Annotated in this window: 39 protein-coding genes and 1 pseudogene; 19 read left to right on the top strand and 21 right to left on the bottom strand. The window is 71.2% G+C overall.

Translation table 11 applies throughout. The features are described 5' to 3' along the window. Positions 1-90 precede the first annotated feature (90 nt). Positions 91-687: a dTDP-4-dehydrorhamnose 3,5-epimerase family protein gene (locus ACWD3H_RS19665; RefSeq protein ID WP_451955973.1), complete on the bottom strand. Its 597-nt coding sequence runs from the start codon at positions 685-687 to the stop codon at positions 91-93. Between the two features lie 241 nt (positions 688-928). Here ACWD3H_RS19665 and ACWD3H_RS19660 point away from each other — a divergent pair, with 241 nt between their 5' ends. The 4 genes from ACWD3H_RS19660 to ACWD3H_RS19645 all read left to right on the top strand — a co-directional run bounded on the left by ACWD3H_RS19660 (position 929) and on the right by ACWD3H_RS19645 (position 5,558). Beyond that, positions 929-1,159, top strand: a complete 231-nt coding sequence (locus ACWD3H_RS19660) for a hypothetical protein (protein ID WP_343963212.1) — start codon at positions 929-931, stop codon at positions 1,157-1,159. A gap of 99 nt (positions 1,160-1,258) precedes the next feature. Then, entirely contained in the window at positions 1,259-2,065 is an 807-nt protein-coding gene (locus ACWD3H_RS19655; protein WP_451955972.1) for an ABC transporter ATP-binding protein, read from the top strand. Further along, a complete protein-coding gene (locus ACWD3H_RS19650; RefSeq protein WP_451955971.1) occupies positions 2,065-4,596 on the top strand; it encodes an ABC transporter permease in 2,532 nt (843 codons plus the stop codon). The genes ACWD3H_RS19655 and ACWD3H_RS19650 overlap by 1 nt, the downstream gene beginning before the upstream one ends. Before the next feature lie 77 nt (positions 4,597-4,673). Further along, positions 4,674-5,558: a DUF4429 domain-containing protein gene (locus ACWD3H_RS19645; RefSeq protein ID WP_451955970.1), complete on the top strand. Its 885-nt coding sequence runs from the start codon at positions 4,674-4,676 to the stop codon at positions 5,556-5,558. On the opposite strand, the gene ACWD3H_RS19640 is transcribed toward ACWD3H_RS19645, so the two are convergent. From ACWD3H_RS19640 to ACWD3H_RS19625, 4 genes are all read right to left on the bottom strand, one after another. After that, positions 5,555-6,235 carry an LmbU family transcriptional regulator gene (locus ACWD3H_RS19640; RefSeq protein ID WP_355555785.1) on the bottom strand — a complete coding sequence of 227 codons (681 nt, stop codon included), beginning with the start codon at positions 6,233-6,235 and terminating at the stop codon, positions 5,555-5,557. The genes ACWD3H_RS19645 and ACWD3H_RS19640 overlap by 4 nt on opposite strands. 203 nt (positions 6,236-6,438) lie before the next feature. Then, positions 6,439-7,452, bottom strand: a complete 1,014-nt coding sequence (locus ACWD3H_RS19635) for a sporulation-delaying protein SdpB family protein (RefSeq protein WP_451955969.1) — start codon at positions 7,450-7,452, stop codon at positions 6,439-6,441. After that, positions 7,446-7,997 carry an SdpA family antimicrobial peptide system protein gene (locus ACWD3H_RS19630; protein WP_451955968.1) on the bottom strand — a complete coding sequence of 184 codons (552 nt, stop codon included), beginning with the start codon at positions 7,995-7,997 and terminating at the stop codon, positions 7,446-7,448. Before ACWD3H_RS19630 ends, ACWD3H_RS19635 begins: the two co-directional genes overlap by 7 nt. Further along, complete coding sequence (locus ACWD3H_RS19625; protein ID WP_451955967.1) at positions 7,994-8,383, bottom strand: hypothetical protein; 390 nt, start codon at positions 8,381-8,383, stop codon at positions 7,994-7,996. The genes ACWD3H_RS19630 and ACWD3H_RS19625 overlap by 4 nt, the downstream gene beginning before the upstream one ends. 278 nt (positions 8,384-8,661) lie before the next feature. Between ACWD3H_RS19625 and ACWD3H_RS19620 the strand changes: the two genes are divergently transcribed. Together ACWD3H_RS19620 and ACWD3H_RS19615 are read left to right on the top strand one after the other, a co-directional pair. Next, positions 8,662-9,048: a GntR family transcriptional regulator gene (locus tag ACWD3H_RS19620; protein ID WP_350927617.1), complete on the top strand. Its 387-nt coding sequence runs from the start codon at positions 8,662-8,664 to the stop codon at positions 9,046-9,048. Between the two features lie 137 nt (positions 9,049-9,185). Continuing rightward, positions 9,186-10,226, top strand: a complete 1,041-nt coding sequence (locus ACWD3H_RS19615; RefSeq protein WP_451955966.1) for a hypothetical protein — start codon at positions 9,186-9,188, stop codon at positions 10,224-10,226. 184 nt (positions 10,227-10,410) lie between these two features. Here ACWD3H_RS19615 and ACWD3H_RS19610 read toward each other — a convergent pair whose 3' ends face one another. The 4 genes from ACWD3H_RS19610 to ACWD3H_RS19595 form a co-directional block, all read right to left on the bottom strand. Then, the gene (locus tag ACWD3H_RS19610) at positions 10,411-10,905 is read right to left on the bottom strand and encodes a flavin reductase family protein (protein ID WP_451955965.1); all 495 of its coding nucleotides are present in this window, start codon (positions 10,903-10,905) and stop codon (positions 10,411-10,413) included. 13 nt (positions 10,906-10,918) lie between these two features. After that, a complete protein-coding gene (locus ACWD3H_RS19605) occupies positions 10,919-12,457 on the bottom strand; it encodes a tryptophan halogenase family protein (protein WP_355555800.1) in 1,539 nt (512 codons plus the stop codon). Between the two features lie 44 nt (positions 12,458-12,501). Beyond that, complete coding sequence (locus ACWD3H_RS19600) at positions 12,502-13,533, bottom strand: methyltransferase domain-containing protein (RefSeq protein WP_451955964.1); 1,032 nt, start codon at positions 13,531-13,533, stop codon at positions 12,502-12,504. 101 nt (positions 13,534-13,634) lie between these two features. After that, positions 13,635-14,864: a class I SAM-dependent methyltransferase gene (locus tag ACWD3H_RS19595; protein WP_355555804.1), complete on the bottom strand. Its 1,230-nt coding sequence runs from the start codon at positions 14,862-14,864 to the stop codon at positions 13,635-13,637. 393 nt (positions 14,865-15,257) lie between these two features. Here ACWD3H_RS19595 and ACWD3H_RS19590 point away from each other — a divergent pair, with 393 nt between their 5' ends. From ACWD3H_RS19590 to ACWD3H_RS19575, 4 genes are all read left to right on the top strand, one after another. Then, positions 15,258-16,946 (top strand): carbamoyltransferase N-terminal domain-containing protein, encoded by a 1,689-nt coding sequence (locus ACWD3H_RS19590; RefSeq protein ID WP_451955963.1) that lies wholly within the window; start codon positions 15,258-15,260, stop codon positions 16,944-16,946. 11 nt (positions 16,947-16,957) lie between these two features. Continuing rightward, positions 16,958-17,923: a sulfotransferase domain-containing protein gene (locus ACWD3H_RS19585; protein WP_350929992.1), complete on the top strand. Its 966-nt coding sequence runs from the start codon at positions 16,958-16,960 to the stop codon at positions 17,921-17,923. A gap of 80 nt (positions 17,924-18,003) precedes the next feature. Further along, positions 18,004-19,158: a sensor histidine kinase gene (locus ACWD3H_RS19580; protein WP_451955962.1), complete on the top strand. Its 1,155-nt coding sequence runs from the start codon at positions 18,004-18,006 to the stop codon at positions 19,156-19,158. Continuing rightward, positions 19,155-19,838, top strand: coding sequence for a response regulator transcription factor (locus ACWD3H_RS19575; RefSeq protein WP_350961398.1), 684 nt, complete (start codon positions 19,155-19,157; stop codon positions 19,836-19,838). Before ACWD3H_RS19580 ends, ACWD3H_RS19575 begins: the two co-directional genes overlap by 4 nt. Before the next feature lies 1 nt (position 19,839). Here ACWD3H_RS19575 and rfbB read toward each other — a convergent pair whose 3' ends face one another. The 7 genes from rfbB to sbnA are packed head-to-tail and all read right to left on the bottom strand — an operon-like array spanning position 19,840 to position 42,625. After that, entirely contained in the window at positions 19,840-20,778 is a 939-nt protein-coding gene (gene rfbB, locus ACWD3H_RS19570) for a dTDP-glucose 4,6-dehydratase (RefSeq protein ID WP_451955961.1), read from the bottom strand. A gap of 46 nt (positions 20,779-20,824) precedes the next feature. Further along, on the bottom strand, positions 20,825-21,748 hold the full coding sequence (locus ACWD3H_RS19565; protein ID WP_355555815.1) for an ornithine carbamoyltransferase: 924 nt from the start codon (positions 21,746-21,748) through the stop codon (positions 20,825-20,827). Between the two features lie 3 nt (positions 21,749-21,751). Further along, on the bottom strand, positions 21,752-28,948 hold the full coding sequence (locus ACWD3H_RS19560; RefSeq protein WP_451955960.1) for an amino acid adenylation domain-containing protein: 7,197 nt from the start codon (positions 28,946-28,948) through the stop codon (positions 21,752-21,754). Beyond that, entirely contained in the window at positions 28,938-40,304 is an 11,367-nt protein-coding gene (locus ACWD3H_RS19555) for an amino acid adenylation domain-containing protein (protein WP_451955959.1), read from the bottom strand. Before ACWD3H_RS19555 ends, ACWD3H_RS19560 begins: the two co-directional genes overlap by 11 nt. 34 nt (positions 40,305-40,338) lie before the next feature. After that, positions 40,339-40,542: an MbtH family protein gene (locus ACWD3H_RS19550; protein ID WP_326645853.1), complete on the bottom strand. Its 204-nt coding sequence runs from the start codon at positions 40,540-40,542 to the stop codon at positions 40,339-40,341. Positions 40,543-40,550: 8 nt separating this feature from the next. Next, a complete protein-coding gene (sbnB, locus tag ACWD3H_RS19545; protein WP_451955958.1) occupies positions 40,551-41,579 on the bottom strand; it encodes a 2,3-diaminopropionate biosynthesis protein SbnB in 1,029 nt (342 codons plus the stop codon). Next, positions 41,573-42,625: a 2,3-diaminopropionate biosynthesis protein SbnA gene (sbnA, locus tag ACWD3H_RS19540; protein ID WP_355555824.1), complete on the bottom strand. Its 1,053-nt coding sequence runs from the start codon at positions 42,623-42,625 to the stop codon at positions 41,573-41,575. Before sbnA ends, sbnB begins: the two co-directional genes overlap by 7 nt. A 487-nt stretch (positions 42,626-43,112) precedes the next feature. Between sbnA and ACWD3H_RS19535 the strand changes: the two genes are divergently transcribed. Continuing rightward, complete coding sequence (locus ACWD3H_RS19535) at positions 43,113-44,618, top strand: 4-hydroxyphenylacetate 3-hydroxylase family protein (protein WP_355555826.1); 1,506 nt, start codon at positions 43,113-43,115, stop codon at positions 44,616-44,618. A gap of 42 nt (positions 44,619-44,660) precedes the next feature. Further along, positions 44,661-46,223 carry a glycosyltransferase family 39 protein gene (locus ACWD3H_RS19530; RefSeq protein WP_451955957.1) on the top strand — a complete coding sequence of 521 codons (1,563 nt, stop codon included), beginning with the start codon at positions 44,661-44,663 and terminating at the stop codon, positions 46,221-46,223. Positions 46,224-46,275: 52 nt separating this feature from the next. On the opposite strand, the gene ACWD3H_RS19525 is transcribed toward ACWD3H_RS19530, so the two are convergent. The 5 genes from ACWD3H_RS19525 to ACWD3H_RS19505 all read right to left on the bottom strand — a co-directional run bounded on the left by ACWD3H_RS19525 (position 46,276) and on the right by ACWD3H_RS19505 (position 51,206). Then, positions 46,276-47,268 carry a Gfo/Idh/MocA family protein gene (locus tag ACWD3H_RS19525; protein ID WP_355555830.1) on the bottom strand — a complete coding sequence of 331 codons (993 nt, stop codon included), beginning with the start codon at positions 47,266-47,268 and terminating at the stop codon, positions 46,276-46,278. 67 nt (positions 47,269-47,335) lie between these two features. Next, the gene (locus ACWD3H_RS19520; RefSeq protein WP_355555832.1) at positions 47,336-47,959 is read right to left on the bottom strand and encodes a dTDP-4-dehydrorhamnose 3,5-epimerase family protein; all 624 of its coding nucleotides are present in this window, start codon (positions 47,957-47,959) and stop codon (positions 47,336-47,338) included. Between the two features lie 95 nt (positions 47,960-48,054). Then, on the bottom strand, positions 48,055-49,464 hold the full coding sequence (locus ACWD3H_RS19515) for an NDP-hexose 2,3-dehydratase family protein (RefSeq protein WP_355555834.1): 1,410 nt from the start codon (positions 49,462-49,464) through the stop codon (positions 48,055-48,057). Between the two features lie 34 nt (positions 49,465-49,498). After that, positions 49,499-50,608, bottom strand: coding sequence for a DegT/DnrJ/EryC1/StrS family aminotransferase (locus ACWD3H_RS19510; RefSeq protein ID WP_350961424.1), 1,110 nt, complete (start codon positions 50,606-50,608; stop codon positions 49,499-49,501). Positions 50,609-50,675: 67 nt separating this feature from the next. Next, entirely contained in the window at positions 50,676-51,206 is a 531-nt protein-coding gene (locus tag ACWD3H_RS19505; RefSeq protein ID WP_451955956.1) for a GNAT family N-acetyltransferase, read from the bottom strand. A gap of 410 nt (positions 51,207-51,616) precedes the next feature. On the opposite strand from ACWD3H_RS19505, the gene ACWD3H_RS19500 reads away from it, so the two are divergent. From ACWD3H_RS19500 to ACWD3H_RS19470, 7 genes and pseudogenes are all read left to right on the top strand, one after another. Further along, positions 51,617-51,949, top strand: a complete 333-nt coding sequence (locus tag ACWD3H_RS19500) for a hypothetical protein (RefSeq protein ID WP_355555839.1) — start codon at positions 51,617-51,619, stop codon at positions 51,947-51,949. A 189-nt stretch (positions 51,950-52,138) separates the two neighbouring features. Beyond that, positions 52,139-52,669, top strand: coding sequence for a PH domain-containing protein (locus tag ACWD3H_RS19495; protein ID WP_451955955.1), 531 nt, complete (start codon positions 52,139-52,141; stop codon positions 52,667-52,669). Further along, complete coding sequence (locus ACWD3H_RS19490) at positions 52,666-54,333, top strand: PH domain-containing protein (protein WP_451955954.1); 1,668 nt, start codon at positions 52,666-52,668, stop codon at positions 54,331-54,333. The genes ACWD3H_RS19495 and ACWD3H_RS19490 overlap by 4 nt, the downstream gene beginning before the upstream one ends. Before the next feature lie 33 nt (positions 54,334-54,366). Continuing rightward, the gene (locus ACWD3H_RS19485) at positions 54,367-55,353 is read left to right on the top strand and encodes an aldo/keto reductase (protein ID WP_355555845.1); all 987 of its coding nucleotides are present in this window, start codon (positions 54,367-54,369) and stop codon (positions 55,351-55,353) included. Positions 55,354-55,376: 23 nt separating this feature from the next. Then, positions 55,377-55,949 (top strand): GNAT family N-acetyltransferase, encoded by a 573-nt coding sequence (locus ACWD3H_RS19480; RefSeq protein ID WP_451955953.1) that lies wholly within the window; start codon positions 55,377-55,379, stop codon positions 55,947-55,949. 66 nt (positions 55,950-56,015) lie between these two features. Continuing rightward, positions 56,016-57,011 carry an NAD-dependent epimerase/dehydratase family protein gene (locus ACWD3H_RS19475; protein ID WP_451955952.1) on the top strand — a complete coding sequence of 332 codons (996 nt, stop codon included), beginning with the start codon at positions 56,016-56,018 and terminating at the stop codon, positions 57,009-57,011. A gap of 28 nt (positions 57,012-57,039) precedes the next feature. Further along, positions 57,040-57,671 (top strand): annotated as a pseudogene (locus tag ACWD3H_RS19470) (glycosyl transferase); the annotation flags it as partial.

Below are 57,671 nucleotides of genomic sequence, written 5' to 3'. Positions count from 1 at the left end.
ATCGATGGTGGGCCGCGGAGACCCGGTGACGGTTCCCGGCCGGCGCGCCGGCGCGATGGCCGGGAACCGTCACGACGGGCCGGCGAGTTCCTACCCGCGGGCGTGCGAGGCGTAGAAGGCCAGGCACTCCTCGTAGGAGGGCAGAAGACCGGCTGCGCGCGCCTCGGCGAGGGTGGGCGCCGCGGCGTCCTTGGGCGACAGGAGCGGTTCGACGTCCGTCGGCCAGGTGATGCCCAGTTCGGGATCGAGTGGGTGGATGCCGCGCTCCCTGGTCGGGTTGTAGCCCTCCGAACACAGGTAGATCACGGTCGCGTCGTCCGTCAGCGCGAGCAGGCCGTGCCCCAGTCCTTCGGACAGGAACACTCCCCGGTGGTCCTCGTCGTCCAGGCGCACCATCTCCCACTGGCCGAACCTCGGTGAGCCGACGCGGATGTCCACGATCACGTCCAGCATCGCCCCTCGCACGCACTTGACGTACTTCGCCTGGCCCGGTGGCACGTCGGCGACGTGAATCCCGCGCAGGGTGCCCCGGCGTGAAACAGAGCAGTTGGCCTGGGAGAGCCGCAGCCGCCGTCCGGTGACCGCATGGAACTCCTCCTCGCGGAACCATTCGTGGAGACCTCCCCGATCGTCGATGTGGATTTTCGGGTCGTCAATCCATGCGCCTTCGATTTTCAGTGGCTGCATCTCGACTGCTCCTGATCCCGGCCGTTTACCGGACCGTGTAGAACGTGCTGTGGCCTTTTCCACCACGATCCAATGCTGACCGCAGACGGTCCGATTCGGGTGTCCCGCCGACGGTCGTGATACCAAAGTCGACGCGGCTCATACTTTAGTCGGAAAGCAGGCTCCGCATCGGCGACTTCGGTTGATACGGGAGATGCCGACGACCGATTCCCGCCGCCACGATCGGCCTTAATGTTGAATCGTGCGTAAATCCTTACAGCTCATCGGGTTCATCATGATCCTCGAAGGCGTAAGCGGGGCCATCGACCAGATCGCCGTCCAGCCCATCCTCGGCGCGGTGCTCAACTTCTTCAACCGCGTCGTCGTCAATAACGTGGCCTTCCTCGAAGGTTACGAGATCTACGCGAACTTGATCCTGGCGGTTCTCGGGATTGTCGTGATCATTGCCGCGGAAAGGGCTCCGGCGTCCTAACGCCCCGCGCTCTCCGTCCCACCCATTCAATACCGGGATATCAGCAGAGGCCATGAACGAACTGTCACGACCATTACACACCTGTCCGAGGAGCCGGAAATGAAGAACTCGACGGCGGTGCTGGCGGAGGAGACGGGTGAGCCCATCGCCGCCCGCGCGGAGAACATCTCCAAGCGGTACAGCACCGGAGACACGGCGGTGGCGGCCCTCGACGGCGTGTCGCTGAACATCCCGCGCGGCCAGTTCGCCGGCATCATGGGGCCGTCCGGTTCCGGCAAGTCCACCCTCATGCACTGCATGGCGGGGCTGGACAGCGTGGACTCCGGGCGGGTGTTCGTCGGCGACCAGGACGTGACGGACCTGAACGAGAAGCAGCTCACCCGGCTGCGCCGGGACCGGATCGGCTTCATCTTCCAGTCCTTCAACCTGCTGCCCACCCTGACGGCGTTGGAGAACATCGTCCTGCCGATCCGGCTGGCCGGCCGCACGCCCGATCAGGAATGGCTGGACTCCGTGATCGAGACCACCGGCCTGCGCGAGCGGCTGGACCACCGTCCGAACCAGCTCTCCGGCGGCCAGCAGCAGCGGGTGGCGTGCGCGCGGGCGCTCGCCGGCAAGCCGGACGTCATCTTCGCGGACGAGCCCACCGGTAACCTCGACTCCCGGTCCGGCGCCGAGGTGCTGGGCTTCCTGCAGAAGTCGGTACGGCAGACCGGCCAGACCATCGTCATGGTCACCCACGACCCGGTGGCGGCCTCGTACACCGATCACGTGATCTTCCTGTCCGACGGCCGCGTCGTCGACCGGATGCCGGAACCCACCGCGGAGAAGGTCCTGGAGCGGCTGAAGAGGTTCGAACCCGCGAGAGCGAGCACCACGGCCCCCGGCAAGCAGGGGCGGATCTGATGCTCGCGAAACTCACGTTGCGCAATCTCCTGGCGCACCGGGTCCGGCTACTGCTCTCCGTGCTCGCGGTGACGCTCGGGGTCTCCTTCGTCGCGGGCACAATGATCTTCCGGGACACCGCCACCCAGAGCTTCGACCCGATCTTCGCGGGGCGGACCGAGACCACGACCGTGGTCGTCCGGCCCAAACCGGCCGAGGGTGAGAACGCGACACCGGCCACGATACCGGCCTCCCTGGTCGGCACGCTGCAGCAGAGCGTGCCCGGCGCCGCGGAACTCAGGGGACAGTACGACGGGTACGCGGCGCTCGTCCGTCAGGACGGGCGGATCGTCGGCGAGGACCGCGCGGCGCACCTGGGCGCGGCGTACCTGAAGCGACCGGGCGCGGGCCTGCGGATACTCTCCGGCCGGGAGCCCTCGGCGGCCGACGACGTCGTCGTCGAGGAGCGCACCGCGGCCGAGGGGCAGCTCAAGGTCGGCGATCCGGTCAGCGTGGTGACCGCGCGGGCGACGAAGTCCATGCGCGTCGCCGGCGTCTTCAGGGCGGTCAACGACCAGGTCGGTCGTGCCGCCACCTACGTGATGTTCGCCCCGGAGACCGCGCAGGCCCTGCTGACCGGCCCCGGGCAGTACTCGGCGATCTTCGTACGGCCGCGCGAGGGTGTCTCGCAGCAGCAGCTTCTCCAGCAGGTCGGCGCGGCACTCCCGGCGCAGTACGAGGCCAAGACCGGCGCGGACGAGGTCGAGGAGGTCAAGTCCCAGCTGAGCTCGCTCTTCGAGCTGATCAGCCGGTTCCTGCTGGTGTTCGCCGGGGTGGCGGTCTTCATCGGATCGTTCATCATCCTCAACACGTTCACCATGCTGGTCGTGCAGCGGATCCGGGAGCTCGCGCTGCTCCGGGCGATGGGCGCGAGCCGCGCCCAGGTGACCCGGGCGGTTCTCGGCGAGGCACTCGGGATCGGCTTCCTCGGCTCGACCCTGGGCCTGCTCACCGGCGTGGGACTGTCCTACGGGCTCAGGCTGCTGTTCGAGCGGTTCACCGGCGGCACCCAGGTTCCGCTGCGCACGCCGGTGGTCGGGCTCTCGACCGTGATCTGGGCGTACGCGGTCGGCATGCTCGTCACCCTGCTGGCCGCCTACCTGCCGACGCGCCGCGCGGCGAAGATCCCGCCGGTCGCGGCGATGCGCGACGACGTGGCGCTCACCCGCCGTTCGATGACCCTCCGTCTCGTCTCCGGCGTCGTCATGGCACTGCTGGGCGCGGGAGCGCTGGCCGCGGGCCTGGCGACCGGGAAGGCGGAGGGCGCGGCCCTGGTGATCGGCGGCGGTCTGCTGACGTTGCTCGCCCTGACGATGCTCAGCCCGTTCCTGAGCCGGCCGGTCATCGCGCTGCTCGGCTGGCCGATCTCCCGGCTCGGCGGCACGGTCGGGCGGCTGAGCCGGGAGAACGCCCGGCGGGATCCCCGCCGTACCGCGGCCACGGCGTCGGCGCTGATGGTCGGGCTCGCGCTCGTCTCGGTGGCGACGGTGGTGGCCGGCTCGATGAGCGCGTCCGCCGACCAGAGGATCGCGCGTCAGTTCGGCGCAGACCTCTCCCTGGACCCGCGCGGTCTCACCGGTTTCAGCCAGGAGACGGTGGACCGGGTGGCCGCCGCCCCGGGCGTGCGCGGCGTCACCGCGGTCCGGCACGGGACGATGGGGATCGCCGGCGGGCAGGTGCCCGTCCTGGTCGCCGACCCGGTCGCGCTGGCGGGTCCGGCCAACCTGAAGATCGAGGACGGCACCGGCACCCTGGCCGCCGACGGGCTGCTCGTGCAGAGCGCACTCGCCGCGGAGCGTGGCTGGAAGGTGGGCAGCACCGTCACGGGCCGGTACCCGGACCGGTCCACCGCGACCCTGCGGGTGAGCGGCCTCTTCGCCGCCAACGAGGTCCTGGGCATGTCCTTCGTCGTGAGCCCGGCCGGTTACCAGGCGCACGCTCCGGCCGGTCTGATCCAGAAGGCGTTCGTCGACCTCGACGACGGTGGCGAGGAGCAGGCCCTCGCGGCCGTGCGGTCGGCGCTGCGCGCCTACCCGAACGTCGAGCTGAAGGATCGCGAGGCCGTACGGGCCGACGCCCGCCAGGAGATCGATCAGGTGCTGAACCTGATCGTGGTCCTGCTGGTGCTCTCGATCGCCATCGCCGCGCTGGGCATCGTGAACACGTTGAGCCTGTCGGTGATGGAGCGGACCCGCGAGATCGGGCTGCTCCGAGCCGTCGGGATGAGCCGCGGCCAGACCCGATCCATGATCAGCTACGAGTCGGTGATGGTGTCGCTGTTCGGTGCCGTGGCCGGTCTGGCTTTCGGGACCGTGCTCGGCTGGGCGGTGCAGCGGGCGATGGCGGCCGATGGCGTCGAGGTACTCGACATCCCGTACGGCCGGCTCGGGCTCTACCTGCTCAGCGCCGTCCTGATCGGTGTCGTGGCGGCGATCTGGCCGGCCCGGCGGGCCTCGCGGATGAACGTCCTGCGGGCCATCCAGCACCAGTGAGCCGCCGATGTGTTGTGACACGACCGACCTCTGCCGGGGGCGTACGGCGACGCTCCCTGATGTCCTAGGGTGACGACATGGCCGAGATCTCCGTTCCGGACGGATCATGGACGTTCGACAGTGAAATCCTCAGGATCGTGCCAGGCGGGGACAGCGACGTCCACGAACTGCGCAAGACGCTCGGCGAGCTGGAGATCCCCCTCGCGGCGATCTCCGGAGCGTCGTTCGAGCCCTCGCGCAAGGGCGGCAACCTGCAACTCCGCCTGCGGCCCGGAGCCGATCCGCTGACCGACGTGGTCACCGGGCGGCTGTCGGGATCCGCCGACCCGTACCGGCTGACCGTCCCCAAGGGGCGCACCGGAGCCGCCGAGTACTTCACCGACGAGGTGCGCACCCACCTGATGCTGGAGCAGGTGCCGAGCGGTCCCTGCGAGTCGTTCCTGCTGCCCGGCCCCGCCGTACCGGTCTCGGCCTCGGCGGGCGACGGCACGGTGAACTTCGACGGTGAGCGGATCCGCCTGGAGTGGAGCCTGTTCGCCAAATCGGTCAAGGAGGCGGCGGGTCCGCAGACGTTCCCGCTGCGGGAAGTGGAGGGTGTGGAGTGGGCCCCGCAGACCGGCGTCGGCTACGGCCGTCTCCGCTTCCGGCTCAGGGGCGCCGCCCCCGCCGTGGCACCGGAGAAGGACCTGCACTGCCTGGCCTGGAGCATGCAGCGGTACGGCGGCTCGACCGTCCTGGTCGCCGCCGCCGTGCTGGCCCGGCTGGCGCCCCGTACCGAGGAGCCGCCCGCGCTGCCGCCGAGCCGGCCGGATGATCGGCGGCAGCGCCTGGCCGAACTGGAGGATCACGACGCCCTGGTGCGCCGCCTGGCCGAACTCGGCGATCTGCACCGCTCCGGTGTGCTCACCGACGAGGAGTTCAGCTCGGCCAAGCGGTCGCTGCTGCGCCGGATGGAGCTCTAGCCAGGGACCCCGGCCCCCTCCTGGGTGACCTCCCGCGCGAACTTCTCCAGTGCCAGGACCATCCAGTTGACCAGATCGCAGTTGTGCTTGCGCGCGGCGAACTCCCAGCGTTCGAGTTGTTCCTGGCTCGGGCTCAGCTGCAGCTTCACGGCGAGCCCGGAGCCGCCCGAGGTCTCGCCGTCCCCCCCGTCGCCGCCCGTCGGCGGGCTCGGTGCCTCGCCCTCCCCGTTTCTCAGGGCGGCCGCCTGCCTGAGCTCCTTGCGCAGGCGGTTCCTGGACCAGGCGTGCTGCTCGGCGCGCTGTAGCCACAGATCCTGTTCGGGCACGCTCAGCGCCGCCACCTCCGCGTGGTGGGCGAAGCTCAGCTTGTCCCTGCGCCGGGGCAGGCCGAAGCGGCGGGCCACCCAGGCGTAGTTGCGCAACGTCTGGTAGTCCAGCGACGTCCGCTCGATGGCCGTCCGGTAGCGGTCGGCGTACTGCTTCTCCCCGTAGACCAGCCAGTCGCCCAGCCACCACGCGGAGGAGTCGGCGATGAGGGAGAGCTGGCGGCCGATGCTCTCCCAGTTGGCGAACGGGATCTGGGTCGGAAACTGCAGGCCGGTTCTTCTCGGTATCACCGTCCGGTCGAGCCCGAGACGGCGGTTGATCCCATTCTCCTGAGACAGGACTTGTGTCACGCGGCTCTCGCCGCCTTTCTTTCCCCGAACGAGAGGCTCGCTCATCGTTTTCCTTCCTTCCCCGTATCACTGCTCTTCGAATCAGCACGGCGTGAACGGCCGAATCGTGATCGCTCCGCGTGCGCGGAGCCAGGCCACGAACGTGCGCAGCTCGAATAGGTGCCGCGGCGCCGGCCGTCTTCTTCTGGCCGGCCGCCAGGTGTTCAGCGGCGTGCGTCGGTATCGGTCAAGCCAAGGCCGGCCTCGGCAACACTCGCGTCCCTGGGCTGACGGGCGACACGTGCCATCGCCTGCCAAACGGAGCCGGGAAGGACGCGCAATCGGTGTGGAAGAGCCATTGGAAGCGTCGCGTCCCCGAACGCGAACGGCCGATCCAGCGGTCTCAGGTACATGACGAGGCAGGCGAACATCGCCAGGGCGAAGCTTCCCAGCCCCATGAGCAGCCCGATGAGGGTGTGCAGGGTGAGACCGGCCACCAGCAGGTACGGTCGGACGGCGCGCCGCGACACCAGCCCCATGACCAGGGCGAACTCGATCGCCACCGGTCCCCAGGTGAGCAGCGTGACGCCGACCGGTGAGACGCGCAGAGGTTCGAGAACCCCCGCCGCCCAGCCGGGACTACCGAACAGCGGATCGCTGAGCCAGTAGTACAGGGCGGTACCGTCGGCCCATTCCTCCCGGCCCAGCTTCGCCACCGAGGCCTGCAGGTAGATGCCCGCGACCTGGACACGGATGACGAGCAGGGCCGACCACGCGACCAGTGAGACGACCGGGTCACCGACGGCCTGGGGGCGTCCCCAGTGCCAGGCGCGTCCGTCGGTCAGCGCGATCGGCAGGAGCAGGAGGGTGAGCACCGCGGCGACCTGGTCCCCGCCGTCGGGGATCGTCGCGGACGCCTGGAAGCTCACGGCCACCCACCAGTGCGGCAGCGCGGTGAACCGCGGCCGCCACCCGGAGGCGGCGACGGCGAGGACCACGATGGCCACCAGGTGCGCCCGGTCGGCGTCGACGACGCAGAACAGGCCGTAGGCGGCGACGCCGTCACAGTACGGATAGCCGGGAACGCCCTGCGCGGGCCTGAAGAGCGAGGAGGTCTCGCTGGCGAGCAGCGTGGTCAGGGTGCAGAGGGCGAGAAGGGTCCTTGCGAGCCCGTACACGTTCGTCCATGGGCTCGTCTCGGCGATCCCTCGCGCCTTCGCGCCGAGTCCACTCAGCATGCGACCTCCAATCGCACCACCGAGACCGGCATGTGGGTGTGTGCCGCGGCGTCCGCCCAGGCCCACGGCAGTGGCTTCTGCCGTGTCACCTCAAGCGTTCCGCAGAGGATCGGATCGGGAGAGGGGTTGCGCACCGGCACCGCCGCACCGGGCAGTCCGAGGCATCCGGTCACCTCGCTCCGGCAGTCGCGCCACCGGTCGGCGGGTACCGCCGCGAGCAGGATGCCGCGTTCGACCCCCTCGGCGCGGGAGCGTCGGTCAAACCCCCACAGGTTGTGCGGCTCGGCGTGCGGCCCGAGCGTGGCGGGCTGCCACGCTCCGGTGACGGACGCGCGCCACACGGTCTCCCTCGGTTCGCGGGCGGACTTGGTGAAGAACGCCCACCCCTGGGGAGCGACCAGCCGTGCCGCCTCGCTCACCGTTCGCTGCGCGGGCAGTCGGAGGGCGGCACTGGGCAGTTGGCCGATGACGACATAGAGGATCAGGGCGGTCCAGCCGAGGCCGAGTGCGACCGTGGAGACGCCCAGCCTGACGTCGGCGTTCACCGGGCAAGGGTCTTCGCCACGTCGTCGACCCAGCGTTCCTGGGCCAGAACGGTGCCGCCCTCGGAGACGACGCTCCAGATCCGGTTGGTGTTCCAGATGGTGTTGGTCTGCTTGAGCAGCGTGGAATCGACCACGATGAAGGAGTAGGCGACGTTGGGAGCGGACGCGGGATCGCTGTCGCCGACCGGCACCTTCGCGGCCAGCGCGCCGGCGGAGGACGCGGCCTGCTCGATGCGGATCCGGTCGCCGCTGGTGATCGCGGTCTCGAAGGCGGTGAAGAAACCCGGATCGGCGCGCTTTATCTGGGCGACCAGCTGCTGGGCCCTGGCTGCGGGCCAGGCCCCGGTCGAGGATGGGGCACGCAGGTCCGGATATATTTCCGCCACCTGACCCTGCCCCAGGAAAAGTCCCTGGAACAGGGCTTCCCCGTCATAACGTCTGACCTCTGTGGCCCCCAGCGCACTGGAGGCGCCCAGGAGACCTATAGCGCACAATAAGCCTATAGATAACTGTCTATGCTGCATTGGCACCCCGTAACAACCTGCATCAGGCAAGACGGAAGTTATCCTATAATTTCTATAACAAGCAGTAAAGGGGCCGATAGCCTGACCAGACGCCATACCACCTTTTTGCCTACGGCGGAGGCGCCCAACCTTGAGACCTTATGCAGCTGAACATCGACCCTAACTCCGCAGTCCCTCTTTTTGACCAGATCGCCCAAGGCCTGCGGCGCGAGCTGATCACAGGAACGTTGCAGCCCGGTGACCATCTGCCTCCCGCCAAGACTCTGGCGGCGAGCCTGCAGGTGAACCTGCACACGGTGCTGCGTGCTTACGCGCTACTCCGCGACGAGGGCATGGTCGAGGTACGCCGCGGCAGGGGAACCGTGGTCATCGCCTCCGGGACGCGAAGTGGAGACCGGCGCCTGGACAGAGCGCTTGTGAGCCTCGTCGTCGAAGCGCGACGAGCCGGCGTCACGGAGAGTGCTCTGATGAATCTTGTGTTACACGCTTTCCGAAGCAACACAAGTTATGACACTATCTCGGACTGATCAAGATAGTGTCATTTGTCTGCTTTTTGGACAAATGTTATAATAATGGGGGAAGCGTGCGATTCCAGGAGGAAGATAGGCGAGCAGCAATACGTTTCTTACTCATTGTGGTGCTCGCTCCTCTTAGCGTGTTCGTCTTGACGCTGGCGGTCCCCTTCCTCCTCAGCGAGCGTCTGCCCGACCCGGTGGCCGCCCACTTTACCGATGGACACCCCGACGAGTCAGCCCCGCTGCAACCGCTGATCCGGGACATCCTGATAGTCGGCGCGAGCGCGTGGTCGATCCTGGCCCTGCTCGCCTACCTGCGGCCCGCGGGCTCGCTCGGGCGCAGGGCCGCCGCGGGCAGCGCCGTGGCCCTGCCCACCGCGCTGTGTCTCGCCGTGCTGCTGGGCACGGTGGGCGCCAACCTGGACGCCCCGACCTGGCGAGAGGCCACCACGTCGCCGGTCTCGGAGGCCATCACGATCGCCGGTGGAGCGCTGGTCTTCGTGTTCGGCGCGATCGCCGTGCATCCGCTACGGCGGGGCCCGCGTGAGGCCGCCGACCTGCCGGCCGAGCCGGTCGTCGGCCGGGCCCGCTCCCGGCAGGGGCGTATGGTGTGGATCGGTCAGTCCCGCAATCCCGACCTGGTATGGAAGACGTTCACGGCCACCTGCATCATGGTCGTGCTCACGATCGCCGGTACGTACTGGATGGCCGTACCGGCCCTCCTGTCGCTGACCACGCTGCATCTGTGGGGCGGGATCGTCGCCTCCTTCGACGGAAAGGCGCTCTCGGTCCGGGGCCACATCCCGTTCGGCCTCATCCGGCGCATCCCGCTCAGCCGGATCGAGACCGCGGAGAGGATCGAGATCGATCCGCAGGAGTGGGGCTGGGGTTGGCGGCTGCGCAGCATCAGACGGCACGCCATCGTGATACGTAAGGGCGAGGGGCTCCTGGTGGCGCTACGCGGGGGCGGCGAGTTCATCGTGACCGTCGACGACGCCGCCGGCGGCGCCGAGGAGATCAGGCGCGCCCTGCGTGGACGACCCCCCACCTGCCCGGCCACCGCCCGGGGGATCACGACCCGCCACCTCTCCGGCGGGACCGGCGAGCTCCAGGAGAGGCGGAGGCCCCAGCGGCTGTGGCCCGCGACCGGGCTCAGAGCGACGGCTCACGACTTGCCATGCGACGCATGAACCATCCGGTGAGCGCGGAGCCGACGAGGATCACCAGCCCCGCGCCGATGCCGAGCCAGGTACGCCGGCCGAGACCGGGCTCGGTCCCCGGAGCACTCGTCATGCTGGACGTGGTGCCCTCGGCCACGGCGCCGGCCGGGCGAAGCCCACTTCCTCCCTTCGAGGTCGTTGCCCATCGGTCGGGTCAGGAGGCCGGCACCGGCCGCGACCTCCCGGCCGAGAACGCCCCCATGCCGTACAGCAGCGGGTTTCCAGGACCGGCCTGCACGTTCACGACCCGGCCGAAGAGCACCGCGTGGTCGCCCACGATCAACGTCTCGGCCACCTGGCACTCGGCCACCGCGAAGGCGTCCTCGACCAGCCAGGGCAGCCCGGTGAGCGCCGTCCGTTGCCAGGCGACCTGATCGAAGCGGTCGGATTTCGGCGAGGCGAAGAGTTCCGCCGTGCTCTGGGCGCCGTCGTCGAGCAGGTTCACCGTGAACTCTCCCCGGCTGCTGACCGCGGCCAGCGTCCCGCTCCGGACGTCCAGGCAGACCAGTAGCGTCGGCGGGTCGAGCGTCACGCTGGTGAGCGAGTTGCAGGTCAGCCCGTGCGGCCGCTCGTCGCCGTCGATGGACGTGATGATCGTGACACCGGTGAAGTAGGAGCTCATGAAGCCGCGGAAGGCATCCGGCGTCACGAGGTGATGCCGGTCAGCCATTGATACCGGCCAGGTACTCGTAACAGCTGGGCAGCGCGGCGACCATCTCCTCGGCCTCCGACCTGATCCGGGCGAACTCGGCCAGGGCGTTGCCGGGGTCGAGGTGTTTCAAGGCCGGCGGCGGCGTACGGGGAAGGTTGCCGAGACCGAGGTTCATCGCGTTCCACGAGTAGCTCTCGAATCCGTGGAAGTAGGGGTAGATGGTCTCCTCGTCCAGCAGGCGCGACTGGGCGAGGTCGAGTTTCTCCCGCAGCCCGGCGGGCATCGCGCGGGTCTTCGCCTCCTTCCAGTACGGCGTGTCGTCGCGCTGCGCGGACTTGTAGTGCAGGACGAGGAACTCCTTCACCCCGTCCACGGCGTGCGCGACCCGGGTGTTGTAGGCCGCGATCTGGTCGCTGTCCCACCGCTCGTCGGGGAAGTGCTTGACGAGCTGCTCGATGCCGTGCTGGATGAAGAAGATGCCGGTGGACTCCAGCGGCTCGACGAACGCGCTGGAGAGACCGATCGCCACGCAGTTCTTGACCCACGACTCCCGGTTGCGGCCGATGCGCATCCGGATGTGGTTGGCCTGGAGGTCCTCCTGGCCGGGCGCGGCGGCCTGGCGCAGCTCCCGCTCGGCCTCCTCCGGGCTGATGAACTGGTCGGAGTAGACGTAGCCGGTGCCGTTGCGGCGGAACAGCGGGATGGTCCACATCCAGCCCGCGCTCATCGCGGTCGCCGTGGTGTACGGGCTCATGTCCGTGGCCTCTTCACGCGGCACCCGGAGCGCGACCGCGCGGTTGTTGGGCAGCACGTCCTCGAACGACTGGAACTCGGTGCCGAGCGTCTGGTTGATCAGCATGCCGCGGAAACCGGTGCAGTCGATGAAGAGGTCACCGGCGATCTCACCGTGGGCCGCGGTGTGCACGTGGCTGATCCAGCCGCGCTCGTCCTGCGCGACGTGCTGCACGTTGTCCAGGATGTGCCGGACACCGCGCTTGACGGAGAAGTCGGCCAGGTATCTGGCGACCTCGTCGGCGTCGAAGTGATAGGCGTACGGGAACTGGGCCCGCTGCTCGGCCAGGGTGGACCGGCCCAGCGGGCCGTCCAGCTCGGAGGCGAAGAGCGACCCGTCCCGCATCCGCGGCGAGCGCTTGGCCTCGCAGAGCGCCGAGGTGATGAAGCAGGAGCGGTCGAACGGCTTGCTGCGGTCGCCCAGTTCGAGCCACCAGTCGGCGATGGAGAATCCGTCCACCACGCGCAGCCGCTCGAACGGGTGGTAGAAGTACTCGCCCGCTCCGCTCCAGTTCTCGAAGCGGATGCCGAGCTTGTAGCCCCCGGCGCATTTCGGCAGCCAGTCGGCCTCGTCAAGACCGAGGTAGTCGAAGAAGTGCCGCACGGTGCTGAAGGTGGCCTCGCCGACGCCGATCCGCTTCACCTGGGGCGATTCCACCAGGGTCACGTCGATCCGGTCGCCGAACGCCGCCATCAGGTAGCTGGCCGTCATCCATCCGGCCGTACCACCGCCCACGATAACCACGGATCGGATCATTAAAGCTCCTCAACATTCGTTGGAAAGGCCGGATCTCGGCCCGGTCAGGCCAGCTCGTAGACGACGGAGTCGGCGGGGACCCGCACGACGCGGGCGTTCAGGAACTTCCAGCCGCTCTCCTCGAACACGCCCTCCCACTCGGCGAGCGTGGGCAGGTAGACGCCCATCAGGTCGTGGGCCGTCTCGAACGCCAGCGTGAACACGGGCTTGTCCCGGTCGGGGATGCCGGTGGTCCGCGCCGTGTCGCCGAGCAGGAACCTCCGGACGTTGGGGAACGCCTCGCGCAGCCGGCGCAGCGAGGCCACGCACCGCTCTCGCGGCCAGAAGTCGTGGCCCATCATGAAGCAGGTGAGCACCTCCACCTTCTCCAGGCGGGGGTCCGGGGCCAGGTCGCGCACGTCCGCCTCGATGAAGTCGAAGCGCCCGCCGAAGCCCTCGGCGGCCACGTTCTCCGCGGCGTCGCGGAGGGCGTCGGGCGCGATGTCGATCCCGATGCCCTGGACGTTGGGATAGCGGCTCGCGATCTGCGCCAGGCGCCCGCCGCTGCCGCACCCGAGGTCCGCGACGGTGCCGAAGTCGAAGTCGAGCGCCTCCATCGCCTCCCAGAAGACCGGGTCGAACGAATGCCGGTTGATGTCCTTGCAGGCGTAGCTGATGGCCACGGCGTTGCGCCGGTAGAAACCACCGACCCTGTTCTCGTTGCGGACGATGCCCGGCATGTTCGCGAACAGCTCGGCGCAGCCGATGGTCAGCCAGTGGAAGAACGCCTTGTCCCGGTAGACCTCGGCGAACGCCGACCCGGCACGCACCGTGTCCGCACCGTCGCCCGCACTGTCGCGGACCACCACGCCGGCCGAGCCGAGCGCGGCGAACATGCTCCGCATGGACGGCAGATGCAGGTTGTGCTTCTCACAGAACGCGGGGACGTCGATCACGCCGCGGTCGTTCAGGACGTCGAACGCGCCCACCTCCCACGCGGCGGCGATCGCGAACCCGGCCACGGTGGAGTTGAAGATGTCGGCGGACAGCCCCGTGCCGTCGGAGGACGGGCCGAATCCGGTCGCGTGTGCGGTCATCAAGCTCTCCTTCAAGCGGGCATCGGCGAAGGCGACACGACCGTCGCGTTCAGCGAGCCGGTACAGGCGGGAAAGGTCCCGGCTCGCGGGCCGGGGAGGGGTCACACGATCCGCACGTCCGGGACGTACAGGATCCACTTGCCGCCCGCGTCCCGGAACTCCTGCTCCTTCGCCATGATCTCCTCGGCGTGGTTCCAGGCGAACAGCAGGGCGTAGTCGGGGTAGGGCCGTGAGAAGTCCGCGGGCGTCCGCACCGGGATGTGCGTACCCGGGGTGAGCCGCCCCTGCTTGGTGGGGGTGCTGTCGCAGACGAAGGAGACCAGGTCGGGCCCGATGCCGCAGAGGTTCGTCACGGTCGCGCTCTTCGCCGTGGCGCCGTACCCGACCACCGACCTTCCCTCGTCGCGAAGGCGGCGCAGCAGTGACGTGAGGTCCTCGCGGATCTTCAGCACGTTCTCACCGAACCGGCGCAGCGTGGCCATCTCGCCGAGCCCGCGCGCGTCCTCCTCCGCCAGCAACTCGGCCACCGCGGCGGACGGCTGCCGCGACCCGGCGGGAGCCAGCGTGTAGCGGACCTCCCCGCCGTGCACCGGGAGCCGCTCCACGTCCACCAGCTCCAGCCCGTGTGCGGCGGCCATCGCACCGACCGACCGCACGGTGAAGAAGAAGAAGTGCTCGTCGTAGATCTGGTCGAACGAGGTCCGTTCGACGATGTCGGAGAGGTAGGGGTCCTCGAAGACGAACACCCCGGTCGGCGCCAGCAGCGCGGCGACGCCGGACAGGACCGACCCGATGTAGGGGATGTGGCAGAGCGTGTTGGCCGCGTAGATGACGTCGGCGTGCCCCTCCGCGGCGAGGATCTCCTGCGCGGTCGACTCCTCGAAGAACGACTTGCGGACCCTGATCCCCTTCTCGGCGGCGAGGTCGGCCACGCCTCCGGAAGGCTCCACGCCGAGGTGCCGGACGCCGGCCTCCGCGAGCGCCCTGAGCATCACGCCGTCGTTGCACCCCACCTCGACGATGAACGGGTCCTCGCCGGTGAGCTCGGTCGCGAGCAGGCGCTTGGCCAGCCCCTCGAAGTGGTCGCGCATGTACGCCGACCCGGAGGAGTAGTACGGGTACTCCTCGTGGAACATGCGGTCCCGCGGCACCTCCTCCATGAGCTGCACCATCGTGCACGCCTCGCAGAGGCCGGTGGCGAGGCGGAAGAAGAACTCCTGGCCGAGGTCGGAGCCGGGGGCGAGGAAGGCGTCGGACAACGGCTGGCGCCCGAAGTCGAAAAACTCATGAACAGTGCCACCGCACACGCGGCATTGGGATGTGTTCGGCATATGAGCTCCTGACTGACCAAACCGACGGCGGGTTGAGTGGGCCGAGTGTCAATGGACGGACTCATCCGCGGTGTCCTCGACCAAGGAACGGGAATCGCTCCGTACAAGTTTCCGCAAGCAATGCTCTTTCGGCAAACACTTCGTTCCCGCAGCCCCCTGTGGCGATGGTGTTTCGCCTTTCTTGAGCAGGCAGGGAACTGATTTAATTTCCGGAGGCCGGGTCGGTTCGCTGTCCCGCCAGCGGGACGAAGAGGCGGTTCGCATCGGGGTTTATCTGGTACGACGGGATCGCCCTGCGGTGCCACCCGCCGACGGCCGCCTAGCATTTTGCGTTGTTAATTCGCTATCAATGGCAGGCACGGCGCAACCGCGCGACGAATGCGGAGGAGACCGATGATTACTGCCGGGCTCAAGCTGACCAAGAGCGGCGGCCTCGCCCTGATCCGGGATGGCAGGCTCGAGTTCAATATCGAGATCCAGCAACTGGACAACAACCCGCGTTATAGCGGCGTCCAGGACCTGGAAACCCTGCCGAAATTGCTGGCCGACCGGGGATACGACGTGGACGACGTCGACGAATGGGTGGTCGACGGCTGGGCGGGCACGAAAAGCGGTCGGGTGCTGGATGTCGAGGTGGCGCCGTACCTGGAGACGGGGTCGGCGCCCGACCCCGCCCTGCCCGGCCACCGGGGCACCGTCCTGCTGGGCGGGAAGTCCAGACCATATACCAGCTATCCGCATGTGACGAGCCATATCGCGGCGGCCTACTGCACGAGCCCGTTCGCCCTGCGCGGCGAGCCCGCCATGGTCCTGGTGTGGGACGGCGACGCCTTCCCACGGCTCTACCACGTCGACGGGGGCGGGCGGATCGAGGCCGACGGCGCGCTGTTCCCGCTCATCGGCGACGTGTACGCCATGGCCACCCAGCATTTCGGACCGTTTCCCCGGGAGAGCGGGGAGGGCGGGCCCGGCCCCCGCGCGGCGGGGGACCTCATGGCGTACATCGCGATGGGCACCGTCAAGGACGAGATCCAGGCGGTGCTCCGCACGCTGTTCCACGAGCACTTCGAGGCGGACACGCCTCGGGCGCGGGAGTACCGGCAGGCGGTCGTCGGCTGCGGCGGCGCCGCCGAGCCGTCCCACCGGTACGTGCACGCCTACCTGGGCGAGCTCCGCGAGCGGATGGACCGGCTGGGGGTCGGCGACGCCGACGTCCTGGCCGGCCTGCACGACTTCGTGGAGAAGCTCCTCATCGAGCGGCTGGTGCCGCGGATGCGGGCGTGGCGGGGAGACGGGCCGGTCAACCTGTGCTTCGCGGGCGGCTGCGCGCTCAACACCAAGTGGAACTCCGCGCTCCGTGCGGAGCCGGCGATCCGCGAGATGTGGGTGCCGCCCTTCCCCGACGACTCGGGATCGGCGATCGGCGCCGCGGCGGCCCATCTGGGCCGCGCGGACGGCCTGCGCCCGCTCGAGTGGAACCTGCGGGCCGGCCCCGCGCCGGTCCGCCACCCGCACCTGCCCCCGGGCTGGTCGGTGTCGCCGTGCCGGCCGGAGGAGCTGGCCCGCCTGCTGCACCTCACCGGCAAGCCGGCCATCGTGCTCAGCGGGCGGGCCAAGCTCGGCCCGCAGGCGCTGGGGTCGCGCAGCATCCTGGCCCCCGCCGTCGATCCGGGCATGCGCCGGCTGCTGAACGAGGTGAAGCAGCGCGACGGGCACCGGCCGGTCACCCCGATATGCCTGGCCGACCACGCGCGGGACGTGTTCGATCCGGGGACGCCGGACCCGTACACGCTGTTCGAGCACCGCCTCCGTCCGGAGTGGGTGGATCGGATCCCCGCCGTCCAGCACCTGGACGGCACGACCCGGTTGCAGACGGTCAGCGTGGACGACGATCCGACGCTGACCACCATCCTGCGCGAGTACCACAAGTGGAGCGGGATTCCGGTGCTGTGCGGCACGAGTGCCGGTCTGAGCGGGAGCGGGTTCTTCCCCGACGTCGTCTCCGCGATGCGCTGGGGCCGGATCGACATCATCTGGAGCGACGGCGTCCTGTACCGCCGCGTCCGCAACGGCAGCGAGTGAAGGAGCCGGACATGACCCGAGAACCGCGCGCGATGGTGATCTCGCTGCAGAAGAGCGGGACCCACCTGATGCAGGAACTCATGCTGGAGCTGGGCTTCAAGATGGTCGGCGTGCCCCGGCCCGCGCCGCACACCGTGCCCGTGTTCGACGAGGAGCAGAGCAAGGCCATCGCGGCGCAGGTCCTCTCCAAGCTCGACTACGACGAGTTCCTCGAACTTCAGGGCACCGAGGCGTTCGCCGAGCGCGCCCAGGAGCTCTGGGGGACGATGGTCTGGCACTGGCAGCGCCAGCTCGGCCAGCGGGTGGTCAACCGGTACGGGCGCACCAGGTACGAGTTCGCCGAAGGGCTCGCCACCAACCCGCACCTGTCCTACAGCCGGTTCGCCGACACCCCGCCCGGCCTGTGCTGGATCTTCCACGAGCTGGACATCGAGCGGGTGGACGGCACCTTCCTGAGCGAGTGGGTGGAGACCGCGAACCCGCCGCTCATCTTCAACTACCGTGACCCGCGCGACGCCGTCGTCTCCATGATCAACTTTCTGGAGGGACGGACCAGGGAGGGGTACGGCAACTTCTTCGAGGCCGACATCTTCAGCGCGATCCTGGCCAGCAAGCCCACCTGGGAAGAGAAGATCGACTACGCGTTGCGGGACCGGTCGTTCCTCGGCCGGGACCAGTTCGAGAAGGCGCTCTGGCTGCTCAATCACCCGAAGGTCTGCAAGGTGCGGTACGAGGACCTGGTCGGGCCGCAGGGAGGCGGCTCCCGCGAGCGGCAGCTCGACGCGGTGAACCGGGTGCTGCGCCATCTCGGCTCCGACCGGGACGCGGAGGAGGTCGCGGGCCGGGTCTACAACCCCGACTCGTGGAGCTTCTACAAGGGCCGCAGCGGCGGCTGGCAGGAGCGGTTCACCGCGCGCAACCTGGCCAGGTTCAACGAGCAGTTCGGTGACCTGCTGGAGCAGTACGGCTACGAATGAGGCGAGATCCCCCGGCCGGAGGCGATGCCGGGAGCCGCACCGCCGCCAGGCCCCCGTGCCGCGTCCTAGACTTACCCGGGATGGATGAATTCGCCGTGCCGCCCGCGTCCCGGCGCAGCGTACGCGACTGGCTCGTGGACATCGGCCTGTTCCTCTTCGCGGCGGCCTTCGGCATCATGACGGCCGCCGAGCGTATTCAGATGCCCACCCAGGACGTGTCGCCCTGGATGTTCCAGCTCGACCAGTTGATCGGCGTGCTCGGCTGTGCCGCGCTGTGGCTGCGGCGGCGCCGCCCGGTCGAGCTGGCCCTGGCCCTCGTCGTCCTGTCGGCCTTCTCCGAGCTGGTCGGGGGCCCGATGCTGGTGGCGCTGTTCACGGTGGCGGTGCACCGGGCGGCGCGGACCACGTTCGCCGTCTTCACGTTGAGCCTGATCGCCGCGCTGGTCTACGCCGTGCTCAGGCAGGAGGTCGGCGCGCCGCGCGAGCTGCTGTTCCTGCTGGGGGTCGCGACCCAGGGCTCCGCCATCGGCTGGGGCCTTTTCGTGCACCACCGGCGCAGGCTCGTGCTGTCGCTGCGGGAGAGCGCCGCCAGGGCCGAGGCCGAGGCCCAGCAGCGCGCCCGCGAGGCGATCGCCAGGGAGATCCACGACGTCCTCGGGCACCGGCTGTCCCTGCTGAGCGTGCACGCGGGCGCGCTGGAGTTCCGGCCGGACGCCCCCGCGGAGGACATCGCCCGCGCGGCCAAGGTGATCAGGCAGAGCGCCCATCAGGCGCTGCAGGACCTGCGGGAGGCCATCGGCGTGCTGCGGGCCCCGGTCGGCGAGCTGTCGCAGCCGTCCCTGACCGACATCGAGGAGCTCGCCGCCGAGTCCCGGCGGGCCGGGATGCGGGTGAACCTCACCCAGGAGGTTCCCGGGACCGTTCCCGGCCGGAGCGGCGGCACCGCCTACCGGATCGTGCAGGAGGCCCTCACCAACGCCCGCAAGCACGCCCCCGGGGCACAGGTGTGGGTGCACACGACGGGGACACCCGGCCAGTGGCTCTCGATCGAGGTGCGCAACTCCGCGCCCGCCACCCCTCCCTCGGCCACCCCCGCCCCCGCTCCCGGCGAGGGCTCGGGGCAGGGGCTGGTCGGCCTGGCCGAACGGGTCGCCCTGATCGGCGGGCGGCTGGAGCACGGGCCCACCGCCGAAGGTGGCTGGTGCCTGTCGGCCTGGCTACCCTGGCCGGTATGACCTCCCAGCAGCCACGGCAGGTCGGCGTGCTCATCGTCGACGACGACCCCCTGGTACGCGCCGGGCTGGTGATGATGCTGGGCGGCGCGCCCGATCTCAGCATCGTCGCGGAGGCGGGCGACGGGAGCGAGGCGCTCTCGATGGCCGCCCGGCATCGCCCCGACGTCGTCCTGATGGACATCCGGATGCCCGTCATGGACGGGCTGACCGCGACCAGGGAGCTCCGCGCCCGCCCCGGCGCCCCGGAGGTCATCGTGATGACCACCTTCGACGCCGACGACCACGTCCTGCGCGCGCTGCGCGCGGGAGCGGCCGGCTACCTGCTCAAGGACACCCCGCCCGCGGAGATCGTGGCCGCGGTGCGCCAGGTCACCCTGGGCAACCCGGTGCTCTCCCCCGCCGTGACACGGCGCCTCATCGCCCGGGTCGCCGACGACGGCGAGAACGAGCGCCGCACCCGGGCGCGGGAGCGACTGGCCCAGCTGGCCGGCCGGGAACGCGAGGTGGCCATCGCGGTCGGGCAGGGCAGGTCCAACGCCGAGATCGGCGCCATGCTCCACCTCAGCCTGGCCACGGTGAAGACGCACGTGTCCAGCGTCCTCACCAAGTTCGACCTCAACAACCGGGTCCAGATCGCGCTGCTCGTCCACGACGCGGGCCTGCTCGACGACCCGCGGTGACTCAGCCGGCGGCGCGCTTGGACTTCCACCAGGAGGGGTTGTCGGCGTACCAGCGGACGGTCTCCGCCAGGCCGTCCTCGAACGCGGTCAGCGGCCGGTAGCCGAGAGCGCGCAGCCTGGTGTCGTCGAGCGAGTAGCGGCGGTCGTGACCCTTGCGGTCGGTCACCCGCTCGACCATGGTCCAGTCGGCCTCCAGCGCGTCCAGCAGCCGCTGGGTGAGTTCCAGGTTGGTCAGCTCGGCGGTGCCCGCGATGTGGTAGACCTCGCCGGGCTCGCCCTGTTCGGCGACCAGGCGGATGCCCCGGCAGTGGTCGTCGACGTGGATCCAGTCGCGGATGTTGCCGCCGTCGCCGTACAGCGGAACCTTCCTGCCCTCCAGCAGGTTGGTGACGAAGAGCGGGATGACCTTCTCCGGGAACTGGTACGGCCCGTAGTTGTTGCCACACCGGGTGATCGACACCGGCAGCCCGTGCGTGATCGCGTAGGCGCGGGCGATCATGTCGCCGCCCGCCTTGGCCGCCGCGTACGGCGAGCGCGGGCTCAGCGGGGCGTCCTCGTCCCAGGAGCCCGTCTCGATCGACCCGTACACCTCGTCCGTCGAGACCTGGACGACCCTCGGCGTACCCGCGTCCAGGCAGGCCTGCATCAGCGTCTGGGTGCCGAGCACGTTGGTGCGGACGAACTCGCCGGCCCCCTCGATCGACCGGTCGACGTGTGACTCGGCCGCGAAGTTGATCACGACGTCATGTCCGGGGACCACCCGGCTGAGCAGTTCGGCGTCGCAGATGTCGCCCTGAACGAGATCGTGCGGCACCCCCTCCAGATTGGCCGGGTCCGCGGCGTACGTGAGCCGGTCGAGCACGGTGATCCGGGCGTCCCGGGTGGTTCTGACGAAATGGGACCCGATGAACCCGGCACCGCCGGTGACGAGGATTCTCATGAGCGAGACACACCTTTCTGTCTGGGTAGGGCGCAGACGACACGCGCTACCGGGCCAGACACCATTCCAGCACCGCCATGGCGCTGTGGAGCTTGTTACGCGCCTGCTCGAAGGCGATACTCGCCGGGCCGTCCAGCACCTCGGCGGTCACCTCCTCGCCGCGATGCGCCGGCAGGTCGTGCATGAAGCAGGCGTCCGGGTAACGGGACATGAGTGACGCGTCCACCTGAAACGGTGCGAAGACCTGCCGCCATCGCGGGTCGGGCTTGCTGGTCCCGGTGGTCTGCCAGCGGGTGGTGTAGACGACGTCGACCTGGGCGGGCAGCGACAGCATGTCGTGGCTCTCGCGGACACTGCCGCCGGATCGCGCGGCCAGCGCGGCCGCCGCCGCGAGCACGTCCGGCGTGAGGCCGTACCCGCGGGGAGTGCGGAACTCCAGCTCGACACGGGGGAACCGGGAGAGCGCGAAGGCGAGCGCGACCGCGGTGTTGTTGCCCTCACCGACGTAGAGCACGCGCAGACCCTTGAGACGGCCGAACCTGGCCGACATCGTGGTGAGGTCGGCCAGGGCCTGCGTGGGGTGCTCCTCGGCGCTCATCGCGTTGACGACGGCGGGGCAGTGCTCGGCGAACGTCCGCATCTCCCGCTGCGGCCCGGCGGTACGGATGACCAGGCCGTCCAGCATGCCACCGAGCACCCTCGCGGTGTCCTCCAACGTCTCACCGGTGTTGAGCTGCAGGTCGCCGGGCCCGTAGGTGATCACCTGCGCGCCGAGTCGCAGCGCGCCGGTGGTGAAGGAGGTCCGGGTACGGGTGGAGGTCTTGCTGAAGTAGACGCCGACGATCCGGCCGCGCAGCGGGGCGTCGTGCGCCTCCGGGTCCGCGGCGAGGTCGACACCGCGCCGGACGATCGACTCGATGTCGGCGTCCTTGAGGTCGCGCAGCGAGATCACATCACGGGAACCGACCATGACTCACTCCTCGGGGTTGTCGATGACCGCGGTCAGCGCGGCCGCCAGAATGGACACCTGCGGTGGGAAGAGCGCCGTCCGGTGGTCGCCGGGGACGCGGTGCACACGCACCCCCGCGGCCTGCCGCCGCCACTGGTCCAGGTAGTCGTCGAACGACCGGCCGAGAATGGTCTGGTAGCCGCCCGCGGCGAGTTCCTCGCAAACGATCAGGTCGACCGTGCCCGGGTAGGCGGCGAAACGGTAGCGGGAGCGGGCCTCCAGCATCTCCCGCCAGGAGCGCAACCAGTGCGTCCAGCCCTCGCCGAGGTCGAGGTCCGCACCGTCGACCAGCAGGTCGCCGTCGTCGATCACCTCGCGCAGCACGGCCATGATCTCGGCACGCGCCTCCTCGCCGCCCGGCCCGTCCTGCAGGTCCGCGAGGAGCCCCTCGGCCCGGCGCAGCACCTCCAGGTTGGCCAGCAGCGGGTTGACCCCGGCCGAGGCGTACTCGAACGGGTCGATCAGGATCAGCCGGGGCCGTTCACCGATCTCGTGGAGCCGGCGGGCCATCTCCCAGGCGATACCGCTGGAGGCGCACCAGCCGAGGATGTGGTACGGGCCCTTCGGCCGTGCCTCCCGCAGTTCCGCCAGGTAGGTGGCCGCGATCTCCGGCACGCTCGTGGCGTGACCGTGGTCGCCGTGCAGTCCGGGCCACTCGAAGGCCGCCAGGGGTCGTTCCGGCGCGTACACGTCGGCGAGATGCCGGTACCAGTGGGCGCTCCCGCCGCCGGGGTGGACGCAGAACAGCGGCGTGCCCTCGTCCTGGTCGTTGAGCCAGAGCAGCACCGACGGCCTCTCCCGCTCCGCCGCGGCGGCGGCCGCCAGGCCGCGTACCGTGCGATGTTCCAGGAAGTCGCGGAAGGTCACCTCGACGCGGTGCTCCCTGGCCAGCCGGGCGACGATCCGGAGCATGAGGAGCGAGTGGCCGCCCAGCTTGAAGTAGTCGTCGTCGCGGCCCACCCGCTCGATGCCCAGCGCGTCGGCCCACACCTCGGCGATCGCCGTCTCGACCGGACCGTCCGGCGGCTCGTACCGCGTGGTCACCCTCGGCCGGTCGGAACCGGGCACGGGCAGCGCGGCCCGGTCGACCTTGCCGTTGGCCAGGCGGGGGAAGGACTCCAGGACCACGAAGTGGGTCGGCACCATGTACCCGGGCAGCACCCGGTCGGCGTGGTGGCGCACCTCCTCGACGGCGGCGCCGTCGCGGAGGATCAGGTAGGCGGCGAGCCGCTGATCACCCTGCGGCCCGGGGACCGGGTGCACCACCACGGCCCGGACGTCCGGGTGGTCGGCGAGGATGTTCTCCACCTCGCCGAGCTCGACCCGGAACCCGCGGATCTTGAGCTGGTGGTCGCGCCGGCCGAGGATCTCGATCCGGCCGCCGCGGTCGCGCCTGCCGATGTCACCGGTGGCGTACATCCTGCCGCCCGGCTCGGCGGCGAACGGGTCGGGCCGGAACACGTCCGCGGTGATGGCGGGCCTGCCGAGATAACCCCGGGCCAGCCCGTCGCCGCCGACGAAGATCTCTCCGGCCACCCCGTCGAGCACCGGTTCCAGGTCCCGGTCGAGCAGGTACACGGTGGTGTCGGCAGCCGGCACCCAGACGGGCCCGTCATCGGTCATCCGGGTGCCGAAGGCGAAGACGGTCGCCTCGCTCGGGCCGTACATGTCCCAGACCTGGGCGTCGGTGGCGCGCAGCCGGGTCAGCAGGTCGGCGCTCATCGCCTCGCCCCCGGACAGCAGCCGGAATCCGGCGGGCGGGGACCAGCCCGACTCGGTCAGCATCCGCCAGGTGGTGGGCGAGGCCTGCAGGAACCTGGCGCCGCTGCCGCGCAGCAGCCCGGCGAGTGAGACCGGGTCCCGGCCGAGGTCCTCACCGGCCAGGACCAGGTGGCCGCCGCCTGCGAGGGTGGTGAAGACGGCGAGCTGGCACACGTCGGTCACCATCGGCACGACCGCGGCCGCCACGTCGTGGACGGCCAGGCCGAGGTTCCGCCACATCGACCAGACCCGGTCGGCAAGCGCGCCGTGCCGGACCATCACCCCCTTGGGGCGTCCGGTCGACCCGGAGGTGTACACGACGTAGGCCAGCTCCTCCGGATCGGGCCGGTGCAGCTCGGCGGCCGGCTCGGCGTGATCGATCCGGCCGGGAGTGACCACGACGGCCCCGGCGATCTCGGTGCCGCTCACCACGACCCGCGGCCCGGCGTCGTGCACCAGCGCGGCGATCCGGTCGGCCGGGTGCCCGGGGTCGATGGGCACGTACGCCGCGCCCACGGCGAGGACGCCGAGCACGGCCGCCACCAGGTCGGGGTCCCTGGGCAGGCACACCCCGACCAGGTCCCCGGCGCGCACGCCCGCCTCCCGCAGGCCGGCCGCCCAGCGCCAGGCGCGGTCGCGCAGTTCCCGATAGGTCAGCGTGACCCCCGCCGCCTCGACCGCCACCGCGTCGGGGATCCGCGCGGCCTGCTCGGCGAAGAGCTCGTGGACACCCCGGCGCGGCCGGGGCGCCCGGGTCCGGTCCACCCCGCCGGTCAGCAGCCGTTCCCGCTCGCGCGCCGGGAGCAGTGACACACCGGCGTCGCCGTCGAGGTCGGCGATCATCAGGGTCAGCGCCCGCCGGTACATCCGGGCGAGCAGTTCGGCGTACGGGCGCCCGACCCACGACGACTTGGTGGCGATCACCAGCCCCTGGGCGCCCCTCATGACCGCCAGCGGGAACTCGTTCGGGCTGACGTCCGTGCTGCCGGAGGTGTCGACCGTCTCCCGGTCCAGTACGTGGAAGTCGAGGTAGTTGAAAGCCACGTCGAGCACCCGCTGCCCGTCGCCGAACTCGCGCTGCATCTCGGGCAGCGGGAAGCGACGGTGCGGCCACAGTTCGACCTCCTCGGCGAACACCGCCTCGACCAGCTCGCGCCAGGTGGCCGCCCCGGTCGGTGCGACGAAGGGCACCGGGTTGAGGAACATGCCGCGGACCCGGTCCCCGCCCTCGACCTCGGTACGGCCGTTGCACACCAGGCCGCAGTAGAACGGTCCCGGACCGGCGACCGCCCGCCACACGGCGACGTGCGCGGCGAGCAGCACGCTCTTCAGCGACGTCCCCGCCGACGTGGCCACCCGCCGCAGCGCGGCCTCGATGTCGTGGAACGGCACGACCGTCGAGTACGCCCCCGGACCGTCCGGGTCGGCCCAGGCGGCGGGGATGGTCAGCCGGTTCGCGCCGCCCAGCCGGTCCCTCCAGAACGCCCGGTCGGCCTGGCCGGTCAGGCTGCGCCGCTCCTGCGCGATGAAGTCGGCGTACCTGACGGCGCTCGACTCCCCGGCGGGCGTGGGCCGGCCGTCGCGGATCGCCCGGTAGAGGTCGAGCACCTCCGTGATGATCGAGTTGTGGCTCCAGCCGTCCAGGATCGCGTGGCACTCGGTGAGCGAGAAGTACCACCGGTCGTCACCGGCCTGGTGCGCGTGGACGCGCAGCAGCGGCGCCGCGCCGAGGTCGAAGAGCCGTGCGCGCTCCGCCGCCCGGAACGCCGTCATGCTCGCCTCCCGCTCATCCGGCGACTCCCCGCGCAGGTCCGCGTACCCGACCTCGACCTCCACCCGCTCGTGCACGAGCTGCAGCGGCTCGGAGAAGGTCGCCAGGTCGAACGAGGTGCGCAGGATGTCGTGCCGGGCCACGACCTCCTCGGTCGCGGCGGCGAACGCCGCGACGTCGAAGACGCCGGGATCACGGATCAGGTAACTGGTGATGTTGTGATACGGGTTGCCGTCCGGGTCGGCCAGCAGCTCGTAGACCATGCCGGCCTGGACCCGCGCCATCGGATAGGCGTCCACCACTCCGGCCGGCACCTTCGCCCGGTCCTCCGCGCCGATCAGCGCGAACGGCGGCGTGCCGGCCCGCTCGACGTGGGTGGCGTCGCCGTCGCCCGCCAGGATCAGGTCGGCGATGCTCTGATGCCGGAACAGGCTCTGCACGGAGTAGTCGAGGCCGCCGGCGCGCAGCGCCCCGACGAGGCGGACCGCGCGGATCGAGTCGCCGCCGAGCTCGAAGAAGTTGTCACCCACGCCGACCCGCTCGATGCCGAGCACCTCGGCCCAGATCCTGGCCATCGCCGTCTCCGCCTCGGTCCGCGGCGGGACGTAGCCGTTGTCCTGCTCCTGCCGCGAGCCGTCGGGAGCGGGCAGCGCCCGCAGGTCGACCTTGCCGTTGGCGGTCAGCGGCAGCTTCGGGACGATCACGAAGGCGGCCGGGACCATGTGGCCGGGCAGCCGCTCGACCGTGTACGCGCGCAGCTCCGCCGCGCCGATCCGCGCGCTGTCCCTGGGCACGGCGTAGCCGATGAGCCTCCGTTCGCCGGGCACGCTCTCGTCCACGGTGACGACGGCGTCGTCCAGGTCCGGATGGCCGGACAGGCACGCCTCGACCTCACCGAGCTCGATCCGGAACCCGCGGATCTTCACCTGGTCGTCGAGGCGGCCGAGAAAGCCGATGTCGCCGTCCGGCCGCCACCTCGCCCGGTCTCCCGAGCGGTAGAGCCGGGAGCCCGGCGGCCCGAAGGGGTCGGGCACGAAACGGTCCGCGGTGAGCGCGGGATGGCCGAGGTAGCCGCGGGCGACGCCGGCGCCGCCCACGTAGAGCTCGCCCGGCACGCCGACCGGCACGGGACGCATCCGTCCGTCGAGCACGTGCAGGGTGAGGTCGCCGAGGGGCCGCCCGATCGGGCTGCGGTCCCCCGCCAGATCGGCCGGGCCGAGGGGCCGGTAGGTGACGTGCACGGTCGTCTCGGTGATGCCGTACATGTTGACGAGCCTCGGCCGCTCGGCGCCGTACCTGTTCCACCAGGGTTCGAGCATGCCGACGTCGAGCGCCTCCCCGCCGAAGACCACCAGACGGAGCCGGAGCCGGTCGAGGGCGGCCTCACCGCGCCTGGCCAGATCGACCAGCGAGCGGAACGCCGACGGTGTCTGGTTGAGCACGGTCACGCCCTCGTCGGCGAGGAGCACGGCCAGGTCCCAGGGCGAGCGCGACACCTCGTAGGGGACGACGACGAGGCGGCCGCCGTACAGGAACGCGCCCCACATCTCCCAGACCGAGAAGTCGAAGGCGTAGGAGTGGAACAGCGCCCAGACGTCGTCCGGGCCGAAGCCGTAGTCGTCCTCGGTCACGGTGAACAGGCGGACCGCGTTGGCATGGGTCACCTGGACACCCTTGGGGCGGCCCGCGGACCCGGAGGTGTAGATGACGTAGGCGAGATCGCCGGGGTGCGTCCGGAGCGCGGGCGCCTCGGCGGGCAGCGCCGCGATGCGGTCGATCTCATCGGCGTCGTCCAGATACAGACAGTGTCCGGACCAGTGCCCGGACACCCGTTCCGCCGGCGCGGTCTCGGTGACCACGACACGGGCGGCGGCGTCACGGACCAGGAAGCCGATCCGCTCGGCCGGATGATCCGGATCGAGCGGCAGGTAGGCCGCCCCGGCCTTGAGCACCGCGAGGACGGTGACCAGCATGTCGACGCCGCGCGGCAGGCAGATCCCCACGAGGTCCTCGCGGCCCACGCCGAGTTCCGCCAGCCGGTGCGCCAGCCGGTTGGCCCTGGCCTCCAGGTCGGCGTAGGTCAGGTGCCGGCCGTCGCAGGTCACCGCGATCGCGCCGGGCCGCTCCCGCACCCGGGCGGCGAAGCGCTCGTGCAGGCAGGGCTCGCCGGTCGTCTCGGCGCTCGGCGAGACGACCGGCCCGCGGACCAGCCGATCGAGCTCCGCGGCGCCCAGCAGCGGCAGTTCGCCCACCCGCGTCCCGGGGTCGGCGACGGCCGCGCCGAGCAGGCGGACGTAGTGCTCGGCCATCCGCCGCGCCGTGTCCGGGTCGAGCAGCGCGCGTGCGATGGTGGCCTCGCCCGCGACCGAACCGTCCGGCCTCTCCTCCAGCGTCCAGCTCAGGTCGAACTTGGCCTGTCGCGCCAGGACCGGGACCAGCTCGCCGGAGACCGCTCCGGCCGTGAAGCTCAGCGGTTCGTTGTTCTGCAGGGTCAGGTTGACGCTGACCAGCGGGTGGGTGGACAGGTCCCGGCCGGCCGCCAGCGCGTTGACGACGCGCTCGAACGGGACGTCCTGGCGGGCGAAGGCCTCAAGGGCCGTACCGCGGGCGCGATCGAGCAGCTCGGCGAACGTCGGGTCGCCGGACAGGTCGGCTCGCAGCACGAGCAGGTTGACGAACACGCCGATCAGGTCGTGCGTCTGCGCGCGGGTCCGGCCGGCCACCGGGCTGCCGACGGCGAAGTCGGCCTGGCCGGTGTATCGGTGCAGCAGCGACCAGAACGCCGCCAGGTAGACCATGAAGGGTGTGGCCTGGTGCTCCCTGGCCAGGACCCGGACCTGGTGCCCGATCTCGGCCGGGATGTCGAACCGGACGGTCTCCCCCGCCGGGTCCCACACCGCCGGGCGCGGCCGGTCCGTCGGCAGTTCCAGCGCCGGCAGGTCACGGAGGGTCTCCGACCAGTGGTCGAGGTCGCGTTCCAGCCGTTCGCCGGAGAGCTGGTCGCGCTGCCAGGCCGCGAAGTCGGCGTACCGCAACCTGGGCGCGGGCAGCTCCTCGCCGGTGGCCAGCGCGGCCAGCTCGCGTACCAGCAGGCCGCCCGACCAGCCGTCGACGGCGATGTGGTGCAGCATGAGGACCAGTACGTGCTCCTCGGGTGCCAGCCGTACCAGCCTGGCGCGCAGCATCGGACCCGTGGCGAGGTCGAACGGCGTGCCGGTCTCGGCCTCCAGGAGGGCGTCGAACTCGGCCGGGGTCAGGTCGTCGAAGGCCAGATCCACCGGGCCCGGCGGGTCGATCGTCTGGATCGGTTCGGCGTCGGGCCCTTCGGTGGTGTAGCGGGTGCGCAGGATCTCGTGGCGACGTACCAGCTCGTCGAGGGCCGCGCCCAGATCGACGCCGGAGAGGTCACCGCGTAGCCGGATCACCAGCGGCACCAGGTAGTCGGTGCCGCCCGGGCGGAGCCGGTCCAGCACCCAGAGCTGCCGCTGCGCGAAGGAGAGCGGCGGCGAAACGCCGGGAGGCAGGGGCGGGATGGCGCCCTCCCGCCCCGCCGTACGCCGGGAACGCAGGCGGTCCCTCAGCAGCCCGGCGCCCGCGCTCGTCTCCGGCTTGGTCACGTCAGTGCTCATCGTCTCTTCCCTCGTACGATGTGGGGGCGGCGGCCTCGGCCAGTCTTTCCAGCGCGGTGGCCTGCGCGCGGACGGTGGTGGCCTCGAACAGGACGCGTAGCGGGATCTCCAGTCCGAACAGGTCCTGCAGCAGGGCCATCAGGCGGGTGGCGAGCAGCGAGTGGCCGCCGAGTTCGAAGAAGTCGTGTGCCACGCCGACGGCGGGCAGGCCGAGCACGTCGGCCCAGGCGGCGGCGATGGCCTCCTCCACCTCGGTGCCCGGCGGGACCGCCTCCTCCGGCGCGAGGGCGGTGCCCGGGTCGGGCACCGGCAGCGCGCGGCGGTCCACCTTCTGGCCCGCGGTCGCGGGTAGCCCGTCCAGCGTCACGAACAGCGCGGGCACCATGTACTCCGGCACCCGGTCGCGCAGGTGGGCCCGGAGCTCCGGTGACGACGGCGCGACCCCGGCCCCGGACGCGGACCCGGACGCCGGCACGACGTACCCCACCAGCCGGCGGTCGCCCGGCGCGAGTTCCTGAACCGCCGCGGCGGCGGCCTGGACGCCGGGGTGCGCGGCCAGCGCGGTCTCGATCTCGCCGAGCTCGATCCGGAACCCGCGCAGCTTCACCTGGGCGTCGATCCGGCCGATGAACTCGATCACCCCGTCGGGACGGTACCTGACCTGGTCCCCCGTCCGGTACAACCGTTCCCCGGGCTCCTCGCCGAACGGGTCGGGGACGAAACGATCGGCGGTCAGCCCCGGCTGCCGCAGGTACCCCCGGCTGACCCGCGGGCCGCCCAGGCAGAGCTCGCCGACCACGCCGACGGGCACCGGGTTGAACGCCGCGTCCACCACGTAGGCCCGGGTGCCCGGCAGCGGGCGGCCGATCGGCAGGCCCGCGTCCGGGGCGGCGGCGGCCACCTCGGCCGGGGTCACCGGGTGGCACAGGCTGCCGATGGTGGCCTCGGTCGGGCCGTACACGCAGAGGAACCTGGCGGGCAGGCCGGTGGCCAGCCAGAGCCGGGCGTCCTGGTAGCCGACCGCCTCGCCGCCGACGGCCAGCACGCGCAGCGCGGCCGGCCTCGGGTCGCCGGGCCGGATGCCGGTCATCACGTCGCGGTAGTAGGTGGCCGCGAGCGCGACGTGGGTCACCCCGGTCTCGGCCAGCAGGTCCGGCAGGTCGGCGGGGGCGACGACGCCGGTGTCGCCGATCACCACGGTGGCGCCCGCCAGCAGGGTGGCGCCCATCTGCGCCATGGCCGGGTCGAAGATGAGCGGCGCGTGCAGCAGCACCCTGTCCCCGGGGCGGATGTCGTGCGCGTCCGCGTGGACGCGGCAGTGGTGGGTGTACGCGCCGTGCGGGACGACGACCGCCTTCGGCCGGCCGGTCGAGCCCGAGGTGTAGATCATGTACGCGGCGCGCCCGGGGTCCCCGGGTGGGAGGTCACCGGGTGGCGCGTCCTCCGCCTCGCCGACCGTCTCTCCGACGGTGAGGACCCGGGCCGAGCCGGGGAGGGGGCTCAGCCTGCGGTCGGTGAGCACCACCGCGGGCCGCAGGTCGCCGAGCATCGCCGCCAGGCGTTCGGTGGGTTGCGCGGTGTCCAGCGGCACGTACACCCCGCCCGCCCGCAGCACGGCCAGCAGCGCGGTCACCGCCGCCGGTGACCGGTCCAGGTAGACGGCCACCGGGTCCTCGGGGCGCACCCCCGCGGCGTGCAGCCGCCTGGCCAGCGTGGCGGCCCGGTCGTCCAGCTCGGCGTAGGTCAGGCGCTCGCCGGCGTACTCGACCGCGGGCGCGTCCGGGGTGCGGGCGGCCTGGGCGGCGAACGCCTCGTGCAGGGATCCGTGCGTGATCGGCGTGGCCCGCGGGTTCCAGTCCCGCAGCAGCCGTCCGCGCTCGGCGGGGTCCAGCATGTCGAGGCGGCTGACGGGCCGGTCCGGGGCCGTCGCCGCCGACTCCACCAGGGTCCGGAAATGTCCGGCGAGACGGCGGATCGTCGCCTCGGTGAACAGGTCCGTCGCGTACTCCAGCTCGGCCAGGTAGCCGCCGTCGGTGCCGGCGGTGAGACCGAAGGTGAGATCGAACTTGGCCGTCGTCCGCTCGACGGCGACCGGCCGCACGTCGAGCCCCGTCAGGCGCGGCGGCTCGGGCGCCTGCTCGCGCAGCCCGAACGTGACGTCGCACAGCGGGGAGCGGGACAGGTCCCGCTGCGGGGCCAGCCCCTCCACCAGCCGGTCGAAGGGCAGCTCGTCGTGGCTGAAGGCGTCCAGCGCGCTCTCCCTGACCCGGCCGATCAGGGTCGTCACCGTCGGATCGCCGGCCAGGTCCACCCGCACCACGACGGTGTTGACGAAGAACCCGACGACGTCGTCCAGTTCCGCCTGGCCACGACCGGCGACGACCGTGCCGATCGCCACGTCGGTGGCACCGGTGTGGCGGCCGAGCATCGCGGCGAACACGCTCAGGAAGGTCATGAACGCGGTCGCGCCCTGCCGCCGGCCGAGCGCCAGCAGCGGCTGCGCGACCTCGGCGGGGATGTCGCAGGTGACGGTCGCGCCGCGGCCCTGGCGTACCGGCGGCCGGGGCCGGTCGGCGGGCAGTTCCAGCGGCTGCAGTCCGGCCAGCCGATCGCGCCAGTGGTCCAGCTCACGGTCCAGCACGTCGCCGGTCAGCTGGGAGCGCTGCCAGGACGCGTAGTCGGCGTACTGCAGCGGGGGTGGCCCGAGCGCCGCCGGTCGGCCCTGCACCCGGGCCTCGTAGAGCTCGGAGAGCTCGCGCGCCATGATCTGCTCGGACCAGGCGTCGGCGACGATGTGGTGCATGACCAGCAGGAACACATGCTTCCGGGCGCCGAGCCTGATCAGGTAGGGCAGCGCGGGCGGCTGCCCGGCCAGGTCGAAGGGGCGCTCGGCGAGCGAGCGGACGAGCGTGGTCACCCGTTCGGAGTCCGCTCCGGACAGGTCGATGACCGGCAGCGGAACGGGGGCGGCCGGGTCCACGATCTGGACCGCGCCGCCGTCCTGCCCGGTCACGTAACGGGTGCGCAGGGCGCCGTGCCGGGCGAACAGTCCGGTCAGCGCGCCGGCCAGGGCCTCGGCGTCCAGCTGCCCGGACAGCCGGAACGCCCACGTCACGTGATACTGGCCGCCCTGGTCGAGGAGATCGAGGAACCACAGTCGCTGCTGGGCGAAGGAGAGCGGGACCGGTCCGGCCCGCCGTTCCGCGTCCAGCGGGACGATCTCGCCGGTGGCCTGGACGCCGAGCCCGTCGACCCTGGCCGCCAGCGCGGCGGCGGTGCGGTCCTCGAACACGGCGCGGACCGGCAGTGCGACGCCGAACGCGGCCCGCAGCCGGGCCGCGATCCGGATCGCCAGCAGGGAGTGGCCCCCCAGGTCGAAGAAGTCGTCGCCCGTCCCGACCACGTCGAGCCCGAGCACCTCGGCCATCACATCCGTCACGATCTTCTCGGCCGGGGTACGCGGCGCTGTGGGGACGGCCCGGCCGACCCGCCGGACGCCGTCCGGGTCGGGCAGCGCGGCCCGGTCGATCTTGCCGCTGGAGGTCCGCGGCAGGCGGTCCACGGTGAGGAGCACCGAGGGCAGGTACGGCTCGGGCAGCCGCGCGAGCAGGAACTCGCGGATCTCCCGCTGCTCCGGCGCGTCTCCCCGCGCCACCAGGTAGCCGACCAGCCGGGGCAGGCCGTCGGGTCCCCGCCTGGCCTCGACCACGGCCGCGGCGAGCGCGGGGTGCCGGGACAGCACGGCCTCGACCTCGTCCAGCTCGATCCGGACACCGCGGATCTTGACCTGGCGGTCGGCCCGGCCGAGGAACTCCAGCGCGCCGTCGGTCCTGCGGCGCACCACGTCGCCGGTGCGGTAGGCGCGGGCACCCGGCGGTCCGTACGGGTCGGGTACGAACCGGTCGGCGGTCAGTCCCGGCCTGCCGAGGTAGCCGCGGGCCAGGCCGTCCCCCGCGGCGTGCAGCTCGCCCGGCGTGCCGACCGGGGCGAGCCTGCCGTCCGGCGTGTAGACGACCGTGCGGGTGTTGTCCAGCGGCCTGCCGATCGGCACGATGCCGGGTCCGTCGCCCGGCTCGTACTGCCACGCGGTCACGTCGATCGAGCATTCGGTCGGGCCGTAGGTGTTGACCAGCGCCGTCCCCAGCCGGGTGGACAGGCGGGCGGCGAGCTCGCCGGGCAGCGGCTCGCCGGCCGAGAAGAGCAGGCGGAGCGTGCCGCAGCGTTCCAGGCCCGGCTCGTCGGCGAGCGTCCGCAGGAAGGAGGGGACGCCCTGGAGCACGGTGATCCGGTCCCGGACCAGCGCCTCGACCATGCTCGCCGGGTCGCGCTCGGTCCCGTCCGGCGGGAGCACCACGGTGCCACCGGACACCAGCGGTCCGAGGAACTCCCAGACGGAGGCGTCGAACGTGACCGACGTCTTCTGCAGGAGCCGGTCCGAGGCGCCGAGCCCGTGCTCGTGGACCGTCCACAGCACCCGGTTGCGGATGCCGCGGTGCGGTACGGCCACGCCCTTGGGCCGGCCGGTGGAGCCGGAGGTGTACATGACGTACGCCAACCCGTCCAGGTCGGTGCCGACCGGCGCGGATTCGCCGGGGCGGGCGTCGATACCGGCCCGCTCGGCGGCCAGGCTCAGCACCGGCGTGCCGTGGCCGCTCGCCGGAGACGGCTCGGCGTCGACGACGACCAGCCGCGCCCGGGAGTCCTGGAGCATCCAGGCCAGCCGGTCGGCCGGGTGGGCGGGGTCGAGCGGGAGGTAGGCCGCTCCGGCGCGCAGCACGCCGAGCAGCGCCACGACCAGCTCCGGCCGCCGGGGCAGGCAGACGCCCACGACGTCGTCACGGCGGATGCCGGCGGCCCGCAGGTGGTGGGCGAGCCGGTTGGCGGCGGCGTCCAGGTCACCGTAGGTGAGCGCGGCTCCGTCACACTCCACCGCGCCCCGGCCGGGGGCCAGGGCCGCCTGGCGGGCGACCAGCTCGGGCAGGCCGAGGTCGGGCCTGCTCCGGACGGGGCCGCCGGCACCGGCGGTGAGCGCGTGCCGCTCCGCGTCGTCGAGCAGTTCCAGTTCCCCGAGCGCGCCGTCCGGCCGGGCCGCCGCCGACTCCAGCAGGGTCAGGTAGTGGCGGGCGAGCCGGTCGGCGGTGGCCCGGTCGAAGAGCGCGGTCGCGTACTCGATCTCGCCGGTCAGGCCGCCGTCGGCACGCCGGGTCAGCTCCATGGTGAGGTCGAACTTGGCGGTGCGCCACGGCACCGGCTCGGGCGAGACGTCCAGCCCCGGCAGCCGGAACCGCTCCTCGCCCTCCTCCCGGAACGCGAAGAGCAGCTGGAACAGCGGGTGCCTGGACAGGTCGCGGCTCGGCGCCAGTTCCTCCACCAGCCGCTCGAACGGTAGCCCGTCATGCTGGTACGCCTCGGCGACGACGTCCTGGACCCGGCCGAGCAGCGTGCTGAACGACGGGTCTCCGGTGAGGTCGGCGCGCATCACGACGGTGTTGACGAAGAAGCCGATCAGCCCCTCGACCTCGGCGGAGTCGCGGCCGGACATCGGCACGCCGACCGCCAGGTCCCGCCGCCCGGTGTGGCGGGCGAGCAGTGCGTAGAACCCCGCCAGGTAGGTCGTGAACGGGGTGGCTCCGGCCCGCCTGCCGACCTCCTCCAGCACCCCGGCCAGCGTGGGCGGCACGTCGAAGCGGAGGACCGCCCCTCGGTGGTCGCCGATCGGGGGACGGGGCCGGTCGGTGGGCAGTTCGGTCGGCTCCAGGCCGGTGAGCCTGCCGCGCCAGTGCGCCAGTGCGCCGTCCAGCGCCTGCCCGGCGAACCGCTCGCGCTGCCAGGCGGCGAAGTCGGCGTACTGCAGAGCCGGCTCCGGCAGGTCCCGGCCCAGGTAGGCGTCCGCCAGCTCGGTCGCGAGGATGCCGCTCGACCAGCCGTCGGTGGCGATGTGGTGGGTCACCAGGACAAGAACGTGCTCGTCGTGCCCGGCCCGCACCAGCCGGACTCGCAGGACGGGACCGCGTGCCAGGTCGATCGGCGTGGCCAGTTCCGCTTCGAGGACCGCGGCCGGGTCCGCGTTCTCGGCGACCGGGCGGAGCCGCGACGGCGGGTCGACGACCTGCGCGGGCTCGCCGTCGGAGCCCGCGACGTAGCGGGTGCGGAGGATCTCGTGCCGCTCGGCCACCCGGGTCAGTGCCCGCCCGAGCGCGTCGACGTCGAGCTCTCCGCGCAGCCGCAGCGCGGTCACCACGAGGTACTCCGTCCCGCCCGGACGCAACTGGTCCAGGACCCACAGGCCGCGCTGCGCGAAGGAGAGCGGCAGCGGGCGGGACCTGTCCGCGGGGGTGACGGGCGAGGAGAGGGCGGTCGCCTGCGGCGTCTCCGGCTGCCGCGCCCCGGCGGACGCCCCGAACATCTCCTCCATCTGGGCGCGCACCCGGGCGGCGACGAGGTCCGCGAGGGTGGCCACGGTCGGCGCGGCGAACACGTCCCGCACCGAGACCGGCACCGGGAACCGCTCGCGCAGCCGGGCCACCACCCGGGTGGCGAGCAGTGACTGCCCGCCGAGGTCGAAGAAGCGGTCGTGCCGGCCGACCCGGCCGGCTCCGAGCACCTCGGCCCACACCTCGGCGATCGCCCGCTCCGCCGGGGTGGCGGGCGCGGTGTAGGTCTCCGCGCCGCCCAGCGGGGCCAGGCCGGGCAGCGCCCGGCGGTCGAGCTTGCCGTTGCCGAGCAGCGGCAGCTCGGCGAGGGTCCCCCACAGGGTGGGCACCAGGTGACCGGGGAGCCGCTCGGCCAGGTAGGTCCGCAGCTCGGAGAGCGGCACGCCGGGGCCCGCCGGGAGGATGTGGGCGGCCAGCCTCGGGTTGCCCGGGTCGGACCGGTCGGCGACCACCGCGGCGGCGCGGACGGCCGGGTGCTCGGCCAGGACGCCCTCGATCTCGCCGGGCTCGACGCGGAAACCGCGAATCTTGATCTGCTGGTCCGCGCGGCCCAGGAAGACCAGGGTGCCGTCGGGTCGCTGCCGGGCCAGGTCACCGGTCCGGTAGAGGCGCGCTCCGGGCTCGGTCGCGTGCGGATCCGGTACGAAGCGGTCCGCGGTGAGGCGCGGGCTGCCGAGGTAGCCCTGGCCGACACCGCGCCCGCCGACGTAGATCTCGCCGGCCACGCCGGGCGGCACCGCGCGCATGGCGTCGTCGAGCAGACAGACGGTGGCGCCGGGGATCGGCCGGCCGATCGGGACCGGACCCGGCACCGTCTCGCCCGCGGGCACGATGTGCACGCAGCAGGCGACGGCGGTCTCGCTCGGGCCGTAGCTGTTGACGATCCGGGTCGCCGGAGCGTGCGCGGACCACACGGCGAGCTGCTCGCCGCGCAGTTCCTCCCCGCCGATCACCAGGCACCTGGCCGTGCCGGCCAGCACGTCGGCGGGGAGCGTCCCGGCCAGCAGGTCCAGGTGGGTCGGGGTCAGCTTGACGACGCCGTAGGGACCGTCGGCCAGCGCCCGCGCCAGCTGCTCGACGCCGGCCGCCTCCTCGTCCACCAGCCGCACCGGGGCTCCGGCGGCCAGCGTCGGGTAGAGCGAGGTGAGGGCGAGGTCGTAGGCGATGGAGGTGTGCAGCGGCGATCCCATGCCGTCACCCGGCCGCAGCTCCGCGCAGGCCCAGCGGGTGTAGCCGGCCAGGCCGCCGTGGGTGACCATGGCCCCCTTGGGGCGACCGGTGGATCCCGAGGTGTAGACCACGTACGCCAGGTCGTCCGGGTGCGGCCGGACGTCCGGCGCGGTCGGCGGGCAGGCCCGTATCCCGGCCCGCTCGGCCGGGTCGTCCAGCGCCACCAGCCGGACTCCCGCGGGGAGCAGCGGAGCGGCGTCGGCGGTCGCGATCAGCAGCGGCGCGGCGGAGTCCGCCAGCGCCTGTGCCAGGCGCTCGGCCGGATGGGCGGGGTCGAGCGGGATGTAGGCCGCCCCGGATTTGAGCACGGCCAGGAGCGCGACGACGAGGTCGGCGGTTCTCGGCAGCCGTACCGCGACGAGCGTGCCGCGGCGGGCGCCGAGCGCGCGGAGGCGGCCGGCCAGCCGGTTGGCCTCGCGGTCCAGTTCGGGGTAGGTGAGGGTGGTTCCGCCGCCGGTGACGGCGACCCCCTCGGTGACGGCCGCGCGGGCCGCGATCAGCTCCGGCACGGTGCCGGAGTCGTCCGGCACCGGCTCGCCCGCCAGGACGGGCGCCGCGGCCTCCGCGCCGGTGAGCAGCGGCAGCCGCCGCACGGGTGTGTCCGGCGCCGCGGCAACCGCCCGCAGCAGCCGCACGTAGTGGTCGGCGAAGCCCGCCATCGACGAGGCGTCGAAGAGCGCGGCCGCGTACTCGATCCGGCCGTCCAGGCCGCCGTCCGGCCGCCGCGTCAGATGGCAGCCCAGATCGAACTTGGCACCCGGCAGGTCGGGGAGCTCCACGCCGGACGGGCGGGCCGCCGCCTCGTGCGTCGCGAACATGATCGAGAACAGCGGGTTGCGGGACAGGTCGCGCTGCGGTGCGAGCTCCTCGACGACCAGCTCGAACGGCACCTCGGCGTGCGCGTACCCGGCCGTGGCGCTCTCCCGGACCTCCGCCAGCAGGTCGGTGAAGCCGGCCCGGTCGGCGAGAGACGCCCGTACCACGATGGTGTTGACGAAGAGGCCGACGAGATCGTCCAGCTCGGGCCGGTTCCGCGCGGAGACCGGCACGCCGACGGCCAGGTCGGTCTGGCCGGTGTAGCGGGCCAGGATCGCGAGGAAGCCGGCCAGCAGCGTGATGGACGGCGTCGCCCCGTGGCCGCCGCCGAGCTCGTCGAGGCGGGCCGCCAGCTCCGGCGGGACGGCGAACCTGACCGTACCGGCCCTCGGGTCGCGGACCGCGGCGCGCGGCCGGTCGGCCGGCAGCTCGGTCGGCTCCATCCCGGCCAGCCGCTCCCGCCAGAACCCCAGCTCCCGCTCGACGAGCTCGGCGGCGGACCCCGCCATACGGTCGCGCTGCCAGATCGCGTAGTCGGCGTACCGGACCGGGAGCGGCGGCAGCGGCCTGCCCTCCAGCGCCGCGACCAGCTCGCCGGCGAGCACCTCGTGCGACCGGTCGTCGGTCGCGATGTGGTGCAGCGTGAACAGCACGGTGTGCTCGCCACCGGGCCCGCGGACCACGCGGACCCGGACCGGCGGGGCCGCGGACAGGTCGAAGGGGCGGGTCATCTCCTCGGCGAGCACCTGCCGGGGGTCGCCGTCCTCGATCCGCGCCGGGATCGGCCCGGCCGGCTCGACGACCTGCGCCGGCTCGCCGTCGCCCTCGGCCGGGTAGCGGGTGCGCAGGATCTCGTGACGCTCGAAGAGCCCGGTCAGCGCGGCGCGCAGCCGGTCGGGGTCCGGCGGCCCCGGCACCCTCACCGCGAGGGGCTCCAGGTAGGAGGTGCCCTCCGGGTCGAGCTGGTGCAGGAACCACATCCGCCGCTGCGCGAACGAGAGCGGCGCGGGACCGGTCCGCGGCGCGACCGGCACCGGCGGGAGGGCGCGGCCGGCGGTCTCCAGCCGCGCGGCGAGACCCTCGACGGTGCGGGCCTCGAACAGCGCGGCGACCGGCAGCTCGATCCCTCGCTCGGCGCGCAGCCGGCCGACCACGAGGTTGGCCGAGAGCGAGTGCCCGCCCAGGGCGAAGAAGTCCGCCTCGGCGTCGGCCACCGGACGCTCAAGCGCCTCCGCGAACGCCGCCGCCACCGCGCGTTCCGCGGGCGTCCCCGGCTCGCGTCCCGCCGGGACCGCGTCGGCGGGCATCGCCCGCAGGGCCGCCCGGTCGATCTTCCCGTTGGGCGTCGTGGGGAACTCCGCCACCCCGAGGAAGTCCGCCGGGATCAGGTACGGCGGGAGCAGCCGCGCGCAGTGCAGGTGCAGTTCCCGCGCGGAGGGCGGCGCGGCCGGGTCGGCCGGCTGGACGTGGGCGACGAGGCGCGGTCCGGTACCGGCCTCGACCGCCTGGACCACCGCGAACCGCACCCCCTCGTGCGCCGCCAGCACGCCCTCGACCTCGCCCGGCTCGACCCGGTGTCCACGGATCTTGATCTGGTCGTCGGTGCGGCCGAGGATCTCGATCCTGCCGTCCGGGTGACGCCGGGCGACATCGCCGGTGCGGTACAGCCGTCCGCCCGGCACCGTGCCGTAGGGGTCGGGGACGAACCTGTCGGCGGTCAGCGCCGGCCTGCGGTGGTAGCCGACCGCGACGCCGTCGCCGCCGATGCACAGCTCTCCGCTCGCCCCGGTGGGCACCGCGTTCAGTCCGTCGTCCAGGACGTGCAGCGTCGTGTTGGCCACCGGGGCGAAGTCGCGCACCTCGCCGTCCGCCAGGAACGCGACCGACGACCACACGGTCGTCTCGGTCGGCCCGTACAGGTCCCACAGCCGTGCGCCGCCCGCGCACAGGCGGCGCGCGAGCTCGGCGGGCAGCCGCTCGCCGCCGCAGAGCGCGGTGAACCCGGCGGGCGGGCTCCAGCCGCCGTCGAGCAGCAGCCGCCAGGTCGTCGGGGTCGCCTGCATCACGGTCGCGCCGATGCGGGCCAGCAGGGCGGCGAGCCGCTCCGAGTCGCGGGCGTCCTCGGGCTCGGCGACCACCACACGCCCTCCGACGACGAGCGGCAGGAACAACTCCAGCGCCGCGATGTCGAACGACACCGTGGTCACGGCCGGGAAGACGGTGCCGGGGGCCAGCCCCGGCCGCTCGCGCATGGACCACAGGAAGTTGGTGAGCGCCCGGTGCGAGACCAGCACGCCCTTGGGCCGTCCGGTCGACCCCGAGGTGTAGATGAGATAGGCCGGGTCGTCCGGCGCCACCGCCCGCGGCGCGGGTTCCGGGGACCGCGGCTCCGCGAGGTCGTCGATCCGCACCACGGTGGCCGCGGCCGCCCCGCCGGCGCCGGAGGTGACCAGCACCCTCGCCCCGGCGTCGTCGAGCACGTAGGAAAGCCGGTCGGCCGGATGGGTGGGATCGAGCGGCAGGTAGGCCGCCCCGGCCAGGTGCACGCCGACCAGCGCCGCGACGAGTTCGACGCCGCGCGGCACGGCCACGCCGACCGATTCGCCGGAACGCACGCCGAGCCGCCGCAGGCGACCGGCGAGGGCACCGGCCAGTGCCATGAGCTCCGCGTAGCTGAGCCGCCGGTCGCGGCACTCGACCGCCACCGCGTCCGGCGTCCTGGCCGCCTGTGCCGCGATCAGCTCGTGCACCGGAAGCGCGGGGTACGGCTCCGGCGGCATCGCCGCCGCGGCCTCCCCGCCGCTGTCCGGAGCGTGGTCCTCTGGCGGCGCGTGCCGTCGCGAAGGGGTGGGATCCACACCGGTCTGGTCAGGCATGCTCATCGTCCCCTCGGGATGGCTCGGCGGATCGTCAGCGAGCCTCGTCGGCCATGCGCAGCCGCAGGCTGAGCGGGCGCATGTCGGTCCAGACCCGCTCGATGTGGTCCAGGCACTCCTGCCGGGTCCCGGAGGCGCCCTCGGCCCGCCAACCGGCGGGCAGCGCACGGTCGGCGAACCAGACCGAGTACTGCTCCTCGTGGTTGACCACGACCAGGTACTTCTCGTCCGCGGACATCTCTCTCCTCAACGGTCGCGTTGTTCCGCTTCTCCCGGACCCGGCTCCGGGTCCGTGGAGAAGTCGGGAAGGTGGATCCCGAGCCCCCGCGCCGCGGCCTCGTCCATGACGTGGGCGGCGAGGGCGGCGTCGAGGGCGCCGAGCCCGAAAGGCGAGAACACCGTCACGGCTCCGGCGTCATAGGGCAGCGCGGTGCCCGGGGCCAGCAGGTCGCCGATCTCGGCGGTGACGAATCCCCGGTTCCCGGCCAGCCGCGCGGCCAGGTCGAGCGAGGTCGCCTCGCGGCAGACGTGGTCGGTGTCGTCGACCACGTTCCTGGCCGCCAGGATCGACTCGGGGGTCAGGTCGCGCAGCGACACGTGCAGCACGACGGTGCCCGGCAGGCAGGAGTCCGTGCTCAGGTGCGGCTCGCCGGCGGTGGTGGCGAGGGAGACGATCCGGTGCGCGGCCAGCGCCTCCTCGACGTCACCGGCGATCTCGACCTTCAGGCCGGGCACCCGGGACGCGAACTCCCGGGCGCGCTCGGGGTCGAGGTCGAACACCGTGACCGTCGCCAGCTCGGGGAGCTGTGACCGCAGGAAGCGGAGGATCTCGAAGTTGATGACCCCGCAGCCGATCAGCGCGACCCCGCTCCGGACGTCGGCGGGAGCGTCGGCGGTGAGCGTGGCCGCGGCCACGGCCGCGCCGGCCGCGGTGCGCCTGGCCGAGATGACCGCTCCCTCCAGCAGCGCCACCGGCCGTCCGTCCGTGACGGAGTTGAGCAGGATCGCGGCCGACGCCCGCTCCAGCCCGAGGGCCAGGTTCCCGGGGAACGACGCCACCCACTTGACCGCCGCGACCGGGCGCTCGCCCCCGACGTAGGCGGGCAGCGCGATGATCCGGTCGCGCGTGTTGCCGGGGAAACGCAGGAAGACCGAGTGCGGTACCGAGGTCTCCCGCCGCGAATGGGCCAGGTAGGCGTCCCTGACGGTCCGGCAGACGGCGTCCTCGGCGTCGTCCAGCACCGCCAGCACGTCGCTTCTACCGAGGATCAGCATGCCGTTTGCTCCTTCCAGAGGTGGGCGATGTCGCCGAACCTCTCCTCCACCCAGACGTCGGAGTAGATGGTGTCCAGGTACCGCTCGCCCCGGTCGGGCAGCAGCAGGACGCAGTTGGCTCCGGCCGGGATCTCCGCGAGCCGCTGCGCGACCGCGCTCACCACGGCGCCCGAGGAACCACCGCCCAGGATCGCCTCGACACCGACCAGCCGCCGGCAGCCGACCACGCAGTCCTGGTCGGTCATCCGGGCCACGGAGTGGGCGATGCCGTCGTAGTACAGCTCCGAGCGAATCGCCGCGCCGTGTCCCGGGATGAGCCGCTGGCAGGACGGCTCGCCGAAGATGGCGCTGCCCTCCGCGTCGACGGCGACGATGTGCGTGCCCAGCCCGTGGTCCGCGACGAACCTGGCGCACCCGTGAATGGTGCCGCAGGTTCCGGTGGCCACGAAGAGGTAGTCGACGTTCCCGTCGAGCTGCCGGACGACCTCCTGCATGATCGTTTCCTGGGCGCGGGCGTTGAGCGGGTTGGCGTACTGGTTGGGCCAGAACGCGTGGGGAATGTCGTGGACGAGCTCGCGGACGCGCCGGATCCTGGCGGACAGGAAGTCGCCGACCTCGTTGTCGGGCTCGCGCACGATGTCCAGCTCCGCCCCGTACGCGGCCAGGATCGCGAGGTTCTGGGCGGTCATCTTCGGATCCGCCACGCAGATGAACCGGAGGCCGAACCAGCGGCACACCTGCGCGAGCCCGATGCCGAGGTTGCCCGAGCTCGACTCGACGACCGTCGACTGGTTCGGGATGAGCTCGCCGCGCTCGATCGCACCCAGCACCATGCCCATGGCGGACCGGTCCTTCATGCTGCCGCCCGGGTTCAACGACTCCAGCTTGGCGTGGAACCGGACCTGGGACTCCCCGAAGAGGCGCGTCAGCCGCACCAGGGGGGTCGCACCGACCGCGGAGAGGACGCCGTCACCGACCCGCGCGTTCACCGCCGTAGTCGTCCGGCCGGGGGGCGCACAGTCGATGGCCTCATATCCTGCGCTCACCGTTCCGCTCCGTCAGGCAATTCAGAAGATATGCTCCGCGAGACATTGGCACCTTTCCGGATGGCTTCATTCTCATGGGTTTCCGGCAGCACCCGCCAGAACCCGCCGAACATATTTACCGGGCCACCTCGAATGGCTGTCCACATCAGCGGGCCCCAAAACGTGGCCCGACCATAACCAGGGCGCCTCGACAGGGTCAATAGCGCAGGCCGCGGAAATGGTCATTGCCGCAAAAACTCCAGCCGTGCATGATAAGTCTCGACACCGCCGAATTATCGCACCGTATTCACCGAATGAACGGGCCACCCGGCGCATTAATGTCGCTATTAGACGATGACCGAGAGCTGTCCCGCCGGCGGGACAGCTGGGCGACGCGGACTGCCGGGGAGCGCGCCATGGCCGCTCCGACCCCCCGCACGCGAAGGAGAATGCCGAGATGACCACCATTTTGCCCGCTCCGGCGGGCCCGCTGAATAATGTTCGGCCGATGACCGGTGAGGAATACCTGGAGTCGTTGCGCGACGGCCGCGAGGTATATATCGGGGGCGAGCGCGTGCCGGACGTTACCACTCACCCGGCCTTCCGTAACAGCGCGCGTTCCATCGCCCGGCTGTACGACGCGCTACACGAACCGGAGGCCGCGGATGTATTGCGTGTGCCGACCGACACGGGAAACGGCGGATTCACCCATCCGTACTTCAAAACGGCCCGTTCCGCGGCCGATCTGGTCGCCTCCCGGGACGCGATCGTCGCCTGGCAACGGCTCGTCTACGGCTGGATGGGCCGCACCCCGGACTACAAGGCCGGCTTCTTCGGCACCCTGGAGGCCAACGCGGACTTCTACCGCCCGTTCCAGGACAACGCGCTGCGCTGGTACAGGGAGGCGCAGGAGCGGCTGCTCTACTTCAACCACGCGATCGCGCATCCTCCGGTCGACCGGGACCGGCCGGCCGACCGGACCGCGGACGTGTGCGTCCACGTCGAGGAGGAGACCGACTCCGGCCTGATCGTGTCCGGCGCGAAGGTCGTCGCGACCGGGTCCGCGATCACCAACGCGAACTTCATCGCCCACTTCGGCCTCCCGCTCAGGGACAAGAAGTTCGGCCTGGTCTTCACGGTGCCGACGAACTCCCCCGGCCTGAAGTTCATCTGCCGCACCTCCTACGAGCAGGCGGCGGCGGCGCAGGGCAGCCCCTTCGACTACCCGCTGTCCAGCCGGATGGACGAGAACGACAGCATCATGGTGTTCGACCGGGTGCACGTGCCCTGGGAGAACGTTTTCATGTACGACGCCGGCGCGGCCAACTCCTTCGCCGCCGGATCCGGTGTCCAGGAGCGCTTCACCTTCCACGGCTGCGCGCGGCTGGCCGTCAAGCTGGACTTCATCGCGGGCTGCGCGATGAAGGGCGTGGAGGCGACCGGCGTCTCGACGTTCCGCGGCGTGCAGGCCCAGATCGGCGAGATCCTCAACTGGCGCGACCTGTTCTGGGGGCTGTCCGACGCGATGGCCAAGTCGCCGACCTCGTGGCACGGCGACGCCGTGCAGCCGAACCTCAACTACGCCATGGCGTACCGCACGTTCATGGGCGTCGGCTATCCCCGGATCAAGGAGATCCTCCAGCAGACCCTCGGCAGCGGCCTGATCTACCTGAACTCGCACGCCGCCGACTGGAAGAACCCCGACGTGCGTCCCTACCTGGACCGCTACCTGCGCGGCTCGCGGGGCATCCAGGCCATCGACCGGGTCAAGCTGCTCAAGCTGCTCTGGGACTGCGTCGGCACCGAGTTCGCCGGACGCCACGAACTCTACGAGCGCTCCTACGCCGGCGACCACGAGGGCATCCGGGTGCAGACGCTGCAGTCCTACACGGCGAGCGGGCAGGCCCAGGCGCTGAAGGGCTTCGCCGAGCAGTGCATGGCCGAGTACGACCTCGACGGGTGGACCCGTCCCGACCTGATCGGCCCCGAGGGCCTGCCCGGCCACGCGCGTTGACACCGCCCCACGGAGACATCGCCCACACCGAAGGAACCAGCATTGGCCATCATCACGCTTGAGCCGTTGGCCCGGCCCCGCCGGGAGTACCACCCGCTCGCGTGGAAACCGCTGTCGCTGATCGTCGCGGCCGTCGTCGTGCCGGTGGCGCTGCTCATCGACGGCTACGGCTACAACATCGACGAGCTCTACTTCATCGCGGCCGGCCGGCAGCCGGCCTGGGGATACGCCGACCAGCCGCCGCTCGTGCCGCTGCTGGCCGCGCTGACCGACGCCCTGTTCCCCGGTTCGCTGCTCGCGCTCCGGCTGCTGGACCTGCTCGTGGTCGCGGCCGGTGTCGTGGTCACCGCGCAGATCGCGCGGGAGATGGGCGTCCGGGGGCGGGCGCAGGTCATGGCGGCCGCCGCCTACGCGATCGCGTTCCTCGGCCAGGCGGGCAGGCTCGACACCGAGACCTTCGACGTCGTGCTGTGGATGACGGCCGGCCTGCTGGTGGTCCGCTGGGTCCGGCTGCGCGGCGAGGGCAGGACCGGCCGGAGCGCCGACCTGCCGCTGCTGTGGGCCGGCGTCGTCACGGCCGTGGCGTTGCAGGTCAAGTTCCTCATCCCGGTCTTCTGGGCGGCTCTGGCGGTGAGCGTGCTCGCGGTCGGCCCGCGCGACCTGCTGCGGCGGCCGGCGCTGTGGGCGGGGGCCGCGATCGCGGTGGTCGCCACGGCGCCCGGGCTGGTCTGGCAGACCGTCCACGGATGGCCGCAGCTCCAGGTGGCCGCCGCGCTGACCGGAGAGAACGAGATGCTCTGGGGCGGCCGGCCGATGTTCCTGCCGCTGCTGCTGGTCACCGGCATCCCGGTCGGGACGGTGCTGTTCTGCTACGGCCTGTGGGCGCTGCTGCGCTGCCCCGACCTGCGTGACCACCGCTTTCTCGGGTGGACCGTGCTCGGCGTGATCGCCGTCCTGCTCGCGGCCGGCGGCCGCTTCACCTACGTCGGCGGGGTGTTCCCCCTCGCCTTCGCGGCGGCGGCGGTACGGATGGAGCGGCACCGGCCGGCCCGCTGGTGGCGCTGGACCGTCAGCCGGCCGGTCTTCGTGCTGGCGGCGCTGCTGCCGCTGGTGCAGCTGCCGATCACCCCGGCCGCGGAGCTCAGGCAGCCGACCACCCCGCAGGAACGGTCGGACATGCTGGAGGCCTTCCTCCAGCTCGGCTGGCCCGAGCTCGCGAACTCGGTCACCCGGGCCTACAACGCGCTGCCACCGGCCACCCGGGACCGGACCACGGTCCTCACCCGGTACTTCTGGCAGGCGGGCGCCCTGGAGGTGCTGGGCACCAGGCAGGGGCTGCCGCACCCGTACAGCGGGCACCGCGGGTACGGCTACCTGGCGACCCCGCCGGAGGAGCCGGGCCCGGTCCTCTACGTCGGCGGGATGGACGACGAGCTGCGGTCGATGTTCTCCGGCGTCCGGCAGGTGGGCACCGTCGAGGGCAGGATCGGCCTCGGGATCGGCACTCCGATCTGGTTCTGCGAGGGCCGTACCGCGGCCTGGTCGCGGATCGGGCCGCTGTTGAAGCGGGAGGACGCCGCCCGGCGGGCCAGACCGGGCTCCTGAAGGACCACATGCGTGAGGGCGGGCCACCGGCCCGCCCTCACGCGCATACCCGTCAGACCTCGAAGTGCAGCGCCACCTGCCGGATCCGCTCGATCAGGGCCGCCTGCTGCAGGCTTCCCTCCTGCTGCGGCCGGACGTCGCCACCGTGCAGCACCGAGCGCACGAAGGCGCCGATCACGTTCGCGAACTGGTGGTCGGCCGGCAGGATCAGTTCCTCGCGATGGTCCTGGCGCTCGACGCGCAGCACCGGCAGGTGCGTCTCCGGCGGGGTGAACACCCGGTCCAGCAGGATCCGGCCGGTGCTGCCCGAGAGCTGGTAGTCGTTCCGGTAGGAGTGCTCCATGCCGAAGGTGAGCTGCGCGGGGACGCCCTGCGGCGTGCAGAGCAGGACGCTCCCGGACATCACCACGTCCTGCTTCTGGTCGTGCCGGAAGACGGCGCCGATGACCTGAAGATCTCCGCCGAGGAAGTGCACCGCCGCGCGGACCGGGTAGCCGCCGAAATCCAGGAAGGCGCCGCCGCCGACGTCACGCTGGTAGCGGATGTCGCCCTCTGGTTTGGGGGGGATGGTGAAGGCGGCGGCGAAGCCGCGCAGCTCGCCGATCGCGCCGTCGGCGACCAGCTTGCGTACCGCGGCGTGCTGGGAGTGGTGCAGGAACATGTAGTTCTCCAGCAGCACCAGCCCGCGCGAGCGGGCCAGCGCGAGGAGCCTGCTCGTCTCCGCCTGGTTGTCGGTCATCGGCTTCTCGACCAGGACGTGCTTGCCGGATTCGAGCGTCCGCTCGATCCACTCCGCGTGCAACAGCGCCGGCAGCGGGATGTAGACGGCGTCGACATCCGGACGGTCCAGCATCGACTCGTACCCCTTGAGCGGGACGCCGCCGAACCGGTCGGTGAACGCGGTCGCCTTCCGCAGGTCACGGCTGGCGACCGCGGTGACCTGCACGTCCGCGTCGGCCACCATCGCGGGAAGGGTCCGCCGCCAGGCGATGTCCGCGCATCCCATGACTCCCATGCGAAGCCGGTCGGTGCTGACACTGATCATTGGTGCGACTCCACTCGGCATAGGACGGACAGAAGGCGATCGCGCGAACCCACCGCGGCATCCCGGTTCAGCGCTGCGGACCGGCCTTCAGCGCCGCGTAGTGCGCCAGGCAATCCTCGTAGGTGGGGAGCAGCCCCTTGGCCGCCGCCTCAGCCAGGGTGGGCGCGCCCGCGTCCTTGTCCGACATGATCGGCGGCTCGGTGAGATCCCACGGGATACCGATCTCAGGGTCCCGTGGATCGATCTCGAGCATCGTGCCCGGTTCGTACGCCTCCGAGCACAGGTAGTTCATGCAGGCGTCGTCGGTCAGCGCCAGGAAGGCGTGCCCGAGACCGTCGGCGAGATAGACCGCGATGCCGGACTTCTCGTCCTGCAGCGTCGTCTCGTACTTCCCATACGTCGGCGAGCCCACCCTCAGGTCCACCACGACGTCCAGCACCGCGCCGCGCACGCAGGTGACCAGTTTGGCCTGACCCGGCGGGAGCGCGGTGCCGTGGATGCCGCGCAGCGTGTTGCGGCGGCTCGACGAGTAGTTGGCCTGGCCGACGGTGAAGGGGTAGCCGATCGCATCGGAGATCACCTCGGAGCGGAACGCCTCGTAGAAGTATCCGCGCCGGTCGTCGTACTTGGTCGGCGTCAACCGGTAGGCGTCCGGCACCGACAGCTCGGTCACCATCATCGAGTCGAACATCCGCCACCACACTCCTGAGTGAGAACGTCACGGCCGGCGATCGGCTCGCCGGCCTTCCGATAGCTACGCGGCCCGGCCCGCACGGTAGCCCACGATCAGTACAGGCTGTGCATGCAGGTGAGCAGGCTGCGGGCCTCGATGTTGAGGTAGTGGCCGTGCCGCAGCAGGTCTGTGAGCTGGCGGACGGTCATCCAGCGGAAGTTCGCCGGCAGGTCGAGGGAGAAGTCCTCACCGACCTCGGCGATCTGGTAGCGGGTCAGGGCCTGGTAGAAGCGCCCACCCTCCTCGGAGAGCACCGCGTCGTAGCGCATGGTCGCGTTGGCCAGGGCGTCACGCAGCAGGAGGTCCTCGATCTCCGTGACCCCCGCCCCCGGCAGCAGCTGCACGGTCGGCGCCATCTCCACCATGTCCATCAGGCCGAACTCCGGCCTGGCCTGGACCAGCAGGTGCAGCACCCCGTCGATGGGGCGCGCGACGAACATCGCGCGCCCCTCCCCGCGGGGGAACAGCAGCGGCTGGGTCCACCGCTTGACCTCCCTGGTCCCGGCCTCCACCTCGGCCGCGATGATCCGGAAGTGCCGGCCCTCGCCGTCGGTGATCTCGTCGTCGGTCCGCTCCCAGCCGCCGACCTTCGCCAGCGGCACCAGGCGGGCCGTCCAGTCGCACCGGGTCTTCGTCTCGGTGAACCAGCTCAGCACCTCGCCGACGCCGGCGTCGTCCGGCCGGTACCGGTAGGAGCGGATGAGCGCGTCCCTGAACGGGTCTCCGGTCGACGCGTCCTCCTCGTCCGGCAGCTCGACCGGCAGGCAGGACAGGACCGTGCGGGCGTCCATGTTGACCAGGTTGTCGACCTGGATGAGCTCGCGGATCTGGGCCAGGGTGAGCCAGCGGTAGTCCTCGTGCACCGGCACGTCGCCGGTCATGAGCACCACCATGTTGCGGTTGCGCTTGCGCCAGAACCAGGCCCCCTGCTCCGACTGCAGGACGTCCACCAGCACCTGGCCTCGGGCCGGTCCGACGAAGCACTCCAGGTACCTGGTGCCGGCGCCGCGGTGCACCTGGGTGTAGTTGCTCCGGGTCGCCTGGACGGTCGGTGACAGTTGCAGCGTGTTGATGTTGCCCGGTTCCATCTTCGCCTGCATCAGGCAGTGCAGGACGCCGTCGAACTCCTTCACCACGATGCCGAGAATCCCGATCTCCGGCTGGTTGATGATCGGCTGCGACCACGTCTCCCGGCCGCCGTCGCGGACCTGCAGACCCTCGATGGTGAAGAAGCGCCCGCTGGCGTGCGCCAGGTTGCCGGTGTCCGGCTCGAAGTTCCAGTCGTCCAGCCGGGAGAAGGGGATCCGCTCCACCATGAAGCGACCGCTGCGGTGCCGGTCGGCCCACCAGTCGTGGAACTCCTCGGTGGACATGAGCGCCCCGTCGTCGGCCGCCGAGATCCGGCGCGTCGGCGCGCCGGCCGCCTCCCCGGTCTGCGCGCGCGAAGCCGCGAGTCGCGTCATGATGGGTCCCTTCCCGTCCTCGGTGCGGTTTTCTTCAGACCTTCGCCAGGACGTCGCGGAGCGTGTCGATGACCCGTTCCTGGTCGATGTCGGAGAGCGAGGCGTACATGGGCAGGGAGAAGATCTCGTCGGCCACCGTCTCGGTGACCGGCAGGGAGCCCTTCCGGTAGCCGAGGTGCGCGAAGCCCGACTGGGTGTGCACCGGCCACGGGTAGCTGATGTTCAACACGATGCCGTGCGCCTTGAGCGCCTCAAGGATCCTGTCCCGCTTCGGGTGACGCACCACGTGGACGTAGTACACGTGGTCGTTGCCGGGAGCGGTCTTCGGGGTCACCAGGTCGGTGCCGGCGAAGGCCTCCGCGTAGCGGGCCGCGATCACCCGCCGCCTGGCGATGTAGTCGTCGAGCCGGGTCAGCTTGCGGCGCAGGATCTCGGCCTGCACCTCGTCCAGCCGGCTGTTGTATCCGGGCGTGGAGACGACGTAGTACTGGCTCTCCATCCCGTAGTAGCGCAGGCGGCGCAGGTTCGCGTCCACCTCCGCGTCCCGGGTCATGGTGGCGCCGCCGTCGCCGTAGGCGCCCAGCACCTTGGTGGGGTAGAAGGAGAACGCCGCGACCTGCCCCATCGAGCCGGCGATCCGGCCGTGGTGGCGGGCGCCGTGCGCCTGCGCGCAGTCCTCCAGGATCGGCAGGTTGTGCTCGGCGGCGATCGCCTCCAGCGGCGCCATGTCGACGCACTGCCCGTACAGGTGGACCGCCACGATGCATCGCGTGCGGTCGGTGACGAGGGCGGCCACCTGCTCGACGTTCATCAGGTAGGTGTCGGGGTCGATGTCGGCGAACACCGGCGTCGCGCCGACCGCGTCGATCGCGACGACCGTCGGGGCGGCCGTGTTCGAGACGGTGATCACCTCGTCACCGGCGCCGACGCCGAGGGCGCGCAGGCCGAGCACGATCGCGTTGGTGCCGTTGTCGACGCCCACACAGTGCGGGACGCCGTGGTAGGCGGCGAACTCCTCCTCGAACGCCTGTACGCTCGGCCCGAGCACCAGCCGTCCCGAACGGAACACCGTGTCGACCGCGTCGAGGATGTCGTCACGTTCCTTCTCGTACTCCGGCAAATAACCCCACACGAAAAGGGTCATCGGGGCACGTCACCTCCAATGCGCGAGGGCCCGCCCAGCAACTGGCCGCGGGCTCGGACGACGGGTTTCAGACGATGTGCTTGAGCAGGTCCACTCCGTGCACGTCCCAGGCCTCGCGGTAGATCGCGAAGACGTGGACGTCCAGGACCTGGCCGTGGAAGTACGTGTGCCTGGGCAGGACCGCCTCCGCCTCGACCATCAGCGCGTGCGGCTCGGCGAACCCCAGGCTCTCGATGCCGGGATCGGTGGCGTGGAAGTAGACCTTGCGCGTGCGCCACATCGCGAAGGCGAAGTTGACCGTGAGCGCGGCCGCGTCCGTCCGGATCTCGTCCGGCTGGCCGGCCAGGTGGACGTCGGCCTTGAGGTGGCCCGCCGGGGCGAGTTCGGACAGCGTGCTGAACCCGACGACCTCCTCGGTGTCCTTGCGGTGCACCAGGAAACAGGCGGACAACCCCTGGCCGAAGGTGTCGACGAACCTGTCGATCACCGGCAGACCGCTGTGCCCCAGTCGGAACAGGATGTCGTAGACCTTGGCGGCGTCCTTGACGCCCGCGGGCCGCAGCTCGATCTGCCTGGACTCGGTGTAAGGAAACAACATTTCTTGGTCATCCTCGTTTCGGAGCCGAGCTCCGGCGACATGAAATGGCATTCACGCGCCAATGGCACAGATTCTTCGGGAAACGCGCACGGATCATCGCCTGTCCCGCCGGCGGGACAGGTGGACACACACCGAATCAGTACATCGGCCGGAAATCCTTCGGGTGTTCACCAGATCTATCACATCGGCACGATCACCGGCACCCCGCCGGTTATTTCAGGTAGCCGGACAAGAACGGTGATCGGGGTCAACGCTATTGCCCCCACCATGAGGCCGTGACTACTGTCGTCGGCGTTTAGGCGTCCGCCGACAAAGCCTCGTTTAGGAGCGGGTCCGCGAAAGCACTTCCAAGTTTTGTCGATTCGGACCTCGCGTGGACATCGCCGCGACCGCACGAAAGGACGAAAGATATGTCAGACAATGACCTGGCCACCGATGTCGACCTCACCCTGGTCGACGATGTGGAGCGCATGGTCCGGGGTATCGCCGAAATGATCTGCGCCGAGCAGCCCGATGTGCCGCAGCCGGAGTCGCTGCACGACCTCGACTCGTTCTCGATGGTCCAGATCCTGCTGGAGCTGGAGAACACCACACAGCTCAAACTGCTGGAGCGGTTCGAGGGCTTCCAGGGCGAGACGTTCCGCGACCTCGCGGAGTTCATCGTCAAGTTCACCGTGGAGGACGATCAGGAGAAGCAGCAGGGAGCCACGGAGGCACCCCGGGAGCAGGCGTCGCCGGTTTAGCCGCCGGCCCGTGCGCTGTCCCGCCAGCGAGACAGCGCAGTGGCGGCAGTACCGGAATCCCGGGTGTCGGCCGACCAAACAATGCGCCTGGGAAAACGGGCGCAGAATAATCCGTGGAATGCCACTGGGGCCACTTTTACCGGCAGGCCGTTCATTGCGCCCGGAGTACCATTGACCCAGGATGATGATATGCCCGACACATTGCACGTGATCTCTCCCGAACCGGCCCGGGAACCACTCAGGTTGCACCCCCCGAGGCATCGGATCGAGCGGCGGTCGATCCTTATGTGGACGCTCAACGCGCTGATCTGGGGAATATTAGTCGTCGGCGCTCTCAGTGTGCTGTACGCGCTGGTTCCGGATACCCGGCCGTGGCTGGGCCCGGTGATCTGGATTTTCTCGGCGATTTACGCGGTGAACGTGGCGGTCATGCCGACCTGGCGTTATCTGGTGCACCGCTGGGAGATCAACGACCAGGCCGTCTACGCGCTCAACGGCTGGATCACCCGTGAGTGGCGGATCACCCCCATCTCGCGCATCCAGTCCGTGGAGACCAGAAGGGGTCCGCTGCAGAACGTGCTGGGCCTGGCCACGCTCAAGGTGACCACCGCCTCCAGGGAGGGCGGGATCACCATCGACGGGCTGGACGCGGAGGTGGCCGAGGAGTGCTCGCGCCGGCTCACCGAGATCACCCAGGCCACTCCGGGAGATGCCACGTGAGCACCACCCGGTCGGCGGACGAACCGCTCCGGACGGACCCGCCGCCACCGCCCGCCGATCCGCCACCACCCGCTGACTCACCGCCGCCCGCCGCCCCGTCGCCGCCGGCCACGAAGGCGGCGGCCGAGGCCGTCGAGGTGGTCGACGAGGTGGTCGACGACGGGGTGGGCTGGCAACGGCTGAGCAGCCGGGTGGCGTGGGTCGACGGGCTGAGATTCGTGCTCAGCCTGATCCCCAGCTTTCTCACCATGTTCGTCTTCGACCGGGGATTCGACGCCTGGCCGGTCCTCATCATCACCGTGGTCGGCACCACGGTCAGCATCCTGAACCTGCGGCGCTGGCTGACCACCAGGTACCGGCTGACCACCGACCGGGTCGAGATCCGCCGAGGGGTGCTGGTCCGCAAGTACCGCTCCGTCCCCAGGGACCGGATCCGCACGGTGGACACCACCGCGAAGTTCCGGCACCGGATCACCGGGCTCCGCGTGCTGCACATCGCCTCCGGCGAGGCACGCACCTCTTTCAAACTCGACGCCATCCCCAAGAAGGCGGCCGAGGAGCTCCGCGACGAGCTGCTGCGCGATCGAGGGAGCGCGGATCCCCGCGAGGACGTGACTCCCGAGAACGACCGCCCGGCGCCCCAGGAGACCGTCATCGCGCGGCTCAGCTGGTCCTGGATCCCGTACAACGTGATCAGTATCTGGTCCTTCCTGGCCGCGGGGCTGTTCCTGTTGAGTGCCAGCCTGACGCTGCAGATGTTCGACGTCGACCTCTGGGAGATCATCGGTAACCTGGCCGGCTGGGCGGACCTCGGCCTGGGCTGGTCGATCGCCGTCGGGGCCACGGGCTGCTTCGTCGTGGGCACCGTCGGCCTGACGATCACCTTCTTCAAGGAGAAGTGGAACTTCGAGCTGGTCCGCACCACGACCGATGACGGCGGCACGGCGCTGCTCACCCGGCAGGGGCTGTTCGGGACCCGCGAGGTATACCGCGACGACAGGCGCCTGCGCGGGGTTCACATCAGCGAACCGCTGCTCTCCCGATGGATGGGACTGGCCGAGACAGAGGTCATCTCGACCGGGCTGCGGTGGATCCCCGGGAGCGACGCGTCCAGCAGCATCCTGCCGCGCGCGCACATCGGCGAGGCGCGCCGGGTGGCGATCCTGGTCCTCGGAGACGAGCACCGGCCGCTGGAGGCGGCACTCCGCGCCCACCCGCGCGCCGCGCTGTACCGCCGGCTGATCTGGGCCGTCTACATGCCGGGGATCGTCGCCGGCCTGCTGGCCTGGCTGGGGGCGACCGGCGCCGCCCCCGGCCGGATCTGGCTGGTCCTCGTCGCGCTGATGCCGCTGACCTGCCTTTTGGCGTTCGTGGCGTACCGGTCACTGGGGCACACGCTGGCCGGGCCGTACCTGGTGATGCGATCCGGGGTGGTGCGGCGCAACACGGTCGTGCTGCAGTGCCGGGGAGTGATCGGCTGGACGTTCAGCCAGTCGCTTCTGCAGCGCGCGCTGGGGCTGATGACCATCCGGGTGTCGACCGCGGCCGGGGCTCGCTCGTACGAGATACCGGACGTCGCCGCGGACCAGGCCGTGACGTTCGCGCACGGCGGGACCCCGGAACTGGTGTCCGAATTCCTGGTCAACGACAACCCGTCCAGCTGACCCGCTCACCTACCTGGTGGACAGGAGGTAGAAATGCGCCAGACCAACCTCACGGATGACTTTTCCGTGAGCGCGATCGGCCTCGGCTGTAGCTCGATGTCACACGGCTACGGACCGGCCGACCGGGATGACGAGGAGTCCGTCCGGGTCATCCACCGGGCCATCGACTACGGCATCGACATCTTCGACACCGCGGACGTCTACGGGCCGTACACCAACGAACAACTGCTCGGGCGCGCGCTCGGATCGCACCGGGACGACGTGACGATCGCCACCAAGTGCGGCCTGGTGGTCGGGCCGGACGGCAAGTTCCGTCGCAACGGCCGGCCCGAGTACCTGCGGACCGCCTGTGAGGGATCGCTCCGCCGGCTCGGGACCGACTCCATCGGGTTGTACCAGCTGCACCGGGTCGACCCGGCCGTCCCGCTCGTCGAGACCTGGGGAGCGCTGGGCGAGCTGGTCACCGAGGGCAAGGTCCGGGCGCTCGGCATCTCCCATGCCACCTGCGAGGAGCTGGAGTTGGTCCACTCGGTGTTCCCGATCACCGCGGTCCAGTACGAGCTGTCGGTATGGTCCACGGGCACCCTCGACGACGTCCTGCCGTGGAGTCAGAAGAACGGCGTGGGGTTCCTCGCCTTTGCTCCGCTGGGCCGCGGGTACCTGTCCGGCCACGTCGACCACACCGCCCTGGGCGCGGACGACTCCCGCAGCCGGGATCCGCGCTTCAGCCCCGACGCGATGAGCGTCAACCAGGCGATCGTCGAGGGCCTGCGCTCGATAGGCGCCCGGCACGAAGTCACCTCGGCGCAGGTGGCGATCGCCTGGACGATGGCCCAGGGCGGCAACGTCGTCCCCATCCCGGGAACGAGGCGACGGCACTGGCTCGGGGACAACGCGGCCGCGGTCGATCTGCTCCTCACCCCCGAGGATCTGCGCGACATCCACAACCTCCCGTCGGCGGTGGGCGAGATGAGCTGGGACCAGTTCCGTTCCACCGGCTCGCCGACGCATCGGAGCTGACCCAGATGACAGGACCCAAAAAGTTGATCTTTCCGCATACGGCGTCACGCCGCGTCGTGCTCCATCCCGCGAGCGGTACCGACCAGGCCGGCTTCGCCCAGGTATTCGTACGTACCGGGGTGGAGAGCGTCCGCCCGGCGGTACGGCCGGCCCGGGGAACGATGCGCGCCCACGCCGCGTTCCACGTCTCCACAACCGCCACCAACGAGCGTCTGGGCTTCGCCGGCCTGCACGCGCTGGACCCGGCCGGGCATGTCAGGTGCGCCGTCTACCTGGACCCCCAGCGGGCCCGGCTGGGCGTGGGATCCGAGGCCATCCTGCTGATGATCAACTATGCCTTCGCCACACTGAACATCGACCGGGTGATCGGGCAGACCACCGAGGCCAGCTTCACCTCCTTCGGGATCACCGGGGGCGACAGGGAGATCGGCGCTCTGCACGATCACATGTACTTCCGCGGACGCCTGTGGGACCTGCACAACTTCGAGATCGAGCGTCCGAACTGGGAGGAGTACATCGACCGGAACGCCACCGGCGTGCTTCCCCCGCCGCTGAGCTGGCGGGCCGCGCCGCCCCGGCCCCTTGAGGTGTCCTGACGGCCCGCTGGACGTCGCGCCGTCCCCGTCGCGGCTCATCCGCTCCGGCAACGTGAAGGAGAACACATGGCAACCACGGCCGCGAAACCGCTGATCACCGTACTCGGCGCCTCGGGCCTGCTGGGCACGGCCGTCGCCCGCGAGCTGGCGGCCAGGCCGGTCCGGCTCCGGCTGGTCGGGCGCCGCCCCACCTCCGTTCCGTCCGAACCGCGCGCCGATGTCGAGGTGCGCATCGCCGACCTGACCCACGGCGGCGCCCTCGCCTCCGCGGTCGACGGCGCCGACGCGGTGATTCACCTGGTCGCGCACATGGGCAACGCGAGCACGTGGCGGGCCGCCGCGGTCGACCCCACCGCGGAACGGGTCAACCTGGGCCTGGTCCACGATCTCATCGACGCGGTCCGGACGCGGCGCCCGGCGCGGCCGCCGGTGGTGCTGTTCGCCGGATCGGTGTCGCAGGGAGGGCGTTCCTCGTCGGCCCGGTTCGACGGCAGCGAACCGGACGAGCCGCTGACCGCCTACGACCAGCACAAGCTGGACGCCGAGCGCGCGATCAGGGCGGCCGACGCCGAGGGGCTGATCCGGGGGAGCACGTTGCGACTGGCGACCCTCTACAGCCGGGGTACGGATCCGATCGCACTGGACCGGGGCGTGGTCTCGGTCATGATGCGCCGGGCGTTCACCGAGCAGCCACTGACGATGTGGAACGGCGGCGCCCCCAAGCGCGACCTGCTCTGTGTCGACGACGCGGCCACCGCGTTCGTCGCCGCGCTGGACCAGGCCGACGTGGTCTCCGGCCGGCACTGGCTGATCGGCACGGGCCAGGCGACCAGTGTCGCCGACCTGTTCACGATGATCGCGAAGGTCGTCGCCACTCAGTCGGGGCGGCCTCCGGTCCCGGTCGTCCCGGTCCCGCCGGCGGAGCACTCCATGCCCACGGACACGATGGATTTCGTCGCCGATCCGGCCATGTTCCAGAGGGCCACCGGCTGGGCACCCCGCGTGTCACTGCTGGACGGGCTGGAGGGCGCGGCAGCCGCCATCGCCCACGAGCCCACCTGACCGTCGCAACCCGAGGAGGGAAAGTTCGGTGCGAGTCCTGTTCGCCGTGAACCGAGAGAAGAGCATTTTCCAGTACCTCGTGCCGCTGGCCTGGGCGCTGCGCACGGCGGGCCACGAGGTGCGCGTGGCCGGCCAGCCCTCCTTCGCCAAGGTGATCACCCAGGCCGGGCTGACGGCCGTGCCGCTGGGCGACGACCGCGACCCGTGGCGGATCACGGAGAACAGGCAGGACAGGCTGGATGCCCTCCGCGCCGGCATCATGGCACCGTACGACGCCTTCGACGACCCCGCGAAGGCCACCTTGGAGTACCTCAAGCCGGGGATGCTCAAGGCGACACAGGGGTGGCACCGGGTGAGCAACTTCCCGATCATCAAGGAACTGGTGGACTTCGCCCGGCACTGGCAGCCCGACCTGGTCGTCTGGGCACCGCTGACCTTCGCCGGGGCGATCGCCGCCAAGGCCTGCGGGGCGGCGCATACCCGGCTGCTGTTCGGCATCGACGTCTACGGCGGCGTCCACCGGCTCTACCGGCGGCTCAACGAGCGGCAGCCGCCCGAGGACCGCGCCGACCCGCTCGCCGACTGGCTGGCCGGCTACGGCCGCAAGTACGGCTTCGACTTCACCGAGGACATGCTCACCGGGAACTTCACCGTCGACCA

The sequence above is a fragment of the Streptosporangium sp. NPDC002607 genome (genome assembly GCF_053592655.1).
Note: the sequence above shows the minus strand (reverse complement) of the source record. Positions and strands in the feature narration are given on the sequence as shown.

Coding starts and splice junctions, on each gene's coding strand:
- ACWD3H_RS19665 (WP_451955973.1), bottom strand. CDS start 687: ATGCAGCCACTGAAAATCGAAGGCGCATGGATTGACGACCCGAAAATC.
- ACWD3H_RS19655 (WP_451955972.1), top strand. CDS start 1,259: ATGAAGAACTCGACGGCGGTGCTGGCGGAGGAGACGGGTGAGCCCATC.
- ACWD3H_RS19650 (WP_451955971.1), top strand. CDS start 2,065: ATGCTCGCGAAACTCACGTTGCGCAATCTCCTGGCGCACCGGGTCCGG.
- ACWD3H_RS19645 (WP_451955970.1), top strand. CDS start 4,674: ATGGCCGAGATCTCCGTTCCGGACGGATCATGGACGTTCGACAGTGAA.
- ACWD3H_RS19635 (WP_451955969.1), bottom strand. CDS start 7,452: ATGCTGAGTGGACTCGGCGCGAAGGCGCGAGGGATCGCCGAGACGAGC.
- ACWD3H_RS19620 (WP_350927617.1), top strand. CDS start 8,662: ATGCAGCTGAACATCGACCCTAACTCCGCAGTCCCTCTTTTTGACCAG.
- ACWD3H_RS19605 (WP_355555800.1), bottom strand. CDS start 12,457: ATGATCCGATCCGTGGTTATCGTGGGCGGTGGTACGGCCGGATGGATG.
- ACWD3H_RS19600 (WP_451955964.1), bottom strand. CDS start 13,533: ATGACCGCACACGCGACCGGATTCGGCCCGTCCTCCGACGGCACGGGG.
- ACWD3H_RS19595 (WP_355555804.1), bottom strand. CDS start 14,864: ATGCCGAACACATCCCAATGCCGCGTGTGCGGTGGCACTGTTCATGAG.
- ACWD3H_RS19590 (WP_451955963.1), top strand. CDS start 15,258: ATGATTACTGCCGGGCTCAAGCTGACCAAGAGCGGCGGCCTCGCCCTG.
- ACWD3H_RS19585 (WP_350929992.1), top strand. CDS start 16,958: ATGACCCGAGAACCGCGCGCGATGGTGATCTCGCTGCAGAAGAGCGGG.
- ACWD3H_RS19580 (WP_451955962.1), top strand. CDS start 18,004: ATGGATGAATTCGCCGTGCCGCCCGCGTCCCGGCGCAGCGTACGCGAC.
- ACWD3H_RS19575 (WP_350961398.1), top strand. CDS start 19,155: ATGACCTCCCAGCAGCCACGGCAGGTCGGCGTGCTCATCGTCGACGAC.
- rfbB (WP_451955961.1), bottom strand. CDS start 20,778: ATGAGAATCCTCGTCACCGGCGGTGCCGGGTTCATCGGGTCCCATTTC.
- ACWD3H_RS19565 (WP_355555815.1), bottom strand. CDS start 21,748: ATGGTCGGTTCCCGTGATGTGATCTCGCTGCGCGACCTCAAGGACGCC.
- ACWD3H_RS19560 (WP_451955960.1), bottom strand. CDS start 28,948: ATGAGCACTGACGTGACCAAGCCGGAGACGAGCGCGGGCGCCGGGCTG.
- ACWD3H_RS19555 (WP_451955959.1), bottom strand. CDS start 40,304: ATGCCTGACCAGACCGGTGTGGATCCCACCCCTTCGCGACGGCACGCG.
- ACWD3H_RS19550 (WP_326645853.1), bottom strand. CDS start 40,542: ATGTCCGCGGACGAGAAGTACCTGGTCGTGGTCAACCACGAGGAGCAG.
- sbnB (WP_451955958.1), bottom strand. CDS start 41,579: ATGCTGATCCTCGGTAGAAGCGACGTGCTGGCGGTGCTGGACGACGCC.
- ACWD3H_RS19535 (WP_355555826.1), top strand. CDS start 43,113: ATGACCGGTGAGGAATACCTGGAGTCGTTGCGCGACGGCCGCGAGGTA.
- ACWD3H_RS19525 (WP_355555830.1), bottom strand. CDS start 47,268: ATGATCAGTGTCAGCACCGACCGGCTTCGCATGGGAGTCATGGGATGC.
- ACWD3H_RS19520 (WP_355555832.1), bottom strand. CDS start 47,959: ATGTTCGACTCGATGATGGTGACCGAGCTGTCGGTGCCGGACGCCTAC.
- ACWD3H_RS19515 (WP_355555834.1), bottom strand. CDS start 49,464: ATGACGCGACTCGCGGCTTCGCGCGCGCAGACCGGGGAGGCGGCCGGC.
- ACWD3H_RS19510 (WP_350961424.1), bottom strand. CDS start 50,608: ATGACCCTTTTCGTGTGGGGTTATTTGCCGGAGTACGAGAAGGAACGT.
- ACWD3H_RS19505 (WP_451955956.1), bottom strand. CDS start 51,206: ATGTTGTTTCCTTACACCGAGTCCAGGCAGATCGAGCTGCGGCCCGCG.
- ACWD3H_RS19500 (WP_355555839.1), top strand. CDS start 51,617: ATGTCAGACAATGACCTGGCCACCGATGTCGACCTCACCCTGGTCGAC.
- ACWD3H_RS19495 (WP_451955955.1), top strand. CDS start 52,139: ATGCCCGACACATTGCACGTGATCTCTCCCGAACCGGCCCGGGAACCA.
- ACWD3H_RS19485 (WP_355555845.1), top strand. CDS start 54,367: ATGCGCCAGACCAACCTCACGGATGACTTTTCCGTGAGCGCGATCGGC.
- ACWD3H_RS19475 (WP_451955952.1), top strand. CDS start 56,016: ATGGCAACCACGGCCGCGAAACCGCTGATCACCGTACTCGGCGCCTCG.